The 57,671-nt window shown below is 76.9% G+C and carries 46 protein-coding genes, 1 tRNA gene and 6 pseudogenes (2 of these 53 running past the window's edge); 27 read left to right on the forward strand and 26 right to left on the reverse strand.

What is annotated here, in order from left to right; genetic code table 11:
* Positions 1–516, reverse strand: the 5' portion of a protein-coding gene (gene hrpA, locus F1641_RS14095) for an ATP-dependent RNA helicase HrpA (protein WP_194906596.1). Its footprint begins 3,705 nt before the window's first position; the window shows 516 of its 4,221 coding nt (coding positions 1–516); its start codon is at positions 514–516; its stop codon lies beyond the left edge, outside the window.
* Between the two features lie 40 nt (positions 517–556).
* A complete protein-coding gene (locus F1641_RS23345) occupies positions 557–1,693 on the reverse strand; it encodes a PP2C family protein-serine/threonine phosphatase (protein ID WP_194906597.1) in 1,137 nt (378 codons plus the stop codon).
* 44 nt (positions 1,694–1,737) lie between these two features.
* On the opposite strand from F1641_RS23345, the gene F1641_RS14105 reads away from it, so the two are divergent.
* Complete coding sequence (locus tag F1641_RS14105) at positions 1,738–1,890, forward strand: hypothetical protein (RefSeq protein WP_194906599.1); 153 nt, start codon at positions 1,738–1,740, stop codon at positions 1,888–1,890.
* Between the two features lie 14 nt (positions 1,891–1,904).
* On the opposite strand, the gene F1641_RS14110 is transcribed toward F1641_RS14105, so the two are convergent.
* Both F1641_RS14110 and F1641_RS14115 read right to left on the reverse strand, forming a co-directional pair.
* Entirely contained in the window at positions 1,905–2,387 is a 483-nt protein-coding gene (locus F1641_RS14110) for a VOC family protein (RefSeq protein ID WP_194906601.1), read from the reverse strand.
* Positions 2,388–2,452: 65 nt separating this feature from the next.
* A complete protein-coding gene (locus F1641_RS14115) occupies positions 2,453–4,648 on the reverse strand; it encodes a DUF222 domain-containing protein (protein WP_194906603.1) in 2,196 nt (731 codons plus the stop codon).
* Positions 4,649–4,878: 230 nt separating this feature from the next.
* Here F1641_RS14115 and F1641_RS23915 point away from each other — a divergent pair.
* Positions 4,879–5,556, forward strand: a pseudogene (locus F1641_RS23915) (Sir2 family NAD-dependent protein deacetylase); the annotation flags it as partial.
* A gap of 92 nt (positions 5,557–5,648) precedes the next feature.
* On the opposite strand, the gene F1641_RS14125 reads toward F1641_RS23915, so the two are convergent.
* Complete coding sequence (locus F1641_RS14125; protein WP_206691193.1) at positions 5,649–7,346, reverse strand: acyl-CoA dehydrogenase; 1,698 nt, start codon at positions 7,344–7,346, stop codon at positions 5,649–5,651.
* Positions 7,347–7,739: 393 nt separating this feature from the next.
* Positions 7,740–8,450, reverse strand: coding sequence for a TetR/AcrR family transcriptional regulator (locus F1641_RS14130; RefSeq protein ID WP_194906605.1), 711 nt, complete (start codon positions 8,448–8,450; stop codon positions 7,740–7,742).
* A 79-nt stretch (positions 8,451–8,529) separates the two neighbouring features.
* Here F1641_RS14130 and F1641_RS20445 point away from each other — a divergent pair.
* The 3 genes and pseudogenes from F1641_RS20445 to F1641_RS21735 form a co-directional block, all read left to right on the forward strand.
* Positions 8,530–9,850 (forward strand): annotated as a pseudogene (locus F1641_RS20445) (acetyl-CoA C-acetyltransferase).
* Positions 9,850–11,268 carry a 3-oxoacyl-ACP reductase gene (locus tag F1641_RS14140; protein WP_194906607.1) on the forward strand — a complete coding sequence of 473 codons (1,419 nt, stop codon included), beginning with the start codon at positions 9,850–9,852 and terminating at the stop codon, positions 11,266–11,268. The pseudogene F1641_RS20445 and the gene F1641_RS14140 overlap by 1 nt, the downstream one beginning before the upstream one ends.
* Before the next feature lie 275 nt (positions 11,269–11,543).
* Positions 11,544–12,077 (forward strand): annotated as a pseudogene (locus F1641_RS21735) (MaoC/PaaZ C-terminal domain-containing protein); the annotation flags it as partial.
* 136 nt (positions 12,078–12,213) lie between these two features.
* On the opposite strand, the gene F1641_RS14145 reads toward F1641_RS21735, so the two are convergent.
* A complete protein-coding gene (locus F1641_RS14145) occupies positions 12,214–12,429 on the reverse strand; it encodes a DUF2945 domain-containing protein (RefSeq protein WP_194906609.1) in 216 nt (71 codons plus the stop codon).
* 182 nt (positions 12,430–12,611) lie between these two features.
* On the opposite strand from F1641_RS14145, the pseudogene fdhA reads away from it, so the two are divergent.
* The 5 genes and pseudogenes from fdhA (at position 12,612) to F1641_RS14165 (ending at position 16,678) form a co-directional block, all read left to right on the forward strand.
* A pseudogene (gene fdhA / locus F1641_RS14150) lies at positions 12,612–13,827 on the forward strand (formaldehyde dehydrogenase, glutathione-independent).
* Positions 13,828–14,015: 188 nt separating this feature from the next.
* The gene (locus tag F1641_RS20040) at positions 14,016–14,867 is read left to right on the forward strand and encodes an MFS transporter (RefSeq protein ID WP_206691194.1); all 852 of its coding nucleotides are present in this window, start codon (positions 14,016–14,018) and stop codon (positions 14,865–14,867) included.
* Complete coding sequence (locus F1641_RS20045) at positions 14,828–15,343, forward strand: hypothetical protein (RefSeq protein WP_206691195.1); 516 nt, start codon at positions 14,828–14,830, stop codon at positions 15,341–15,343. The genes F1641_RS20040 and F1641_RS20045 overlap by 40 nt, the downstream gene beginning before the upstream one ends.
* Before the next feature lie 9 nt (positions 15,344–15,352).
* Positions 15,353–16,198, forward strand: coding sequence for a DNA-formamidopyrimidine glycosylase family protein (locus tag F1641_RS14160; protein WP_194906611.1), 846 nt, complete (start codon positions 15,353–15,355; stop codon positions 16,196–16,198).
* A 9-nt stretch (positions 16,199–16,207) separates the two neighbouring features.
* A complete protein-coding gene (locus tag F1641_RS14165) occupies positions 16,208–16,678 on the forward strand; it encodes a phosphoribosyltransferase (protein WP_194906613.1) in 471 nt (156 codons plus the stop codon).
* Here the strand turns inward: F1641_RS14165 and F1641_RS22465 are convergent.
* The 6 genes and pseudogenes from F1641_RS22465 to selA form a co-directional block, all read right to left on the reverse strand.
* Positions 16,662–19,280: a diguanylate cyclase gene (locus F1641_RS22465; RefSeq protein WP_194906616.1), complete on the reverse strand. Its 2,619-nt coding sequence runs from the start codon at positions 19,278–19,280 to the stop codon at positions 16,662–16,664. The genes F1641_RS14165 and F1641_RS22465 overlap by 17 nt on opposite strands.
* 86 nt (positions 19,281–19,366) lie before the next feature.
* Positions 19,367–22,006 carry a diguanylate cyclase gene (locus F1641_RS23350; protein WP_194906618.1) on the reverse strand — a complete coding sequence of 880 codons (2,640 nt, stop codon included), beginning with the start codon at positions 22,004–22,006 and terminating at the stop codon, positions 19,367–19,369.
* Between the two features lie 34 nt (positions 22,007–22,040).
* A complete protein-coding gene (locus F1641_RS23355; RefSeq protein WP_194906620.1) occupies positions 22,041–24,650 on the reverse strand; it encodes a sensor domain-containing diguanylate cyclase in 2,610 nt (869 codons plus the stop codon).
* 25 nt (positions 24,651–24,675) lie between these two features.
* Positions 24,676–25,017, reverse strand: coding sequence for a SelB C-terminal domain-containing protein (locus tag F1641_RS23920; RefSeq protein WP_375541494.1), 342 nt, complete (start codon positions 25,015–25,017; stop codon positions 24,676–24,678).
* A 498-nt stretch (positions 25,018–25,515) separates the two neighbouring features.
* A pseudogene (selB, locus tag F1641_RS23925) lies at positions 25,516–26,553 on the reverse strand (selenocysteine-specific translation elongation factor); the annotation flags it as partial.
* On the reverse strand, positions 26,554–27,957 hold the full coding sequence (gene selA / locus F1641_RS14190) for an L-seryl-tRNA(Sec) selenium transferase (protein WP_194906624.1): 1,404 nt from the start codon (positions 27,955–27,957) through the stop codon (positions 26,554–26,556).
* Between the two features lie 62 nt (positions 27,958–28,019).
* Here selA and F1641_RS14195 point away from each other — a divergent pair, with 62 nt between their 5' ends.
* Positions 28,020–28,670: a TRIC cation channel family protein gene (locus F1641_RS14195; RefSeq protein WP_194906626.1), complete on the forward strand. Its 651-nt coding sequence runs from the start codon at positions 28,020–28,022 to the stop codon at positions 28,668–28,670.
* Positions 28,671–28,674: 4 nt separating this feature from the next.
* Here the strand turns inward: F1641_RS14195 and F1641_RS14200 are convergent, their stop codons facing one another.
* Both F1641_RS14200 and F1641_RS14205 read right to left on the reverse strand, forming a co-directional pair.
* Positions 28,675–29,361, reverse strand: coding sequence for a GPP34 family phosphoprotein (locus F1641_RS14200; protein ID WP_194906628.1), 687 nt, complete (start codon positions 29,359–29,361; stop codon positions 28,675–28,677).
* Positions 29,362–29,385: 24 nt separating this feature from the next.
* A tRNA-Sec gene (locus F1641_RS14205) sits at positions 29,386–29,481 on the reverse strand.
* Between the two features lie 51 nt (positions 29,482–29,532).
* Here F1641_RS14205 and selD point away from each other — a divergent pair.
* A complete protein-coding gene (gene selD / locus F1641_RS14210; protein WP_194906630.1) occupies positions 29,533–30,555 on the forward strand; it encodes a selenide, water dikinase SelD in 1,023 nt (340 codons plus the stop codon).
* Between the two features lie 73 nt (positions 30,556–30,628).
* Here the strand turns inward: selD and F1641_RS14215 are convergent, their stop codons facing one another.
* The 7 genes and pseudogenes from F1641_RS14215 to serA all read right to left on the reverse strand — a co-directional run bounded on the left by F1641_RS14215 (position 30,629) and on the right by serA (position 42,560).
* Complete coding sequence (locus F1641_RS14215; protein ID WP_194906632.1) at positions 30,629–31,174, reverse strand: hypothetical protein; 546 nt, start codon at positions 31,172–31,174, stop codon at positions 30,629–30,631.
* 73 nt (positions 31,175–31,247) lie between these two features.
* The gene (gene nrfD / locus F1641_RS14220; RefSeq protein WP_206691196.1) at positions 31,248–32,372 is read right to left on the reverse strand and encodes an NrfD/PsrC family molybdoenzyme membrane anchor subunit; all 1,125 of its coding nucleotides are present in this window, start codon (positions 32,370–32,372) and stop codon (positions 31,248–31,250) included.
* On the reverse strand, positions 32,369–33,355 hold the full coding sequence (locus F1641_RS23365; protein WP_194906928.1) for a 4Fe-4S dicluster domain-containing protein: 987 nt from the start codon (positions 33,353–33,355) through the stop codon (positions 32,369–32,371). The genes nrfD and F1641_RS23365 overlap by 4 nt, the downstream gene beginning before the upstream one ends.
* A gap of 76 nt (positions 33,356–33,431) precedes the next feature.
* Positions 33,432–36,764, reverse strand: a pseudogene (fdh, locus tag F1641_RS14230) (formate dehydrogenase); the annotation flags it as partial.
* Between the two features lie 339 nt (positions 36,765–37,103).
* Positions 37,104–37,895 carry an ABC transporter permease subunit gene (locus tag F1641_RS14240; RefSeq protein WP_206691197.1) on the reverse strand — a complete coding sequence of 264 codons (792 nt, stop codon included), beginning with the start codon at positions 37,893–37,895 and terminating at the stop codon, positions 37,104–37,106.
* A gap of 77 nt (positions 37,896–37,972) precedes the next feature.
* Positions 37,973–40,804, reverse strand: coding sequence for an alpha/beta fold hydrolase (locus F1641_RS14245; protein ID WP_194906638.1), 2,832 nt, complete (start codon positions 40,802–40,804; stop codon positions 37,973–37,975).
* Between the two features lie 538 nt (positions 40,805–41,342).
* Positions 41,343–42,560 (reverse strand): phosphoglycerate dehydrogenase, encoded by a 1,218-nt coding sequence (gene serA / locus F1641_RS14250; RefSeq protein ID WP_194906641.1) that lies wholly within the window; start codon positions 42,558–42,560, stop codon positions 41,343–41,345.
* 33 nt (positions 42,561–42,593) lie between these two features.
* On the opposite strand from serA, the gene F1641_RS14255 reads away from it, so the two are divergent.
* Genes F1641_RS14255 through F1641_RS14275 form a run of 5 tightly spaced genes read left to right on the forward strand, consistent with a single transcriptional unit; the run spans position 42,594 to position 46,698 of the window.
* On the forward strand, positions 42,594–43,160 hold the full coding sequence (locus F1641_RS14255; protein WP_194906643.1) for a metallophosphoesterase: 567 nt from the start codon (positions 42,594–42,596) through the stop codon (positions 43,158–43,160).
* Positions 43,161–43,169: 9 nt separating this feature from the next.
* On the forward strand, positions 43,170–44,393 hold the full coding sequence (locus tag F1641_RS14260) for a zinc-dependent alcohol dehydrogenase (protein WP_194906646.1): 1,224 nt from the start codon (positions 43,170–43,172) through the stop codon (positions 44,391–44,393).
* A 7-nt stretch (positions 44,394–44,400) separates the two neighbouring features.
* On the forward strand, positions 44,401–44,778 hold the full coding sequence (locus F1641_RS14265) for an HNH endonuclease (RefSeq protein WP_194906648.1): 378 nt from the start codon (positions 44,401–44,403) through the stop codon (positions 44,776–44,778).
* A gap of 35 nt (positions 44,779–44,813) precedes the next feature.
* Positions 44,814–46,067 carry an App1 family protein gene (locus F1641_RS23370; protein ID WP_206691198.1) on the forward strand — a complete coding sequence of 418 codons (1,254 nt, stop codon included), beginning with the start codon at positions 44,814–44,816 and terminating at the stop codon, positions 46,065–46,067.
* A 4-nt stretch (positions 46,068–46,071) separates the two neighbouring features.
* A complete protein-coding gene (locus F1641_RS14275; RefSeq protein WP_309225609.1) occupies positions 46,072–46,698 on the forward strand; it encodes a DUF1684 domain-containing protein in 627 nt (208 codons plus the stop codon).
* Positions 46,699–46,702: 4 nt separating this feature from the next.
* Here F1641_RS14275 and F1641_RS14280 read toward each other — a convergent pair whose 3' ends face one another.
* On the reverse strand, positions 46,703–47,353 hold the full coding sequence (locus F1641_RS14280; RefSeq protein ID WP_194906653.1) for a UdgX family uracil-DNA binding protein: 651 nt from the start codon (positions 47,351–47,353) through the stop codon (positions 46,703–46,705).
* Positions 47,350–48,408, reverse strand: a complete 1,059-nt coding sequence (locus tag F1641_RS14285; RefSeq protein WP_194906655.1) for an NAD-dependent epimerase/dehydratase family protein — start codon at positions 48,406–48,408, stop codon at positions 47,350–47,352. Before F1641_RS14285 ends, F1641_RS14280 begins: the two co-directional genes overlap by 4 nt.
* An 85-nt stretch (positions 48,409–48,493) precedes the next feature.
* On the opposite strand from F1641_RS14285, the gene F1641_RS14290 reads away from it, so the two are divergent.
* Both F1641_RS14290 and F1641_RS20050 read left to right on the forward strand, forming a co-directional pair.
* Positions 48,494–48,751 (forward strand): DUF3072 domain-containing protein, encoded by a 258-nt coding sequence (locus F1641_RS14290; RefSeq protein WP_194906657.1) that lies wholly within the window; start codon positions 48,494–48,496, stop codon positions 48,749–48,751.
* 22 nt (positions 48,752–48,773) lie between these two features.
* Positions 48,774–49,616, forward strand: coding sequence for a hypothetical protein (locus F1641_RS20050; RefSeq protein WP_206691199.1), 843 nt, complete (start codon positions 48,774–48,776; stop codon positions 49,614–49,616).
* Here the strand turns inward: F1641_RS20050 and F1641_RS14300 are convergent.
* Entirely contained in the window at positions 49,613–50,479 is an 867-nt protein-coding gene (locus tag F1641_RS14300) for a spermidine synthase (protein ID WP_194906659.1), read from the reverse strand. The two genes, F1641_RS20050 and F1641_RS14300, sit on opposite strands and share 4 nt — an antisense overlap.
* A 20-nt stretch (positions 50,480–50,499) precedes the next feature.
* On the opposite strand from F1641_RS14300, the gene F1641_RS14305 reads away from it, so the two are divergent.
* Genes F1641_RS14305 through F1641_RS14335 form a run of 7 tightly spaced genes read left to right on the forward strand, consistent with a single transcriptional unit; the run spans position 50,500 to position 56,547 of the window.
* Positions 50,500–51,522: a site-specific tyrosine recombinase XerD gene (locus F1641_RS14305; RefSeq protein ID WP_375541495.1), complete on the forward strand. Its 1,023-nt coding sequence runs from the start codon at positions 50,500–50,502 to the stop codon at positions 51,520–51,522.
* Positions 51,523–51,559: 37 nt separating this feature from the next.
* Positions 51,560–52,447: a ParA family protein gene (locus F1641_RS14310; RefSeq protein WP_194906662.1), complete on the forward strand. Its 888-nt coding sequence runs from the start codon at positions 51,560–51,562 to the stop codon at positions 52,445–52,447.
* On the forward strand, positions 52,434–53,429 hold the full coding sequence (locus F1641_RS14315; protein ID WP_206691200.1) for a ScpA family protein: 996 nt from the start codon (positions 52,434–52,436) through the stop codon (positions 53,427–53,429). The genes F1641_RS14310 and F1641_RS14315 overlap by 14 nt, the downstream gene beginning before the upstream one ends.
* The gene (scpB, locus tag F1641_RS14320; RefSeq protein ID WP_206691201.1) at positions 53,426–54,025 is read left to right on the forward strand and encodes an SMC-Scp complex subunit ScpB; all 600 of its coding nucleotides are present in this window, start codon (positions 53,426–53,428) and stop codon (positions 54,023–54,025) included. Before F1641_RS14315 ends, scpB begins: the two co-directional genes overlap by 4 nt.
* Positions 54,022–55,017, forward strand: a complete 996-nt coding sequence (locus tag F1641_RS14325; RefSeq protein ID WP_194906664.1) for a pseudouridine synthase — start codon at positions 54,022–54,024, stop codon at positions 55,015–55,017. The genes scpB and F1641_RS14325 overlap by 4 nt, the downstream gene beginning before the upstream one ends.
* The gene (gene aroH / locus F1641_RS14330; protein WP_194906666.1) at positions 55,017–55,379 is read left to right on the forward strand and encodes a chorismate mutase; all 363 of its coding nucleotides are present in this window, start codon (positions 55,017–55,019) and stop codon (positions 55,377–55,379) included. The genes F1641_RS14325 and aroH overlap by 1 nt, the downstream gene beginning before the upstream one ends.
* 19 nt (positions 55,380–55,398) lie before the next feature.
* Positions 55,399–56,547, forward strand: coding sequence for a prephenate dehydrogenase (locus F1641_RS14335; RefSeq protein ID WP_194906669.1), 1,149 nt, complete (start codon positions 55,399–55,401; stop codon positions 56,545–56,547).
* Between the two features lie 29 nt (positions 56,548–56,576).
* Here the strand turns inward: F1641_RS14335 and F1641_RS14340 are convergent, their stop codons facing one another.
* Positions 56,577–57,440 (reverse strand): inositol monophosphatase family protein, encoded by an 864-nt coding sequence (locus tag F1641_RS14340; protein WP_194906671.1) that lies wholly within the window; start codon positions 57,438–57,440, stop codon positions 56,577–56,579.
* Positions 57,441–57,479: 39 nt separating this feature from the next.
* Here F1641_RS14340 and cmk point away from each other — a divergent pair, with 39 nt between their 5' ends.
* Positions 57,480–57,671: the 5' end (the start) of a (d)CMP kinase gene (cmk, locus tag F1641_RS14345; protein WP_194906673.1), read on the forward strand. Its footprint extends 576 nt past the window's final position; only the first 192 of its 768 coding nucleotides appear in the window; its start codon is at positions 57,480–57,482; its stop codon lies off the right edge, out of view.

Raw genomic sequence — 57,671 nt, forward strand, 5'->3', positions numbered from 1 at the left:
CTTGACCAGGCTCTCCGGGCCCACCTCGTCGGTGAAGCGCACCGCGTAGCCCACGGTCCCGCCGACCTGCGTGCCCAGCTCCTCGGCGACGCGCTCGGCCACCGCGCGGGCGGCGATGCGGCGGGGCTGGGTGTGCCCGATGAGGCCCCGCACGCCGCGGCCCAGCTCGAGGCAGATCTTCGGCAGCTGCGTCGTCTTGCCCGAGCCGGTCTCGCCCGCCACGACCACCACCTGGTGGTCGCGGATGGCGGCGGCGATGTCGTCGCGGCGGTCGCTGACCGGCAGGTCGGGGTAGCTGATGGGCTGGGTGCTCGCGGCGCCCGCCCGCGCCGCCAGGCGCGCCTGCGCCGCGACGAGCTGCTCGGCCACCTCGGCGAGCTGCGCGGCGCGCCGCGGACCCTTCGCGCGCTCGGCGCCGGCCAGGCGGCGTCGCAGCCGCGCCTCGTCGCGCAGCGTGGTGGCCACCAGACCGCTGCGCAGCACCTCGGGGTCGGGTCCGGCGGTCGTCGTCGTCATCTCGCCGTCCAGAGTAGGCGCTGCGCGACGGGCGGTGACCTCAGCGGCGGGCGCGGGCGGCGAGGACGGCGACGTCGTCGTCGTGCCGGCCCTCCAGCACGGCGGGGATGACGGTGTCGAGCATCTGGTCGAGGCCCTGGTGGGCCTCCCGCTCGATCGCCGCGCAGAGCAGGCGCGTCCCGGTGTCGAGGTCGGTGTCCCGCCGCTCCACCAGTCCGTCGGTGTGCAGGACCAGCGTGGCCCCCAGGGGGAGCTCGGCGGTGTGGTCCGCGCGCGGCACCCCGGGCAGCGCCCCGAGCAGCAGGTCGGCCGGCGCCTCCAGCGGGGTCGCTCTGACACCCGAGCCACCCGAGCCACCCGAGCCACCCGGCAGCAGCAGGACCGGCGGCGGGTGGCCGGCGCTCGACCACGTGATGCACAGCGGGGCGCCGTCGACCTCGGGGCGGGTCACGCGGACGACGACGGCGGTCGCCAGCGCGTCGATGCCGAGGCGCTCCAAGGCGGTCTCGGTGCGGGTCAGCACCTGCGAGGGCTGCTGGCCCCCCTCGACGGCGTAGGCGCGCAGCACCGCGCGGATCTGCCCCATCGCGGCCGCCGCTGCGATGTCGTGGCCGGTGACGTCGCCGATGACGAGCGTGGTGGACCCGTCGCGGTCGACCAGCGCGTCGTACCAGTCGCCCCCCACCTGGTCGCCCTGGCTGGCGGGGACGTACCGGCTGGCGAGCTCCAGCTGCTCGGGGTCGGGCAGGTGGGTGAGCATCGCCGCCTGCAGCGTGCGCGCCGCCTGGCGGCGGTCCTGCAGCTGCGCCAGGTGCGACTGCCGCACCCCGGCGACGGCCGCGGCCACGCTCGTGGCGACCGCCACCACCGAGGCGCTCGCGATGGTGGTGAGCATCGGCGTCCCGTCGACCACGCACATCAGCGCGGCCAGGGCCGCCGCCAGCAGCCCGACCACCACCACGTGCCTGCGGGCCCCGCCGATGGCCGTCAGCGTGGGGGCCAGCGCCAGGGTGCCGGAGATGTTCGCCGCCGCCGGGTCTCCTGACAGGACGGCGAGCACCAGGTCGAGCAGGGCCAGGCCCGCGCTGGCCGCGAGCCCCAGCCACAGCCACCTCTGCGTCGGACGCAGTTGGTGCTCGCCCGCCGGTGGGCGGGGCGGCGACGTGGGGGCGCTCACCCGCCCAGGGTGCCGCACGCAGCTGGTGGGGGTAGGCAGGAGCCATGAGCGAAGAGAGCACCCCCAGCGCGAGCGGCCACGAGCAGGGCGTCGGCAAGACCGGCGGGCTGCCCGGGGCCAACGCCGACCCGCAGGCGTCGCAGACCCCCGAGCGCGAGCTGCAGGAGGTCCAGGCCGGCGAGGTCGCGCCCGAGTAGCCCTCCCGGCCCGCTCAGCCCGCGGCGGCGACGTCGCGCTCCAGCCGGGCGATGTCGATGCGCTGCATCGTCATCATCGACCGCATGGCGGCCCGGGCCCTGACGGGGTCCGGGTCGGCCATGAGCTCGGTCAGCCGCACCGGGACGATCTGCCACGAGAAGCCCCACGGGTCCTTCAGCCAGCTGCAGTCGCTCTCCGTGCCGCCGCCCTCCAGGAGCCCGTACCAGTAGTGGTCGACCTCGGCCTGGTCGGCGCACATGACCTGGATGCTCGTCGCCTCGTTGGGCGTGAACTGCGGGCCGCCGTTCAGGCCCAGGAAGCGCCGGCCGTCGAGGGTGAACTCGACGGTGAGCACCCCGCCCTCCGGGGTGCTGGGGTTGTCGGCCGGCGAGGGCACCACGGCGTCGATGCTGCTGTTCGGGAACAGGGACGTGTAGCGCTGCGCCGCCTCCTCGGCGCGGCCGTCGAACCACAGGCAGGTCACCATCTCGGGCATCGCTGGTCCTCTCCTCAGGTGCGTCCGTCCTCTGGTGGACGGCGCGGCTCCCGGGAACTCATCGGTCAGAAGCAGGGCTCGTCGGGGAAGGCGCTCGGAGCCGGCACCGCGCCGCTCGTCCCCGTGAGCTCGACGAGGCCCACCCCGGGCCCGAGCACCCGCACCGGGGCCTGGAGGCGCGCGAACCGGCCCACCGGCTCGGCAGGACGTCGGGGCCGGACCGCGTGGCGGCGCCCCAGGGGCGTCACCCAGTGCGCCGAGCCCTGGTCGCACCGCCAGTGCTGGAAGCGCCGCTGCCACGGCGCCGGAGCCGCTGCGGTGGCCGAGCGCCACCGCACCCGGTCGGTGCCGTGCTTGAGGCCGTGCCAGCGCCGGCTCTTGGGGTCGAGGTTGCAGGCGCACGTCGGCCCGCCGGCCCCGTGGGCGACGACGTGGTCGAGGTCGGCCCGCGACGCCCGCCGCGTGCTCCCCGGGCCCGTGCACCGGCCCCAGGCGCGGCGCACCAGGCGGGCCAGGGCCGCTGGTGGGTCGTGGGCGCCGCCACCGGCCCGCGTCACGGGGCAGTCGGCGGGGTCGACGGGGGAGCAGTTGCCGTCGGCGCAGGGGTCGTCGCCGTGCGCGAGGGCCTGATCGACGAGCTGCTCGACCTCGGCGTCGGACAGCTCGGGTCCGAGGACGTCGTCGGCGGCGGGAGTCGGTGGCAGCTGCTGCACGGGCAGCCCGCGGAAGCGGCCCCCGGGCGGCGGCCCCGTGCCCGGAGGGGGACCGGGGGCCCCGCCCCCACCGCCGTCGGGGTCGCTGCCTCGCAGCCAGGACGCGGGGTAGGTGTGGCCGTCGACGGTGACGAGGTCGCCCGTGTACGGGTCGGTCAGCACGCGGCGCAGGCGGCAGGAGCCCCAGGCCAGGGCCTGCTCGACGAGCCACCCCGGCACCCAGCCGCAGCCCTCCAGCAGCCCGGGGTCGTCGGTCGCGCCCACGAGTCCGGGCAGCGTGACCAGCAGCTCCAGCGGAGCGACGGGCCGTGCCGCCCCCGGGGCCGCCGGCCGCGCGGTGAGGGCGTGGGAGGTGAGGGCGTCGAAGCGGTGGGCGTCGAGGCCCCGCGCGTCGGTGTCGGGACCGTCCGGGTCGGCCCAGGGGTCCCCGCCGTCGGCGGGGGTGCGTCCCTCCGCGGTGGCGGCGCGGGCCTCGGCGAGGTTCGCGCGGGCGACGGCGTCGAGGTGGGAGTCCACCGCGGCGACCGCGGGGGTGGGCCCGGTGACCTCCAGGCGCGAGAGGCCGTCGCGCAGCACCCGCACCCGCACCCCGCGGGCGGCGACACCCGCCCGCGACCGCTTGCGGACCGCCGCGGCGTCGAGCCGGGCCAGCAGGCGGTCGGCCTCGGTGCGCAGCTCGGCGGTGTTCAGGCCGACGCCCGAGCCGCCCTCGCCGAACAGCTCGACATCGACGCGGAGGGCCACGGCCTCGTCGGCCCAGACCGTGCGCTCGGCGACGACGAGGGCCTTGGACAGGTCGACCTCCCCGGCGTCCAGCCGGGCCATCGTGTGCGGGGCCCACGCCACCAGGCGCCGGGCGTACCGCAGCCGGCGGGTGGCGTTGTGGTCGGTCCAGGCGAGCGCGGGCGCCACCTCGGCCACGAGGGCGTCGAGGTCACCCAGCTCGGGGGCGTCGAGGGACCCCTCGGAGCCCGGGGCGGCCAGTGCCGGTGCGTACAGCGGTGCCAGTGCGCCCAGGGCACGCACCTGGGCGCCTTGAGCCGCACCGATGACGGCCTGGCGGGCGCGCAGCAGCTCGACGTGGGCGTCGGCCTCGCGCTGGGCGGCGAGCTCGGCGCGCGCCTCCTCCACCCGGGCGCGGGTGGCCTCGTCGGCGCCGGCCATCCAGCGCGAGAAGGCGCTCACGGCGTCGGAGCGGCGCTGGCGCTCGCGGCGCTCGGCCTCGGCGGCGGCCTCCTCGGCGCGGGCACGGGCGGCTGCCTCGGTGGTGAGGCGGGCCCAGTGGGCGGAGGCTGCCTCGCGCACGAAGGGGTCGGCCGCGGCGCCGGTGCCTGCGGCGACCTGCTCGGCGCACCAGGCCCACCACGCGGCGTCGCGCTCGGCCGCGTCACCGGGGTCGGGGCGGTCAGGGCGGTCGGGGGCGGGCTCCAGCCACGGCTCGGAGCCGACGGCGTCGAGCCGCCCGTAGGCCAGCTCGAGGTCGGCGCGCGCCCTGCCCGCCGGGCCGGGCAGGGCCGGCGACGCCGGGGCTCCCACCGGTGCGCTCATGCAGTGATCATATCCGACAGGTGTTCGAACAAGCAAGTCGCGTGAGGCCTCTGAGCAGCGGCGATGCGACCCTGGAGGGCGACCCGCCGCCACCCTGCACCACGCCACTGACAGCGCTGCCCGACCGATCGGCCTACCGTTCCCGGGTGCAGCCCCCGGCCGACCTCCTCCGCCTGCTCCGGGAGGCCCGCGAGAGCGGCCGCGGCGTGCTCGCCCTCACCGGCGCCGGGATGTCGACGGCGTCGGGCATCCCCGACTACCGCGGGCCCACCGGCGCGCAGCGCACCAACAAGCCCATGACGTACGGGGAGTTCCTGCACGACCCGGAGGGGCGGCGCCGGTACTGGGCGCGCTCGTACGTCGGGTGGTGGCAGATCGCGACGGCGCAGCCCAACCCCGCGCACACCGCGCTCGCGGCGCTGCAGCAGCTCGGGGCGGTCGGGCCGGTGCTGACCCAGAACGTCGACGGCCTGCACCAGGCGGCCGGCAGCGACCGGGTGCTGGAGCTCCACGGGACGCTGGCGCGCGTCGTCTGCCTCGACTGCGGCTCGGTGCTGCCGCGCACCCAGCTCGACCGGCGCCTGCGGGCGGCCAACCCCGGCTTCGCCGAGCAGTCGCAGGCTCGCGCCGACCAGCTCAGGGTCAACCCCGACGGCGACGTCGACCTGCCGGAGGAGCTGGTCGAGGGCTTCGTCGTCGTCCCCTGCCCGGTCTGCGAGACGGGGGTGCTCAAGCCCGACGTCGTCTACTTCGGCGAGCCGGTGCCCAAGGAGCGCGTCACCCGCGCCTTCGAGCTGCTGGAGGCGGCGCCCGCGCTGGTCGTGCTCGGCAGCTCGCTGACGGTCATGAGCGGGTACCGCTTCGTGCGGGCGGCGGTGCGCGCCGGACAGCCGGTCGCCGTCGTCACCGACGGGGTCACGCGCGCGGACGGGGACGGCGTCCTCAAGGTCGCCGCCCCGTCCAGGAGCTCCTGCCGGAGCTGGTCAGCCAGCTCGCGTGATCAGCGGGCGATGCTGGCCCCGAGCCACCCCTCGGGCAGCGCGAACGCGTCGACGACCCGGCCCGCGTGCGGCCGCAGCTGCGCGCACAGCGCGTTGACCGCCGACGTCAGCTCGCGCGAGCGCGCCGGGGTGATCAGGCCGCGCTCGAGGTACCAGGCTCGGTCGGCCTCCAGCTGCGCGAGCACGTGGAGGTCGAGCACCCGGCCCAGGAGCGCCCGGGCCCTCTCGGAACCCTCGCCGTCGGCCCGCTCGATCGCGGCCGCCGCCGTGGAGGCGACGTGCGCGTCGAGGTGCGCCTTGGCGGCGAGCACGAGGTGGTCCTGCACCTCGTTGACGACCGTGAACGCGTCGGCGCCCGCGGCGGAGCGCTTGCGCATCCGGGCCACCAGCGACTCCAGCACCCGGCGCTCGCGGTGCGCCAGCAGCCGCAGCTGCCAGTCGCGGTCGAGCGGGCCGGCGTCCTCGGTGCGGCGCAGGTCGGCGAGCGTCTCACCGACGAAGCCGGCGAGCGCGCGCGCCGGGGTCCGGCCGGCGTAGGCGTCGACCAGCGACGTCGTGACCGCGCGGGCGGCCCCGAGCTTGCCGGCCTGCTTGAGGGTGTCGCGGTAGGTGGCGAGCAGGTGCTTGCCCAGCAGCTGCGCGAGCACGGTGTTGTCGCCCTCGAAGGTGGTGAAGACGTCGGTGTCGCCCTTGAGCTGGGCGATCCGGTTCTCCGAGAGGAACCCGGCGCCGCCGCAGGCCTCGCGGGCCTCCTGCAGCGCCTCGGTGGCGTGCCAGGTGAGCAGCGCCTTCATCCCGGCGGCCTTGGCCTCGAGCGCCTTCTGCGGGCCGGGGGAGGGGGCGGCGCCCAGCAGCACCGGGTTGGTGACGCGGTGCAGCTCGGCGACCAGCTCGTCCTGCGCCAGCGACAGCACCGCCGAGCGCGCCAGCAGCGGCAGCAGCCGGCGCTGGTGGGTGCGGTAGTCCAGGAGGGTGACCTCCTCGCCGCCCCCGCCCGGCCGCGGGAACTGCCTGCGGCTCTCGGCGTAGCGGACGGCGATGGCCAGGCCCGTCTTCGACGCCGCCAGCGCCGCCCCGCCGATGCACACGCGGCCCTTCACGAGGGCGCCCAGGGTGGTGAAGAAGCGGGCGTTGTCGCTGGCGATGGACGAGCTGTAGGTGCCGTCCTCGGCCACCTGGCCGTACCTGTCGAGCAGGTTCTCACGGGGCACGCGCACCTGGTCGAACACGATCCGGCCGTTGTCGACCCCGTTCAGCCCCATCTTGCGGCCGCAGTCGCTCAGGGTGACGCCGGGCAGGGCGTTCCCCGCCTCGTCGCGGACCGGCACCAGGACGGCGTGGACGCCGTGGCGCTCGCCCTTCGTGATGAGCTGGGCGTACACGACGGCCATCCGCGCGTCCTGCGCGGCGTTGCCGATGTAGTCCTTGCGCGCGTCCGGGCCGGGGGTGTGGACGACGATCTCGCCGGTCGCCTCGTCGTAGGTGGCGGTGGTGGCGAGGTTGGCGACGTCGGAGCCGTGGCCCGTCTCCGTCATCGCGAAGCAGCCGAGCAGGTCGGTCTCGACGGCGTCGCGCAGGTAGCGCTCGTGGTGCTTCGCGGTGCCGAGCGCCTGGATGGAGCCGGCGAACAGGCCCCACTGCACGCCCGCCTTGATGGTGAGCGAGAGGTCGGCGTGGCCGAGCATCTCGAAGTTCACCGTCTGCGCGCCCCACGCTGTCGCCGCCGAGCCCGCTGGTGGCCGACGCCGCGAAGCCGTAGCGGTGCTCGCCGGTCGGCACGACCTCCTTGAGGCGCTCCAGCGTCACCGCGCGGTGCTCCGCGGTCGAGAGGTGGTCGGTGGGCTCGCACCAGGACGCGGGGACGGTGGCGCGGGCGCGCTCGCGGACGTGGGGCCCAGCGGCCGTCGAGCACCCGCTGGACGGCGGCGGGGTCGGCCGCGAGGTCGCTGGCGGAGCGTCCGCCAGGTCCGCCAGGGCGGCCATGGTGTCGGCGTCCTGGTCGAGGCGGCTCGGGGCGGAGCCCCCGGCCTCGGCGACGCCGGCCGCGACCTCGGCGGCCTCGGTGCTGGCGGCCGTGCTGGCGGTGGTGCTCATGGCCTCTCCTCGTGGTCGTGGGACTCGTCGTGGCTCAGTGGTGCTCGTGACAGGCCGCCCCAGGCGAGGGCGGTGAGCTGGGAGGCCAGCTCGTCGGCGGTGGCGCAGCCGGAGGGGTCGGCCGCGCGCTGGCGCATCCAGTGGTCGGTGGCCGCACGGATCATGCCCACCAGCCCGTGCGCCCAGGCGGGGGCCGCCGAGGCGTCGATGCCGGCCGCGGTGAGGCGCCGGGTGATCTCCGCGGCCAGCTCGGCGCTCACGGCGCTGGAGAGCCCGGCCAGGGGGTCGGCGCTGCCCCCCGAGCCGCCCCCCGAGCTGCCAGCGCCGCCCGAGCCGGGGGGCCGGTGGGTGACGAACCAGTAGACGTCCGGGTCGTCGGCGACCAGGCGGAGGTAGGTGGAGACGAGCGCGCGGAGCGCGGCGCGGGGGTGCTCCTGGGCCGCGGCGGCGGTGACGAGGTCGGCCAGGATGCGCCGGCTCACGCGCTCGGCGACGGCGAGGTAGAGCTGCTCCTTGTCGGCGAAGTGCCGGTACAGCGCGGTCTTGCTGGTGCCGGCCTCGGCGGCGATCTCGTCGACGCCGACGCCCGGGCCGTGCCGGGTGATGGCCCGCAGGGCCGCCTGCACCAGCTCCTCGCGGCGGGCGGTGCGGTGCGCCTCCCAGCGGGTGCTGCGCCCGTCGAGGGCGGGCGCTGACGTCATCGGCATCCACCGACAGTAACCCGGCACCCGGGGTACCCGCTACTTCCGGTACCGGAAAGATGCCGTGGCCGGTTAGCCTGGGCCGGTGGCTCCCGCACCCCCCTCGTCAGCCCACCTCCGCAGCGCCGTCGTCGTCGCCGCCGACCGCACCCCGTTCTCCCGCACGGGCCGCGCCTACGCCCGCGCGAGCAGCCAGGACCTGCTGACCGCCGCCCTCGACGGGCTGGCGGCGCGCACGGGGCTCGCGGGCGAGCGGCTCGGCACCGTCGTCGCCGGCGCCGTGCTGCGCCACAGCCGCGACCTCAACCTCACCCGCGAGCCGTGCTCTCCAGCGCCCTCGCCCCCACCACGCCCACCACCGACCTGGCGATGGCGTGCGCCACCGGCCTCGAGGCCGCCGTCATCGTCAGCAACGCCATCCGGGTGGGCCAGGTGGAGGCCGGGATCGCCGGCGGCGCCGACAGCGCCAGCGACGCCCCGCTCGCCGTCGGCGACGACCTGCGCCGCACCGCGCTCGCCGTCCGCGGCGCCCGGTCCGTCCCCGCCCGGGCGAAGGCGCTGGCGCGGCTGCGCCCGAGCGCGCTGCGGGTCGAGGCCCCCCGCAACGCCGAGCCGCGCACCGGCCTGTCGATGGGCGACCACGCCGCCCTGACCGCTGCCGCCTGGGCGTCTCCCGCGAGGCCCAGGACGCGCTCGCCGCGCGCAGCCACCACGCGCTCGCCCGCGCCTGGGACGACGGCTTCTTCGACGACCTCGTCACCAGCTGCCTCGGCCTGCGCCGTGACGACGTGCTCCGCCCGTCCACCTCGGTGGAGGCGCTGGCGGGGCTCGGGCCGGTCTTCGGCGACACCATGACCGCCGGCAACTCCACGCCCCTCACCGACGGCGCCGCCGTGGTGCTGCTCGCCAGCGAGGAGTGGGCCGCCGAGCGCTCGCTGCGGCCGCTGGCGCGGGTGGTCGACGCCGAGTCGGCCGCCGTCGACTTCGTCACCGGCACCGACGGGCTGCTCACCGCCCCCGTCTACGCCATGCCCCGGCTGCTGGACCGGACCGGGTGGACGCTGCAGGACGCCGACGTCCTCGAGGTCCACGAGGCGTTCGCCTCCACCGTGCTGGCCACCCTGGCCGCGTGGGAGTCCGAGGAGTTCTGCCGCGAGCGGCTCGGGCGGCCGGCCCTGGGCGCCGTCGACCGCTCCCGCCTCAACCCGGTGGGCTCCTCCCTGGCCACCGGCCACCCCTTCGCCGCCACGGGCGGCCGGGTGCTCGCCACCGCCGCCAAGCAGCTGCACCTCCTGGCCCAGCAGCGCGAGCAGGAGCACGGACCCGGGGCCCCGAAGCCCCGCGCGCTCCTGTCGGTGTGCGCCGCCGGCGGGCAGGGCGTCGTCATGGCGCTCGAGGCCCTGTGATGACCTCGGCGACGAGCGGGACGCGCGACCTATACGCGGAGGCGGTCCGCACCGGACCGGGAGCCGCGCTGGCGAAGCGGCTCGGGCTGCCGCGACCGGCCGTGCTGCGCCGCCACGCGGACGGCCAGCCGCTGCTCGCCGGCCCCGTCCTGGTGCTCACCACCGGCAGCGAGCCGTCCGTCTTCAGCACCCGCGAGGCCGGGGGCGCGCTCGCGTCCGTGCTGCGAGGCGCCGGTGCGGACACCGCCCCCGTGGACTCCCTCGAGGCCGGCGGGAGGCTGGGCGCCGTCGTCGTCGACGCCACGGGCGCGGCGCGCACCGGCGACCTCGCCGCGCTCGGCCTCGCCCTCGGCCCGGCGGTGCGCCGCCTGGGGCCCAGCGCGCGCGTCGTCGTCGTCGGTCCGGCCCCGGCCGCCGCGGGCGACCCGGAGGCCGCCGCCGTGGCCCAGGGGCTCGAGGGGGTCGTGAGGACCGTCGGCAAGGAGCTGCGCGCCGGGGCCACCGCCAACCTCCTGCGCCTCGCCCCCGGCGCCGGGGCCGCCGAGGTCGCCGGACCCCTGCTCTTCCTCGTCTCGGCGCGCTCGGCGTTCGTCGACGGCCAGGTGGTCGAGGTCGCGGCCGCCGAGGGCCTCTCGGGGGGCGCGACCGCACCGGCGGGCCCGCCCCTGGAGGGAGCCGTCGCCGTCGTCACCGGCGCCGCCCGCGGCATCGGGCGCGCCACCGCGCAGGTGCTCGCCCGCCAGGGGGCGCGGGTGGTCGCCGTCGACGTGCCGGCCGCCAGCGGTGACCTGGCCGCCACCGCCAACGCCGTCCGCGGGCACGCCCTCGCCCTCGACGTCACCGCTCCCGACGCCCCGCGGCGCCTGGTGGAGCACCTGCGCGAGCGCCTGGGCGACCTGCGCGGACCGGGGGACCGGCGGCTCGTCGTCGTCCACAACGCCGGCATCACCCGCGACCGGCTGCTGGTCAACCTCGACGCCGCCCGGTGGGACGCCGTGCTCGGCGTCAACCTCGCGGCGCCGCTGCGGCTGACGGCCGCGCTGCTGGACGCCGGGCTCCTGGGCGAGGGGGCGCGCGTCGTCGGCGTCTCCTCGACGTCCGGCCTCGCCGGCAACCGCGGGCAGGCCAACTACGCCGCGTCCAAGGCCGGGGTCGCCGGCTGGGTGCGCGCCCTCGACCCGCAGCTGGCGGCCGCGGGCGCCACCGCCAACGCCGTCGCGCCGGGGTTCGTCGAGACGGAGATGACGGCGAGGATCCCGCCGCTGCTGCGCCAGCTCGGACGGCGCACCGCGAGCCTGCAGCAGGGCGGCCGGCCGGTCGACGTCGCCGAGACCGTCGCGTGGCTCGCCGAGCCCGCCAGCGCCGGCGTGCGCGGCCAGGTGGTCAGGGTCTGCGGCCAGGCGCTGGTGGGCGCGTGAGCGCGCCGCGACGGTCGACGGGGGGGCCGGCGGGGGGACTGGTCCCGGTCTACGCCCGGGCCGTGCTCTCGGCCCGGCGCAAGGGCGCGGCGCTGCGCGCGGCGGACGGCCGCGGCGAGCCGGTGGTCGTCCCGTCGGAGGCGGTCGTGCTGCCGGGGGTCGCCGTCGACGCCCAGCGCGCCACCGCCCTCGCCCGCGTCACGGGCGTGCCGCTGCGGCCGGTGCTCCCCGCCCTCGGGCCGCACCTGCTGGCGTTCACCGCGCAGCTGCGGCTCATGGGCGCCGACGCCTTCCCGTTCCCGCTGCCGGGGCTCGTGCACGTCACCCAGCACGTCCGCCAGCACCGACCGCTGGGCGTGGGGGAGCGCGCGGAGGTCCGCACCCGCGCCCGGGGCCCGCTGGCGCACGCGAAGGGGACCCTGGTCGAGCTCGTCTCGCAGGTGCTCGTCGGTGACGAGGTCGCGTGGGAGGGGACGAGCGGGTACCTCGCCCGGGGGGTGGGCGGCGCCGCCGGCTCCGGTGCCCCCGACCCGCTGGACCCGCTGGACCTGCCGGAGCCGCCCGGGCGCACCGCCGCGCGGTGGCGCGTGCCCGCGGACGCCGGCCGGGCCTACGCCGCGGTGAGCGGCGACGCCAACCCGATCCACCTGTCGCGGCTCGCCGCACTGGCGCTGGGGTTCCGCGGCGCGATCACCCACGGGATGTGGACGCTGGCCAGGGCGGTGGGCCAGGTGGAGCCGCAGGTCGCCGCTGCCGGCGACGGCGCCGTCGAGGTGCGGGCCCGCTGGGGCTCGCCCCTGCTCCTGGGCTCGCGCGCGGACCTCTGCGTCGAGCCCCTCGCAGCGGGCCCGGGCGCGGGGTGGGCGCTCGCGGTGCGCTCGGGGAGCGGGTCCACCTCACGGCCGCGGTGGCCCCGCTCCCTCGGGCCTGAGGCCCCCGGCCGTCTCAGGCCTCGTCGAGCGACTCCGGCTTGTGGACGGCCTCCTTGCCGGTCTTGTCGCTCTTCACCAGGTACTGCGGGTCGTCGTCGCTGGCGCGCACCTGGCGGCCACCGGCCTTCGTGTCCTCGGTGATCTTCTTCTCGACGGTCCCCTCGACGGTGTTGCCGTGGGAGGACCACTCCACGTCGTCGCCCTTGCGGAAGGTCTGCTCGTCAGCCATGGCGATCACCTGCCCCGTGATCGCCGGTCCACACCCGCACCACCCGGACGGGTGCTGATGTTCTTCTGATGCATCAGTGGCCCCCCGGTGTTGTCGGGCGCCGGGGGAGTGCCTACGGTCGGGGGCACCGGGACACAGGCGTCAGCGGTGACGCGGGTGCCCGGCTCACCTCGGGAGCGTGCATGAGCAGCAACCGCGCAGTGGCCTACAACGGGCACGGGGTCGACGTCATCGACATCGACTACCCCACCTTCGAGCTCAAGGACGGGCCGGGCGTCAAACCCGGACAACGTCGGCCGCCCGGTGCGGCACGGCGTGGTCCTCAAGACCGTCTCGACCAACATCTGCGGCTCCGACCAGCACATGGTCCGCGGCCGGACCACCGCCCCCGAGGGCCTCGTGCTGGGCCACGAGATCACCGGCGAGGTGGTCGAGGTCGGGCCCGACGTCGAGTTCATCAAGGTCGGCGACGTCGTCTCGGTGCCGTTCAACATCGCGTGCGGCCGCTGTCGCAACTGCAAGGAGCGCAAGACCGGCATCTGCCTCAACGTCAACCCCGACCGCCCGGGCTCGGCGTACGGGTACGTCGACATGGGCGGCTGGGTCGGGGGCCAGGCCGAGTACGTGCTCGTGCCCTACGCCGACTGGAACCTGCTGAAGTTCCCGGACCGCGACCAGGCGCTGGAGAAGATCCTCGACCTGACGATGCTGTCCGACATCTTCCCGACCGGCTTCCACGGCTGCGTCACCGCGGGCGTCGGCGTCGGCTCCACCGTCTACATCGCCGGCGCCGGCCCCGTGGGCCTCGCGGCGGCGGCGGGGGCGCAGCTGCTGGGGGCTGCCGTCGTCATCGTCGGCGACCTCAACGAGGAGCGGCTCGCGCAGGCCCGCAGCTTCGGCTGCGAGACCGTCGACGTCTCCAAGGGCGACCCGAAGGACCAGATCGAGCAGATCCTGGGTGTGCCCGAGGTCGACTGCGGCGTCGACGCCGTGGGCTTCGAGGCCCGCGGGCACGGCTCCGGGGCCGGCCAGGAGGCCCCCGCCACGGTCCTGAACTCCCTGATGGAGATCACGACGGCGGGCGGCGCGCTGGGCATCCCCGGCCTCTACGTCACGGGTGACCCGGGCGGTGTCGACGACGCCGCCAAGCGCGGCGCGCTCTCCCTCGACCTCGGCACCGGGTGGGCCAAGTCGCTGTCGTTCACCACCGGCCAGTGCCCGGTGATGAAGTACCACCGCGGCCTGATGCAGGCGATCCTGCACGACCGCGTGCAGATCGCGAAGGCCGTCAACGCCACCCCGATCGGCCTCGACGAGGCCCCGCAGGGCTACGCCGACTTCGACAAGGGCGCCGCCAAGAAGTACGTGCTCGACCCCCACGGCACCATCAAGCGCTGACCCCGCGACCGGCCGTGACGCCGGACGTGCAGGACCCCGCCCCGCGGGGCTGACAGCCCCAGCGGGCGGACCTCTGCACGTCCGGCGCCACGAGCAGCCACGCGCCGGGGCTGCGGCTGGTTGGATGGGGCCGGGCGACGACGAGGACGCCTCCACCACCCGTCCCGCCCGTCCCCGGAAGGCCCGCAGTGCCCACCTCCACCTCCAGCCGGGCCCTGCTCGCGCTCGCCACCGGCGCCTTCGCCATCGGCTCCACCGAGTTCCTCATGATGGGCCTGCTGCCCGAGGTCGCCGGCGACCTGTCCGTCACCGTGCCGGCGGTCGGGTACGCGATCTCCGCGTACGCCCTCGGCGTCGTCGTCGGCGCGCCGACGCTCACGGCCCTGTCCACCCGGTACCCCCACCAGCGGGTGCTCGCCGGGCTGATGGTCCTGTTCGTGCTCGGCCACGTCGCCACGGCCTTCGCCCCCGGCTACCACGAGCTGCTCGCCGCCCGCTTCGCCACCGGGCTCGCGCACGGCTCGTTCTTCGGCGTCGCCGCCGTCGTCGCCCGGTCCCTGGCCGCCCCCGGCAAGGAGGGCAGCGCCATCAGCCGGGTCTTCACCGGCCTCACCGTGGCCCAGCTGCTCGGCGTCCCCGTCGGGACGGCGCTGGGCCAGGTGCTCGGCTGGCGCTGGGCCTTCGGCCTCGTCGGCGTGCTCGGCGTGGTCACGGTCCTCGCCGTGCTGCGCTGGGTGCCGCTGCGCCGGGAGGCGCCGGTGCGCCTGGCCACCGAGCTCACCGGGGTGCTGCGCCCCCAGGTGCTGCTGACGCTGGCCGCCACCGCCGTCGGCACCGGCGGCCTCTTCGCGGTGTACAGCTACGTCGCCCCGATCCTCACCGACCTCGCCGGCTTCCCCGCCGCCGCGGTCGCCTGGTGCTCGTGGCCTACGGCGCCGGCACCGTGGCCGGCACGCTGCTCGGCGGCAGGGGCTCGGACCGCTTCCCCGAGGGCTCCGCCGTGCTGGGCCTGGCGGCCCTCTCACTCGCGTGCCTGGTGATGCTCGGCGCGTCCGGGCACCCCGCCACGGCGCTGGTGGCGCTGGTGCTCTTCGGCGTCGTCGCCTTCTTCGTCGGGCCACCGCTCATCAACCGCGTCATCTCCGTGGCCCCCGGCAGCGGGCTGATGGCCTCGGCCGCCAACCAGGCCGCGTTCAACGCCGCCAACGCCCTGGGCGCCGCCGCCGGCGCCCAGGTGCTCGCCGCCGGGTACGGGCTGCGCGCCACGATGGTCGTCGGCGCGGTGCTGGCCGCCGCCGGCGCCCTCATCGCCCTGGTGGCGGTGCTGCTGCAGCGCCGGGCCCCCAGCGGCACCGGCGCCCTGCCGCTGGTGCGCCGCCGCGCCGTCGTCGAGCACGAACCCTCCCTCGTGCTGGAGGCCCTGCGCCTGGCCGGCATCGCCGGGGCCACCAGCTGCGTGGCGGCCGTCCGGCTGGACGCCGACACCCGAGAGGCGCAGACCCCCGCCGCGCGGTGAGATCGAGCGGTGCCCGAGGGAGACACCGTCGCGCGGCTGGCCCGCCGCATGGACGCCGTGCTGGCGGGCCGGCGCCTGCTGGCCGGGCGGCTCATGGTCCCCGCCCACGCCGGGGCCGACCTCGCCGGCGCCCTCGTGCTCGGCACCGCCACCCACGGCAAGCACCTCCTGACCCGCCTGGACCACGACGGCGAGGCGCTCACCCTCCACACCCACCTGCGCATGGACGGCGAGTGGGCGCTCCTCGGCCCCGGCAAGCGCCTGCCCGCCGCCCGCCACCCCGACGTCCGCGCCCTGCTCGTCACCAGCGAGCAGCGCAGCGCCGCCGGCCTGCGCCTGCCCGTGGTCGAGCTGCTCCGCACCTCCCGCGAGGCCGACGCCGTCGGCCACCTCGGTCCCGACCTCCTGCACGACGGCTTCGACGCCGCGCTCGCGGCCCGCAACCTCCTCGCCGACCCCGCGCGCCCCCTCGCCGGGGCCCTGCTCGACCAGCGCAACCTCGCGGGCCTGGGCAACCTGTGGGCCAACGAGCTGTGCTTCCTGCTGGGCCGCAGCCCCTGGACGCCGGTCGGCGACCTGGGGGAGGACGGCGTGGCGCGCGCCGTCGCGCTCGCCGAGAAGGCCCTGCGGGCCTCGGCCGCCGGGACCACCGGCTACCAGGTCACCACCGGCGACACCCGCCCCGGCCAGGAGCACTGGGTGGCGGGGAACGCCGGGAAGCCCTGCCGGCGGTGCGGCACCACCGTGCGGGTGGTCGACGGCGCGGCGGGCGCGTCCTCCGGGGCCGACCAGCGGTACGGGGTCCACCGGCGGACCTGGTGGTGCCCGCGGTGCCAGCCCGGTCCCCAGCCCTAGGGTGCGGGGATGCGAGAGGTCCTGACGTGGGAGCTGTTCGGGACGGCGGTGCGCGACCTCGCGCAGCAGGTCGCCGACGACGGGTTCGAGCCCGAGGTGGTGCTCGCCATCGCCCGCGGCGGGCTCGTGCCCGGCGGGGCGCTCGCCTACGCGCTCGGCACCAAGAACACCGCGGTGATGAACGTCGAGTTCTACACCGGCGTCGACCAGCGCCTGCCCGTGCCGGTGGTGCTGCCGCCGGTGCTGCAGGCCGTCGACATCGCCGGGGCGCGGGTGCTGGTGGTCGACGACGTCGCCGACACCGGCCGGACCCTGGAGACGGTCCTCGACTTCTGCGCCGGGCACGTCGCCGACGTGCGCTCGGCGGTGGTCTACGAGAAGCCCACCTCGGTGGTGCGCTGCGAGTACGTCTGGCGCCGCACCGACCGCTGGATCGACTTCTGCTGGTCGACCCCGGGACCGGTCACGTCCTCGCGCTGACCGCCTCGACGAGGTCCGCCCGCCAGCACCGGGCCTCGTCGGCGGTCATGGGTGCGGCGACGAGCGGCCCGCGCACGGCGGTCGCACCGGCGGCGACGGCGCGCTCGAGCTGGTCGTCGGTGGTGACCCCGGTGGCCGCCACCAGCAGGCCCAGCCGCTGGGCCGCCGCCGCGACCAGGTCGAGCACGAGGCGCTGCGCCGGGTCGTCGGAGCTGACCAGGTCCGCCGCCAGGGCGAGGGCGCGCACCGGCAGGGCGGGGAGCTCCCTGAGGGGCGTCGACCCGCTGGCCTCCAGGCCCGCCAAGACGCCGACCGCCTGGAGGGTGCGCAGGTTCCAGACCACGGACGGGTCGGTGCCGCAGGCCTCGCCCACGGACAGGGCCAGCGCCCGGCCGGGCAGCTCGGCGGTGACGAGCGCGTCGGAGACGTCGTCGAGCAGGCGCCCGTCGGCGGCGTGCGCGGGCGAGAGCCTGACCGTGAGCGGGACGTCGTCAGGAGCGCCGTCCCGCCCGCGCCACTGCGACGTCTGCACCGCCGCGGCGTGCAGCAGCCACCGGCCGAGGTCGCGTCCGAGCCCGGCGGCCTCGGCGGCGCCGACGACCTCGCTCCCCGAGAGCGCGGTCCCGGCGCGGTCCCAGTGCGGGACGGCGTGCCACGCGAGCAGCGCCCCGCTCGTCGCGTGGACCACGGGCTCGTAGCGGACCTCCAGCGCCCCCGCGGCCAGCGCGGCACGCAGGTCGTGGGCGACGGCGTCGCGCTCGGCCTCCTCGCGCAGGAGGTCGGCGTCGTGGACGACCACGCACCCCCGCCCCCGGGCCTTGGCGCGGTAGACGGCGGTGTCGGCCTTGCGCAGGAGCCGCGCCGGGGTCGCGCCGCCGCCGGAGGAGACCACGAGGCCGACGCTGGCGCCGACCGACGGCGTCCGCAGCGTCCCGTCGACGGTCAGCTCCAGCGGCTCGGACACCGCCGCGACCAGGCGCTCGCCGAGCGCGCGCGCCCCGTCGGCGTCGAGGTCGCGGGCGACGACGACGAACTCGTCACCGCCCAGGCGGGCCACCACGTCGTCGCCGCGCAGCTGGGCGCGGAGCCGGGCGGCGGTGGTGCGCAGCACCTCGTCGCCCGCCGCGTGACCGCACCTGTCGTTGACCTGCTTGAAGCCGTCGAGGTCGACGAAGAGGACCGACGTGGTGCCCCCGTCGGCGGCGACGCGCGCCACGGCGTCGTCGAGCGCGGACAGGACCGCAGCGCGGTTGGGCAGGCCGGTCAGCGGGTCGTGGGTGGCGCGGTGCACGAGCTCGGCGCGCAGGGCGTCGCGGGCCGCGACGGCGTGCACCACCGCCTCCAGGGAGTCCTGCACCGCCTCGGCCAGCCGGCCGGGCACCGGGGTCCGGTCGAGGGCGGGGCCCAGGTCACCGCGAGCGACGGCCTCGGCCTGCACCCGCACCCGGTGCAGGCCCTCGGCGGTGCTGCGCAGGGCGTCACCGACGTCGCGGACCTCCCGCGGGCCGCGCAGGGGCAGGTCCAGCGGCTCCCCGTCGAGGGCCCGCCGGGCCGCCTCGCTCAGGCGGCGCAGGGGGCGGGCCGTGCGACGCGCCACGACCAGGGTGCTCGCCACCGCCAGCACCAGGGCCAGCACGCACAGCAGGACCGCTCGGGCGAGGGCGCGCTCGGAGGTGCCGCGGTCGGCGTCCGAGGCCGCCAGGGCGTCGTCCACGGCGCTGCGCAGCAGGCGGGTGAGCACCGCGTCGCGCAGGCTGCTGGCGGCGCGCAGCGACACCGCCGCCGGGGCGTCCAGGTGCTGGACCGCGGTGGCGTCGATGCTCTCGGCGACGGACGAGCCCATGGCCTGCGCCCACGCGTTGCGCAGCACGGAGGTCGACAGGGCGTCCCCCTGGTGGACCAGGTGCTCGTAGCTGCCGGTGGCCTCCTCGAGCGCCCGCGCGGCCAGCACGCGGTCCTGTCCCGTCAGCACGGCCGCCGCGAAGGCCAGGGGCAGCTGGCGGCTGGCGTGACCGGTGAGCTCGGCGACCAGCCCGACGTCGTGGACGCGCGGTGCGCTCTGCTCGGACAGACCGGCCGAGGCGGCCCGCACGGACGCGCGGGTCTCGGCCAGGCGCACGGCGTCGGAGGCGCTGAGGTAGGCGTTCAGCTGGTCCGGCAGCGCCGAGAGGCCCGCGTCGGCGGCCACCCGCACGGCGCGCAGCTGCTCCGCGACGGCGGGGGCGACCGCCGTCGCGCGCCCGGGGGTCACCGCCGCGACCGCCCGGTCCGTCAGCGTGCGCGCCTGCGCCAGCGACTCGGGGGCGTCCTGGCGCAGGCGCGCGCGCTCCAGCGGGCTGAAGCCGGCGCGGGCGGTCGCGGCGTCGTCGCGGATGACGGTGACGACGAGCGTCGGGAGCAGCTCCTGGTCCACGGCTCGGCGCACGGCGTCCAGCTCCAGGCTGGCGGTGAGCAGCTCGTGGGCGGCGACCGCCCGGTCGACCTGGCCGAGGTGGGACTGCACGACGCCGGCGCTGAGCGCAGCGGTGGCGAGCACGGGCACGGCGACGAGCGCCGCGAGGTGCTGCCAGACGCTGCGTCCTCGACGCCTCTCCCGGGTCACCTCCAGTGCATCGGTGCCTCAGGCGCCCGGGTGAGCCCGGGAGGGGCTCGAGGCGCTCGTGCCGTCCAGGTGCACCCGTGCGGACGTCACCCCGCGGCGTAGGCCGCGTCGTCAGCGGACGAGCACCGGGCTGCGGCCTCGTCGGTGGTCATCGGGGCACCGGTCAGGGGACCGCGCACGACGTCGGCCCCGGCCGCGACGGCCCGCCGCAGGTGCTCCTCGGTCTCGACGCCGGTGGCCACGACCCACAGGCCCAGCTGGCGGGCGACGCCGGCGAACAGGGCCAGGAGCTGCTGGCGCGCCGGGTCGTCGGCGGCGACGAGGTCGGCCGACAGGACCACGCCCCGCACGGGCAGCCCGGGCAGGTCCTGCAGCGGGGTCGCCCCGGAGCCGGCGACCGCCGTGTGGACGCCGAGGACCCCCAGCGACCGCAGGTGCCAGGCGGCGCCGGGGTCGGCGGCCGCGGTCTCGGGCACCACGACCGCCAGCGCGCCGGCGGGCAGCGCCGCGGCGACCAGGGCGTCGGCGACGTCGTCGAGGAGCCGCTCGTCGGCGGCGTGGCGCGCGGTGACGCGCACCGACGCGGGCGTGCGGCCTCCCCACGCGGCCACCTGCGCGGTCGCGGCCAGCAGCTGCCAGCGCCCCAGCTCGCGGCCCAGGCCCGCGGCCTCCGCCGCCTCGACGAGCGCCTCGCCGCACACCTGCGCCCCCGCGCGCGTCCAGTGCGGGACCACGACCCACGAGAGCAGGTCCGAGGTGCCGGGGCGCACGGCGGGCTCCCACCGTAGCTCGAGGCGGCTGCGCGCGGGGTCGTCCAGGGCGGCGCGCAGGTCGTGGGCGACGGCGTCGCGCTCGGCCTCCTCGCGCAGCAGGGCGGCGTCGTGCAGCACGACCCGGCCCCGGCCCAGCGCCTTGGCGCGGTAGACCGCGACGTCGGCCTCGCGCAGCAGGCGCTCTGCGCCGACGCGCCCGCCCGGTGAGAGGGCCACGCCCACGCTGGCGCCCACCCGCGGGGTGCTCAACCCGCCGTCCACCACCAGCTCCACCGGCGCGGAGACCGCCACCACCAGGCGCTCGCCGAGGGCGAGGGCCTCGGCGGTGCCCAGGCCCTGGGCGACCACCACGAACTCGTCACCCCCGAGGCGGGCGACGACGTCGCCGCCGCGCAGCAGCTCGCGCAGCCGCGCCGCCACCGCGCAGAGCACCGCGTCACCGGTGGCGTGCCCGCAGCGGTCGTTGACCAGCTTGAAGCCGTCCAGGTCGACGAAGAGCACCGCGACCGACCCCTCGGCACCGGTGGTGCGCGCCAGGGCGGCGTGCAGCGCCGCCAGCGCGGCCGCCCGGTTCGGCAGACCGGTGAGGGGGTCGTGCGCGGCGCGGTGCGACAGCTCGGCGCGCAGCGCGTCGCGGGCCTCCACCGCGCGCACCATGGCCTCGACGGAGCCCTGCACCACCTCGCCCAGGCGCCCGGGCACGGCGGGCTGGGCGAGCGCGGCGTCGAGGTCGCCGCGCGCGACGGCCTCGGCCTGCTGCCGCACCCGGTGCAGGCCCTCTGCGGTGCGGCTGAGCGCGTCACCGACCTCGCGCACCTCGCGCGGCCCGCGCCGCAGCGGTGCGAGCGGCTCGCCCTCCAGGGCGCGCCGCGCCGCCTGGCTGAGGCGGCGCAGCGGCCGCGACGTCAGACGCGCGACGACGACGGTGCTCACCACCGACAGCACGAGCACCACCACGCACAGCCACACCGCCCCCTCCAGGGCGCGCTCGGACTCGGCGCGGTCCGCGGCGGTGACGCCCAGCGCCCGCTGCACCTGGGTGCGCAGCAGCCCGGTGAGCACGGCGTCGCGGATGCCGCTCGCCTCGCGCATCCCCAGCAGCTGGGGCCCGCTCAGGCGGTCGGGGGAGTCGACCGGGAGGGCCGCGAAGGCCGCCAGGGCGGCGCTGGTCCGCACCGGCAGGGGCGCGCCGACGGCTGCCGTCCAGGCGGCGCGCGCCGCGGACCCGGACAGCGCGGCCGGCTGACCGGCCAGCTCGGTGTAGCTGCCGGTGGTGGCCCGCAGGGCGTCGGTGGCCCGGTCGCGCTCCTCGCCGGTCAGCACCGCCGCGGCGAAGGCGAGGGGCAGCTCGCGGCTGGCGTGGCCGGTGAGGGCCACCACGAGGCTGACGTCGTTCACGGCCGGGGCGCTGGCGGCCGTCAGGCCCGTCGCGGTCGCGGCCACGGCGGCGTCGCGCTGGGCCAGGCGCAGGACGTCGGAGACCTGCAGGTAGAGGGTCAGCAGGGTGGTCACCGTGTTGGACCCCTGGTCCGCGGCGGCCCGCACCGCCCGCAGCCGGCTCGAGACCGACCCGGTGACGCTGGTGGCGGGCAGGGGCGCCACCGCGGCCAGGGCGCCGTCCGTGGCGGTGCGCGCCACGTCCAGGGAGGCGGGCACGTCGCGCAGCAGCTGCACGCGCACCGCCGGGGTGAAGCCCGCGGCGCCGGCCACCTCGTCGTCGCCGGCCACGGCCAGGACCAGGGTGGGCAGCACCTCCTGGTCCACGGCGCGGCGCAGCGCGTCGAGCTGCAGGCTGGCGGCGAGGAGCTGCTGCGCGGCGGCGGCCCGCTCCACCTCGTCGTGGCGGGTGCGCACGACGACGGCGCTCAGGGCCGCGGCGGCGAGCAGCGGGACGACGACGAGCGCGGTGAGGTGCTGCCACACCGCGCGTCCCCGGGAGGGTCTGGTCGCCACGCCGCTGCATCGGCAGGGCGGAAGATCAAGTGCCTCAGGAAAGCAGCAGTGCACCCGGACGGGTCAGCGCGACCAGCGGGCCGGACAGGCAGAGGGTCCCCAGGCCCACCAGGCGCGCGGCCTGCTCCTCGGTCACCACGCCCTCGGCGGACACCAGGACGCCCGCCGCCGCCGACGCCCCGGCCACCAGCCGGGCGACCCGCTGCTGGCGCGGGTCGTCGCGCACGAGGTCCTGGGAGAGCACCACGACGTCGACGGGGGCGCCCGGCAGGTCGCGCAGCGGGGTCAGCCCGTCGACGACGACGCCGACGGGCACCCCGAGGGCCCGCAGCACGTGCAGGTGCGCCACGACGTCGGGGTCGGCGAGGGCGCGCTCGCCGACCTCCACGTACAGGTCCCGCGCCGCGCCGGGGCGTCCGGTGGCCTCCAGGACCTCGGTGACGTCGTCCAGCACGGCCGGGTCGGCTGCGTGGCGGTCGGTGAGCGCGACGACGACGCACGCACCACCGCGCGGCGCCTCGCGCAGCACCTCCGCGGCCTGCGCCAGCAGGGCCCGCCCGACGGCGCGGCCCAGGCCGGTGGCCTCCGCGCAGCGCACCAGCTCGGCCGTCCCCACCGCGCCGCCGCGCTCGGCGGGCCGGTGCCAGACGGGCCGCGCGCGGTGCCCGGTCACGACCCGGCCCTGCGCCAGCACCTGCGGCTCCCACTCCGCGAGGACCTCCCCGGCGGCCAGCGCGCGAGGCAGGTCCCGGGCCCGCTCCTCCTCGCGGGCCACCTCGGCCCGCAGCGCCTCGTCGAAGAGCACCACCCGGCCCCGGCCGGCGGCCTTCGCCCGGTAGGCGGCGGTGTCGGCGCGGGTGAGCAGCGCGGGGGCGGCGACCGACCCGGCCCGCTGGAGGGCCACCCCGATGCTGGCCCCGACGGTGCGCTCGCGCTCGTCGCCGCCGACCGGGACCCGCACCGGCCGCGCGACCAGCTCCACGAGCCGCTCGGCGACGGCGAGGGCGTCCTCGACGCTGATGTCGGCCATGACGACGACGAACTCGTCGCCGCCGAGGCGGCCCACGAGGTCCTCCTCGCGCACCCCGTCGCGCAGGCGCCCGGCCACCGCCCGCAGCAGCACGTCACCGGCGGCGTGGCCGCAGCCGTCGTTGACGGCCTTGAAGCCGTCCAGGTCCACGAAGAAGACCGCGACCTGCTCTCCGGTCCGGCGCGAGCGCTCCACCTGCGCCTCCAGCGCCGCCTCGGCGGCGGCGCGGTCGCGCAGGCCCGTCAGCGGGTCGTGGTCGGCGCGGTGCGCGAGCTCGGCGCGGAGCGCGTCGCGGGCGCGCACGGCCGCCACCAGCGAGGTGACCGAGGCGTGCACCGCCCCGCCCAGCGGGCCCGGCACGGCCGGGAGCTCGACCGCCCGGCCCAGGTCGCCGCGGGCGACGGCCTCCACCTGCTCGCGCACGCGGTGCAGGCCGCGGGAGGCGGTGCGCAGGGCGCGGGCGACGTCCCGCAGCTCGCGGGGGCCGGAGGCCGGCCGGTCCAGCAGCGCGCCCTCCTGCAGCTCGCGGGCGTCCCGGCCGAGGCGGCGCAGCGCGGCGGCCAGGGAGCGGGCCGCGGCCACCGTCGCCCACGTCCCGCCCAGCAGGGCCAGCAGGCACAGGACCCCCGTGAGGCGCAGCGACGACGCCGCGGCCTCCGCGTCCGCGGCGGTGGCGGCCTCCGCCAGGCCGTGGGCCCGGCCCACGAGGACGGCGAGGTCGGCGTCGCGGTCGGCGCTCAGCGGGCGCAGGGCGAGCAGCTCGACGCCGCCCAGGTGGCCCGGCGAGGTCGGGTCCAGGGCCCAGCCGCTGCTCAGGCCGCCCGCCAGGGCCTGCGCGGCGGGCGAGTGCAGCGCGTCGTGGGTGCCGGTGGCGAGCGCCGCCACCAGCGGCTCCTGCTCGGGGTCGTCGAGGTGCTCCAGGTCTCCCGAGGCCGCGCGCCACCGGCGCAGGGCGGCGTCGCGGTCCTCGCCGGTGAGCACGGTGGCCACCAGCGCCGCGGGGAGCTGGCGGGTCGCGCTCGTGGACAGGCCCACCAGGCGCTCGACGTCGGCCACGGCAGGAGCGCTCCGGCGGCTCAGACCCGTCGCGGCGGCCTCCACGGACGCCTCCCGCTCGGCCACCACGAGCACGTCGGAGACGTACCGGAAGTCGTCGGCGAGGGCGCCGAGGCCGTGCAGGCCGCGGTCGGTGTCCGCCCGCAGGGCGAAGAGCTGGTCGGCGGCGACGCCGACCGCCACCGCGGCCTCCTGCTGGCCGACGCCGGCGATCGCCCGGTCGGTGGCAGCCCGGGCCCGCTCGAGGTCGCTCGGGGCCCGGGACAGCAGGGTCGCGCGACCGGTGTCGCGGCCGTCGGGCTGCTCGAGGCCCGCGCGCCGGGCGAGCACCCGGTCCTGGGCGATGCGCAGCACGAGGGTCGGCAGCAGCTCGGCGTCGACGGCCCGGCGCACGGCGTCGACCTGCTCGCTCGTGCGCAGCTGCTCCTGGGCGCTCCGCGCGTCCTGGAGGTCCCCGACCCCGCGGCCGGTCAGCGAGCCCGCCAGCACCGTCGCGGCGAGCAGGGGGATGCCGACGAGCGCCGTCAGGTGCTGCCACACGGCGCGTCCGCGTCCCACGCCCTCCCATCGGCACCCGGGGTGCTCACCCTGCAGCGGCACCACCTGGCCGGCCCAGCGTCCGGGTCCCGTCGGGAGAGCGCAGGGTGTCGCCGCGGCGGTCGAGGAGCTCCAGCAGCGGCACCGCCACGCGCCGCGTCGTGCCCCAGGCGCGGCGCGCCTCGCTCAGCGGGAACGGCTGCGGCAGGCCGGCGAGGGCCGCCGCCGCACCGTCCAGGGCCTGCGGGGCGAGGTAGATCCCGTCGGCCACCCGGGCCAGCGCACCCGCGCGCACCGCGGCCGCCAGCTCGCGCGGTCCCAGGCCGAGGTCGCGCAGGCGGTGGGCCTCCGGGGCGGAGTACGGCGCCGCGCGCAGGTCGGCGAGCACCGCGTCGACGGCCTCGGCCACGCGGGGCGGGAGCGCCGGGCCCGTGGCGGCGCCGGCGGGCACCACGCGACCGTCGCGCACCGCGAGGTCACCGCCCACGAGGTCACCGCCCACGAGGTCACCGCCCACGAGGCGGGCCACGAGCCCCGTCGTCGGCAGGTCGAGCCGCCTGCGCAGCGCCTCGAGGGTCGGACCCGGCTCCAGGGGGTGCTCGCGCTGGTGGGCGGCCACCTCACCGGCCACGCACCCCCGCAGGCCGGCCGCCGCGCCGGGGGAGAGCAGGTGGTCGCCGTCGGACAGCACCACCGGCGAGGCGGCCAGCGCCTCCACGTCCCCGGCGCGCAGCCCCAGCGCCCGCAGCGCGGTCCGCGTGGTGCTCCCGCGCCGGGCCAGCTCGGCGGCGGCGCCCCCCGGACCGGGCACCGGCACCAGCGGCACCCCCGCCAGCACCTCCGCGCGCTCCCGGGCGGCACCGCGCCGGCGCAGCGGCGGGGGAGCGGGGTCGAGGACGGCGACGCCCGCCAGCACCCGGTGGCCGCCCGGGTCGCGCAGCAGCGCGCGGTCACCGGTGCGCAGCGGCAGCGGCTCCGCCAGCGACAGCCGCGCGTGCTGGCCGTCGAGGGGGCGCACCCTCACGGGCGCGGCGGCCGTGCCGAGGTGGAGCACCAGGTGCTCGGGCCACCTCCCGCCGTCGCGGTCGCCCTGGTCGACGGGGTCGACGGGGAGCAGCCGGACGTCGACGGCGTCCGTCGTCGTCACCGTCCCGGGGGTGCTCAGCGCCGTGCCGCGGCGCACGGCGGCGGCGGGCACGCCCCGCAGGTTCAGCGCCACGCGCGCGGGCCCGGAGGCCGAGGGGACCGGGGCGTCGAGGGACTGCAGGCCGCGCACGCCGACGCGGGTGCCGTCGGGCAGGGCCAGCTCGTCGCCGCTGGTGACGGTGCCGGCGGCGAGGGTGCCGGTGACCACGGTGCCCGCGCCGCGCACGGTGAAGCTGCGGTCGACCCACAGCCGCACCGGGGCCGCCGGGTCGGGCCGGGGCGCCGCGGCGAGCACCCCGCCGAGGGCCGTGCGCAGCGCGTCCAGGCCGGCGCCGGTGGCGGCGCTGACCTCCACCGCCGGCAGGCCGCGCAGGGGGGTGCCCGCCAGGTGGGCGCGCGCCTGCTCCACCACGGCGGCGCGGCGCTCGGGGCCGCCGAGGTCGCAGCGGGTCAGCACCAGCAGCCCCCGCTCGACCCCGAGGGCCGCCAGGGCGTCGAGGTGCTCGGACGACTGCGGCATCCACCCGCCGTCGGCGGCCACCACGAGGAGCACCGCCGTGACCTGGCCGACGCCCGCCAGCATCGTCGGCACGAAGCGCTCGTGGCCCGGCACGTCGACGAAGGCGACGTCGCGCTGGGGAGTCCATACGAAGCCCAGGTCGGTGGTCAGGCCCCGGCGCTGCTCCTCGGGGAGCCGGTCGGGGTCGGTGCCGGTGAGGGCGCGCAGCAGGGTCGACTTGCCGTGGTCGACGTGCCCGGCGGTCGCGACGACGTGCACTCAGCGCCTCGCAGCGAGCAGGGCGCCGGTGAGGGCGCCGATGAGGGCGCCGATGAGGGCGTCGTCGTGGGGGAGGACCGCGCGCAGGTCGACCAGGCAGCGGCCGCCCTCGACGCGGGTGAGCACGGGGACGGCCTCGGGCTGCCCGGTGCGGCGCAGGGGCTCGGCGAAGGCCTCCGGCAGGGACAGGGCCACCGAGGGCAGGACGACGCCGGGGGCCCCGCCGCCACCGACCACGGCCTCGCTGTCGACCACGGCCACGTCGAGGTCGGGGTCGGCCGTCCGCAGGGCGGCCGCGCAGCGCTGGGCGCGCTCGCGCAGGTGGCCCAGGTCGGCCTCCAGCGCCGCGACGACCGGGGGAGGTGGACCGGTGAGGGTGGCCTCCAGGGCCGCGAGGGTCAGCTTGTCGACGCGCAGGGCCCGCGCCAGCGGGTGGCGCCGCAGCTGCTCGACGAGGTCGGCGCGGCCCAGCAGCAGCCCGGCCTGCGGGCCGCCGAGCAGCTTGTCGCCGCTGGCCGTCACGAGGTCGGCACCCGCCCGCAGCGCGGACGCGGCGTCGGGCTCGTCGGGCAGGTCGCGGCGCGGGGCGAGCAGCCCGGAGCCGGTGTCGACCAGCAGCGGGACGCGGCCACCCGGAGCCGACCTGCACACCCGCGCGAGGTCGGCCGTGCCGGGGGCGGCGGTGAACCCCTCCACGCGGAAGTTCGACGGGTGCACCTTGAGCACGAGCCCCACCCGGCGGCCCTCGCGCTCGGCGGCCTCGAAGGCCGCGGCGACGTCGGCGGCGGTGGTGCGGTTGGTGGTGCCCACCTCCCGCAGCCGCGCCCCGGTGGAGGCCACCAGCTCGTGCAGGCGGAACCCGTCGCCGACCTCGACCATCTCTCCGCGGCTCATGACGACGTCGCGGTCGAGCCCGCCCCCGGCCAGCGCCGTGCACGCCAGCACCAGCGCCGCGGCACCGTTGTTGACGACGTGCACGGCCCCGGCGTCGGGGACCGCCGCGGCCAGCGCCGCCGTCGCCCCGCGGCCCCGGCGCGCACGACGGCCGGTGGCGAGGTCGAGCTCGACGTCGGTGGTTCCCGCGGCGTCGGCCACGGCCCGCACCGCGGCCGCCGACAGGGGCGCCCTGCCGAGGTTGGTGTGCAGCAGCACCCCCGTCGCGTTCACCACGGGGCGCAGCGAGGAGGCGGTGGGCGGCAGGTCGGCGAGGACGGCGGCGACCACGGCGTCGAGGTCAGGGGCCAGGGCCCCCTCCCGGACGCGCTGCTGCGCCCTGCCGACGGCGTCCCGCACCAGCCGGCGGCCCAGGCGCTCGCGCGCGCCGGCCAGGTCGGGGGAGTCGAGCACGGCGTCGGTGCGGGGCACGGCCCTCCTCGCGTCCGCGGGGGTACCGGTGCCTGTCACCCGTCCAGCGTAGGAACGCGTGTGCGATCACGCCCGCCCTGCCGCATGGACGACCATGGGGCGTGCCCGGCTCCACGCTCCTGCTCGTGCTCGACCTCGTCGGCGTGCTCGCCTTCGCCGTCGACGGCGCCCTCACCGCCTCGCGCACCGCGCGCCTGGACGTGGTCGGCGTCATCACCCTCGGCGTCATCACCGCCCTGGGCGGCGGCATCATGCGCGACCTGCTCATCGGCAGGGTCCCCCCGGCCACCTTCTCCGACTGGCGCTACCTCGCCGTCGCCGCCACCGGCGGGGTGCTCGTGTGCCTGTTCGGCCACCGCATGGGACGCCGCCGCGTGGCCCGCTCCCTCACCGTGCTCGACGCCGCCGGCCTGTCCCTGTTCGCCGTGACCGGAGCCGGCACCGCGCTCGCGGCCGGCCTGGGCCCGGTGCAGGCGATCCTGCTGGGGGGTCTGACGGCCATCGGCGGCGGCACGCTGCGCGACGTGCTGACCGGCCGCACGCCGCAGGTGCTGAGCTCGGGCCTGTACGCGGTGCCCGCGCTGCTGGGGGCGGCCGTCGTCGTCCTGAGCGCCCAGGTCACGCACACCGACGTGGTGGGCATCGGGTCGGTGTGGGCCGTGGTCGCGGCCGGGCTGTGCTTCGCGCTGCGCATGGTGGGCGTGGTCCGCAGGATCGACCTCCCGGGGCCGCGGCAGCCCCCCGTGGCCTGACCCGTCAGGTCGAGGTGGCGGCGGTCATGGCCGGCACCATCACGGCGACCATCACCGCCGTGTCCACGGCCTCCAGGGCGCGCTTCACGCTCCCGGCGATCCGGTCGTCGGCCGCGACGGCCCTGCCGGCGTCCTGCAGCTGCCGCCGGTCCAGGCCGACCTGGGCGGGGTCGACCACCTTCGGCAGCACCCCGCTCACGCTGAGCAGCGCCACGAGGGCGGCGGTGCGCTCGTCGTCGGCGCGGCCGCCGCGCAGGGCCGAGTGCACGCGGTCGCGCACGGAGCGTTCGGCGCTCGGGTCGGCCGCGGGGTGGGTGGTCCTGTCGAAGATCCGCCACACCTTCTCCTCCCGGCGCTCCAGCGCGCCGGCGGCCACGAGCCGGGAGACGAGCTCGTCCTCCAGGCCCTTGGCCAGGTGGGGGAGGAGGGCGTCAGCCCGCGAGGGCTTGCGGTCACCGGCGCGGCGCAGGGCCTCGTCGAGCACGGGGTCACCGGTGGGCGAGGAGTCGACGACGACGAGCTTCGCCTTCTTCGGGTCGGCGTCGGCGCTCTCGGGGGCGACGCGCCCGAGCAGCACCAGCTCGGTGAGCACCGCACCGGCGAGCGCGGGGCCGCGGTGGCTGCCGTCGAGCAGCCAGGTCCCCCTCGCGTCGTCGAGCAGCAGCAGTGCGAGGTCCTCGGCGATGAGCACCTGGGGAAACTACCGTCTGGCAGCTGGCGGAGGTGGACGGGAATCGAACCCGCCAAGCCGAGGTGCTCGGCTTCGTCGGCTTTGAAGGCCGCGGGGACCACCAGGAGCCCTGACACCTCCCCGTCGCTGCCCCACCAGGCTAGGTGCCCCGAGCACACCTAGCCTGCCGGGATGAGCACCACCCCCCTGTCCACGCGCCGGCTGACCAGCTACGCCCACGGCGGGGGGTGCGCCTGCAAGATCCCGCCGGGCGAGCTCGAGGCGGTGGTGGCGGGCCTGGCCGGCGGGCAGCCGACCGCCCCCGCGGTCGACGGCGCGTCGCTGCTGGTGGGCCTGGACGACGGCGACGACGCCGCCGTCGTCGTCCTGCCCGACGGCAGTGCCGTCGTGTCGACGACGGACTTCTTCACGCCGGTCGTCGACGACGCCTACGACTGGGGGCGCATCGCCGCCACCAACGCGCTCTCCGACGTGTACGCGATGGGCGGGGAGCCGCTGGTGGCGCTCAACCTCCTGTGCTGGCCGCGCGACCAGCTGCCGGCCGAGCTCGCGGCCGAGGTGCTGCGCGGCGGGCTCGACGCCGCCCGCGGCGCCGGGTGCTTCGTGGCCGGGGGCCACTCCGTGGACGACCCGGAGCCCAAGTACGGCATGGCCGTGACCGGTCGGGTCGACCCGGCGCGCCTCCTGCGCAACGACTCGGGGGAGGCGGGCCGCCCGCTCACCCTCACCAAGCCCCTCGGGCTGGGGGTCCTCAACAACCGGCACAAGGCGACGGGTGAGGTGTTCGAGGAGGCGGTCGCGGTGATGACGCGGCTCAACCGCGACGCCTCCCGCGCCGCGCTGGCCGGCGGGGCGCGGTGCGCCACCGACGTCACCGGCTTCGGGCTGCTCGGCCACCTCTACAAGCTGGCGCGCGCCTCGGGCGTGACGGCCGTCGTGGACGCCGCCGCGGTGCCGTACCTCGCGGGGACCCGTGAGTCGCTGGCGGACGGGTTCCTGCCCGGCGGCTCGCGGCGCAACCTCGACTGGGTCGCGCCGCACCTGTCCGCCGGCCCGGGGGTGGACGACGACGAGCTGCTGCTGCTCGCCGACGCGCAGACCTCCGGTGGGCTGCTCGTGGCCGGCGAGGTGCCGGGCTCACCCGTCGTCGGGGAGCTCGTGCCGCGCGGGGAGCACGTGGTCGTCATCAGGTAGCCCCCGACCGTGATCATGGGCGTCCGCCACCTGCCGGGGGTGGCGGACGCCCATGATCACGGACGGGACGAGGTCAGGGGCGACGGGCGCCCGTCACCCCGGGCAGCACCTCGGAGGCGCGCTGCTGCTCACCGGCGAAGGAGCTGATGACCACGAGCGTGCCCGTGAGGGCCGGGATGACCCACTGCATGAGGTCGAGCTTGCCCTGCGCGGCGGTGACCTCTGCGGGGGTGTTCTTCGACGACTTGGTGCCGCCCTTGACGCGCGGGTCACCGGCGTCGTCGATCACCTTGCCCAGCGCCCGCGAGTACGCGGTGGCGCCCAGCGCGGCGATGGTGACGACCGTCTTGACGCTCGACATGGTCTTCACGCCGGGCTGCGCGGCCACGCGGCCGGCGTTGCCGGCGAGCTGGCCGACCGAGCCGACGAGGTGCGCGCCGATGGCGACGGCGTTCACCGGCGTCCACCGGTTCCAGCCGGCGTTGGTGACGCGGCCGGCGTCCTTCTCGTCGGCCTCGCCGGCCGCGGCGTTCAGGGCCACGGCGTTGGCCAGGGTGCCGCCGAACCAGGCGGCCAGGCCGACGTCGTGCAGGGAGCGGGAGAACGTGTTGCGAGCCACAGGAGACCTCCGTGGTGAGAACCGGTCAGGTGTTCTCCGGCTCCGTACCCCGGGTTTCCATGACCACTACTCGCTAGGGCGCCGTCTTCGGGGCGAGGTGCGGGTCGGCCTCGCGGCCCTCGCGGCGGGCGTCCAGGCGCTCGCGCTGGGGCACCACCGTGTACTTCGGGTCGCGGGCGGAGATCATCCCCGCCTCGTAGACGCCGAACCTCGTCAGCGCGGCACCGGCGTTGAGCAGCGCCCCGCCGACCACCGACACGACCTTGCGCGCCCGCTGCGCCTTCGCCGTCCTCGGCCACACCGGCAGGTCGCTCGCCAGCGCTCCGGCGGCCCCGCCGGCCATCGCGACGCGGCTCAGCCGCAGCAGCACCCCGGCGCGACCGGTGCGGTACGCCTCCCCGATCATCCCGATCCGGTGCTCCATGCGGTGGCTCAGCACCAGCTCCGCCACCGCACCCAGCGCCCCCATGCGCCGCGCGGGACCGGCCTCGGCCAGCGGCGCGGCCACCATCCCGATCCCCCCGGCGCTCGCGGCGCCGGAGGCGGCGAAGACGAAGGGGAGCTCCGGGTACACCGAGTGCCACGCGGGCACGGCGGTGTCGGCGATGAGGACGGCGGTGTACGTGGCCAGCGGCGGCCCGAAGACCGCCGAGCCGACGCCGCCGACGCGCCCGGCCACCGGCAGCACCACCTCGGCGAGGTGCCCGATCCTCGCCCCGGCGACCTTCCGCACGAGCGGCAGCACGACGCCGGACAGCTCGTGCACCGCCGCGAGCCCCGCCCCGGTGGAGAAGGGCATGAGGATCCACGAGCCCACGCTCAGCGGCGAGGTCCACTTCACGACGCGCAGCATGTTGAGGAAGCGCGTGGGCACGCCCAGGTCGTCGATGAGCAGGACGACGGAGACGATCGAGCCGCCCGACGCGGCCAGCCGCCCGACCTTGGCCAGCGCCGGCCGCCCGGTCGCGTCGGCCAGCGCGCCCATCACGGACGCGGCGCCGCTCATGCCGCCGAGGTACAGGTAGCCCGGCACCTGGGGCACCTCCCACACCGGGGTGTGGATGACCTGGCGCCCGTAGTACGACTGGAACTCCGCGTCGGGGACGACGACGGACTCGGCGCCCCGGCGGCGACGGCGTCCGGGGGCGCCCTGCTCGCTGGGCCGCTCGGCCCCCTGGCCGCCGTCGGCGACGCTCACGGCCGGCGTCCGAGGAAGGCCGTCCCGACGACGGCGAACAGCGCGCCCGCCGCCACCGCCGCGTGGCGCCACATCGAGGGGAGCGCCTTCGTCGTCACCACCGGGTCCGGCGGGAGGCCGTAGACCTCGGGGTCGTCGAGGAGCAGGAAGAACGCCCCGTCGCCGCCCACGCCGTCGTCGGGGTCCCGGCCGTACAGCTGCGCCTTCGGCTCGCCCTTCGCCTGCAGCTCCGCCAGGCGCGCATCGGCGCGCTCGCGCAGCTCGTCGAGGGGGCCGTACTGGATCGACTCGGTGGGGCAGGCCGTCGCGCAGGCAGGCTGCTTGTCAGCGCCGATCCGGTCGTAGCAGAGCGTGCACTTGTGGGCCTTGCCCGTCGACTCGCGCTTGCCGATGACGCCGTAGGGGCACGCCGAGACGCAGTAGCCGCAGCCGTTGCAGACGTCGTCCTGGACGACGACGGTGCCGAACTCCGTGCGGAACAGCGCCCCCGTCGGGCAGACGTCGAGGCAGGCGGCGTGCGTGCAGTGCTTGCAGACGTCGGAGCTCATGAGCCACCGGACGCCCTCGATGGACCCCGACGGACCCTGCTCCCCAGCGCTCTCGTGCGGGGGGCGCGTGACCTCGGGCTCGAGGAAGCCCTCGGGGCGGATGCTGGGCATGCCGAGGGACACGGTGGGCCGCTCGGGGTCCGGAGCGTTCTGGGGCTCGCTCGCCGCGGGCGCGGCCTGCTCGATGAACGCGACGTGCCGCCAGGTGCTCGCCCCGAGCATCGAGGAGTTGTCGTACGACCACCCCGTGAGGTCCATCTCGCCGGTGGCGGGGACCTCGTTCCACTCCTTGCAGGCGACCTCGCAGGCCTTGCAGCCGATGCACACCGAGGTGTCGGTGAAGAACCCCATGCGGGGCGGGTGGTCCTCGCCGTAGCCGGAGTGCGACGCCGGGTCGTACGCCGGCCCCGTCGAGCGGGGGGTGGTGCTGGTCATGGGGTGTTCCGCCCGTCGGTCGGCTCGGACTCCAGGTCGGCGCCGCCCCGGGGGACGGCACGTCGTCGTCGGTGGGCAGCCCCGCCGCGGCGCGGCGCGCCGCGACGTACTCGACCAGCGCCGGGCCGCGCGGACGCCGCCCCGGCACGACGTCGCAGGCGCCGACCTTGTCCTGGATGTGCGTGTTGGGGTCGAGCAGGATCTCCACCAGCTCGTTCGCCGCGTCGCCGCGGCTGATGCCGTTCGGGCCCCAGTGCCAGGGGATGCCCACCTGGTGCACGACCTGCACCTGGCCGCCGTCGTCGCCCGCGCCGGGAAGCCGCAGCGGCCTGATGCGCGGCGTCACCATCACGCGCGCCTCGATGGCGCTGCGCGGCGTGACGACCGTCGCCCAGCCCTGGTGCTCCAGGCCGCGCTCGCGCGCCAGCTCGGCGGAGACCTCGATGAACATCTCCGGCTGCAGCTCCGACAGGTACGGCAGCGTGCGGCTCATGCCGCCCGCCGTGTGGTGCTCGGTGAGCCGGTAGGTGGTGAACACGAAGGGGTAGACGTCCGAGCGCGTCGGCACCCCGCGGTTGCCGGGCCGGGGGAAGGCCCGGCGCGCCGGGTTGTAGACCCGGTTCGGGTGGAGCGGGTTGCCCACGGGCGACTCCGCGCCCTCGTAGTGCGTGGGCAGCGGCCCGTCGACCACGCCGGACGGCGCGAACAGCCACGCCTTGCCGTCGGCCTGCATGATGAACGGGTCGCGGCCGGCGATGGCCGCCGGGCCCTTCGAGCCCGCGGGCGGCACGTACGACGGCGGCTTGGTGGCCTCGAAGTCGGGCACGTCGTGTCCGACCCAGCGCCCTGCACCGCCGTCAGCCTCGGCGTCCCACCAGATGAGCGCTTTGCGCTCGCTCCACGGCTTGCCGTCCGGGTCCGCCGAGGCGCGGTTGTACAGCTGTCGGCGGTTCATCGGCCACGCCCAGCCCCACTCGGCGGCGGTCCAGTCCTGCTCGGACCCGGGCCTGCGGCGCGCGGTCTGGTTGACCTCGTCGGCGTACGCGCCGCAGTAGATCCAGCAGCCCGAGCGCGTGGTGCCGTCGGACTTGAGCTCCGTGTAGGACGACAGCGCCCGGTCGACGAGGTTCCCGTCGTCGTCGAGGTGGGTCTCGGTGCCGCTGATCTCGCGCAGCACGGCCTCGCCGTCCGGCTCCCAGCTCAGCGGGTCCGAGGCGGGGCCGAACTCGTCCTCGTGCACCGGGTAGTCCCAGGTGAGGTCGAGCAGCGGCCGGTCGCGCGGGTCGGTCGACGCCGCGAGCTTCTCCCGCAGGATCCGCCCCAGCTGCCAGTAGAACCACAGCTCGCTGCGCGACTCGCCCGGCGGCGACACCGCCTGGTGGCGCCACTGCAGCAGCCGCTGGGTCTGCGTGAACGTGCCGGCCTTCTCCACGTGGCTCGCCGCGGGGAGGAAGAACACCTCGGTGTCGATGTCCTCCGTGCGCAGCTCGCCGGTCTCGATCTCCGGCCCGTCCTTCCAGAACGTGGCCGACTCGATCATCTGCAGGTCGCGGACCACCAGCCACTTCAGGTTGGCCATGCCCAGGCGCTGCAGGCGGGCGTTCGCGGAGCCCACCGCCGGGTTCTGCCCCAGCAGGAAGTACCCGTCGACCTTCCCGTCGACCATGTCCATCACGGTGCGGTACGTGCCGTGGTCGCCGGAGATCTTGGGCAGGTAGCTGAACGCGAAGTCGTTCTCGGGCTGCGCCGCGTCGCCCCACCACGACTTCAGCAGGCTCACCGAGTAGTCGCGCATGTTGCCCCAGAACCCGGCGAGGTCCTCGGAGGAGCCGACGTAGGAGTCGACGTCGTCCTGCCCGACCTTCGGCATCGGCAGGTAGCCCGACCACAGGTTGAACAGCGTCGGGATGTCGGTGGAGCCCTGGATGCTCGCGTGCCCGCGCAGCGCCAGGATCCCGCCGCCCGGGCGCCCGATGTTGCCCAGCAGCGTCTGCAGGATCGCCGACGTGCGGATGTACTGCGCGCCCTGGGAGTGGTGCGTCCAGCCCACCGCGTACGCCAGCGCCGTCGTGCGCTCGCGGCCGGAGTTCTCCACCAGCGCCTGCGCCACCTGCAGGAAGGCGTCCTGCGGGGTGCCGCAGATCCGCTCGACCATCTCGGGGGTGTAGCGGGCGAAGTGCCGCTTGAGGATCTGGAACACCGTGCGCGGGTGCTGCAGCGTCTCGTCGCGGTCGGGCTTGGAGCCGATGGTCGCGCCGCCGCTGCCGTAGGCGTCACCGCCGGCGGTGGCCTTGTGGGTCTCGCCGCCCTGCGTGCCGCCGCTCGTCCGACCGCTGGGGCTGCGGTCGCCGGCGGCCGCGACGTCCTCCGCGTCCTGGTAGGCCCAGGTGGAGGGGTCGTAGCTGCGGGAGTCCTCGTCCCAGCCGGAGAACAGGCCGGTGGGGTCGAGGCTGTCGCCGTCCTCTGCGGGGTCCTCGGTGTCGCGGTACTCCTCACCCACGATCGCCGCGGCGTTCGTGTACGCCACGACGTAGTCGTGGAAGTACGCGTCGTTCTGCAGCACGTGGTTGACGAGGCCGCCGAGGAAGGCGATGTCGGTGCCCGCGCGCAGGGGCACGTGCAGGTCGGCGACGGCCGAGGTCCGGGTGAACCGCGGGTCGACGTGGATGACCTTCGCACCGCGGCGCTTGGCCTCCATCACCCACTGGAAGCCCACCGGGTGCGCCTCGGCCATGTTGCTGCCCTGGATCAGGATGCAGTCAGCGTTGACGAGGTCCTGGAGGAAGGTGGTGGCCCCTCCGCGGCCGAACGAGGTCCCCAGACCGGGGACGGTGGAGCTGTGTCATATGCGGGCCTGGTTCTCGATCTGCACAGCGCCCAGGGCGGTGTACAGCTTCTTCATCAGGTAGTTCTCTTCGTTGTCGAGCGTCGCGCCGCCGAGGCTGGCGAAGCCCAGCGTCCGGTTGAGCTTCCGGCCGCGGTCGTCGACGTCCTGCCAGCCGTCGCGGCGGGCCTTGAGCACGCGGTCGGCGATCATGTCCATCGCCGTCGGCAGCGGGAGGTCCTCCCACTCGGTGCCGCCCGGGCGCCGGTAGCGCACCGTGGTGACGCGGGTGGGGGAGGTGACCAGGCTCTTGCTGGCGCTGCCCTTGGGGCACAGGCGCCCGCGGCTGATGGGGGAGTCGGGGTCGCCCTCGATCTGGACGATCTTCTCGTCCTTGACGTAGACGTCCTGCCCGCAGCCCACCGCGCAGAACGGGCAGACGCTCTTGACCACGCGGTCGGCGGTCTCGGTGCGGGCGGTGATCGCGTCGGTGTGCCTGGTGCGGACCGCAGCGCCGTGCGCCGTCCGGTCCGCACCGGTCACCTGGCGCAGGACGGGCCAGAGGCCGGTCACGCGCTCACCCAGCGAGCGCGTCCTCGCGCTCGACCGGCGTCCCTCGTCGATGGCCACGGGCCCAGCAGAACACGACACCGTGCCCCGGGCAACGGCGGGTGGCCGGGAACCGCAGCCGAGCGCTCGGCTGCGGTTCGGGGGGGCCCTGGAACCGCAAGCAGGCGCTCGGCTGCGGTTCTGGGGGGCCTCGGAACCGCAAGCAGGCGCTCGGCTGCGCTTCTGAGGGGCCTCGGAACCGCAAGCAGGCGCTCGGCTGCGCTTCTGAGGGGCCTCGGAACCGCAAGCAGGCGCTCGGCTGCGGTTCTGGGGGGCCTCGAAACCGCGAGCAGGCGCTCGGCTGCGGTTCCGGGGTCAGCTGGTGACGTCCTTGCGCTCGAAGCCCCGCACGGCCAGCACCGCGAACACCACGGCCAGGGCCAGTGCCGTGCACAGGCCGCGCACCGGGGCCTCCCACGCGATGGTCGGCTGCAGGAAGGCCGTCCACGCCCCGGCGTCGTCGGTGGGCAGCCACTCGCGCAGGTCACCCAGCGCGGTGATCTGCCCGAGGATCGCCGAGAGGATGTTCACCAGCACCGCCCCGCCCACGGCCCCCAGCGGGGCGTCGGTGCGGGTGCCCAGCCAGAACGCCATCGCCCCGACCCAGGTCAGCTGGACGACGACGTACGCGGTCGCCATCGCCAGCCTCCCCAGCGCGGGCCAGGCGCCCAGCGCGTCGCCCAGGGGGCTGGTCAGCGGGCCCCACCCGTAGGCGACGGTGCCGACCAGCAGGCAGACCGCGATGAACGCCGCGATCGCGGCCGTCGACGACGCGCCCGCCACCAGGGCCTTCACCGCCAGCAGCCGCCGGCGCCCCACCGGGGCCGCCAGCAGGTAGCGCAGCGACGACCAGCTCGCCTCCGCGGCGACCGTGTCACCCGCGAACAGCGCCACCAGCACCACGAAGAGGAACCCGCTGCTCACGAGCAGCGCGAACACCCCGAAGTTGACGGCGCTGCTCGTGGCGAGGTCGGCGAAGTTCGTGCCGCCGTCCGCACCGCCGTCGTCGTCGCCGCCGAGGGCGAACGCCGCCCACAGCAGCAGCGGCAGCGCCACCACGAGCACGCCCACCCACCGGGTGCGCACCCGGGACAGCTGACGGGCCACCTCGACCCTGACCGGCAGCGCGGACCCCCGCGCACCTGCCTGCGTGCCTGCCTGCGTGCCTGCCTGCGTGCTCGTGCTCATGCTCGTGCGGCCCCTTCCACCAGCTCCAGGAAGACCTCCTCCAGGTGGCGCTGCGGCACCACCGAGGTGACCTCGACGCCCGCGGCCACCAGCGCCCCCACCAGCGGGCCCGTGCCGCTGCGGCCCGGTGACACCAGCGCGCCGCCGTCGCGCTCGCCGAGCGCCCGGCCCCCGTCGCGCTCCAGCAGCGGGACCAGCACCTCCAGGGCGCGCTGCGCCTGGCCGTCACCGACGGAGACGAGCACCTCACCGGACCCGGCGACCAGCTCGGCGACCGACCCGGTCGCCAGCACCCGGCCGCGGGCCATCACCACGGCGTGGCTGCACGTGGCCTCCACCTCCGAGAGCAGGTGGCTGGAGACCAGCACCGTGCGGCCGGTGGCGGCGTAGTCGCGCAGCACGGTGCGCATGGCGTTGATCTGCGGCGGGTCGAGGCCGTTGGTGGGCTCGTCGAGCACCAGCAGGTCGGGCATGCCGAGCATGGCCTGGGCGATGCCCAGGCGCTGGCGCATGCCCTGGCTGTAGCCGCGGACCCTGCGGTGCACCGCGTCGCCCAGGCCCGCGACCTCGAGGGCCTCGTCCATGCGCGCGTCGGCGAGGGGACGGCCCGTCGAGGCCCAGTACAGGCGCAGGTTGGCCAGGCCCGAGAGGTGGGGCAGGAAGCCCGGCCCCTCCACCAGCGCACCGACCCGCATGAGCACGGGCGAGCCGGGCCTGACGGGCTGCCCGAGCACCTCCAGCGAGCCGGCGCTCGGGCGCAGCAGGCCCATGAGCATCCGCAGGGTGGTCGTCTTGCCCGCGCCGTTGGGGCCGAGCAGCCCGACCACCTGCCCGCGGCGCACCTCGAACGAGACGCCGTCGACGGCGCGGAACCCGTCGCCGTAGACCTTCTCCAGCGAGTGCACCGCCATCACGACGTCGCCCGGGGCCGCTGCGGGCAGCTGGTCGGCCGCGGCGCCTGCGAGCTCGGGAGAGCGACGACGGCGCAGGCCGCTGACCAGCGCCAGCAGCAGGGCCGCCAGCACCACGGCGCCCAGGACGGCGACGTGGGCCCACGGCACCTCGAAGGACCTGCCCGCGGTCTCCTCGATGGCCGCCGGGCCCGCGGCGAGGGCGAGCGAGCCGTCGGCGAGCGCCACGGAGTACACGCGCGGGTCGGTGGGGACGGCGTAGGCGGAGTCGGTGGTGGCGACCACGAGGCGCAGCCGGTGCCCGGCCGCCACGTCGCGCACCACGGCGGGCAGCGCGACGTCGACCTGGGTGGGCCGCCCCGGCACCGTGCTCACGCGCACCGGGGAGACCAGCCCGCCCGGCAGCGCCGAGGAGCCGTCGGGGCTGACGTCGGCCAGCGACGCGAAGAGCACCGCGTCGTCGGTGGACGAGGTCACGCTCAGCCGCACCGTCGACGTCCCGAGCAGGGTCGTGTCCTGCTCCAGCGGCGCGCTCTCGAACACCGCGGCCTGCCCGGGCAGCACCGCGGTGCTGAACCCGCTCCCACCCGCAGCGCCGGCCGCACCCGCCAGACCGGCCAGCGAGGCGACGTCGCCCACACCGGGCAGGGCCGTCAGCGCCGCCGGGCGCCCGCCGGCGGGGGAGAGCACCACGCCCGGGCCCGTCGGCTCCAGGGCGACCTGCTGGCCCGTCCCCGTCAGCGGGGGCAGCTCGTCGAGCGTGCGGGTCTGCTGCGAGGAGCCGCTGCTGCCGCGGTCGCCGCCGAAGAGCTCCTGGCGGGGCACCACCGCGGAGAAGGGCGCCGGGGCGCCGCCCTCGGGCTGCGCGCCCCGGAGGTGCTCGTCGAACCACGCGGCGGACCTGTCGTCGAAGCCCGCGGAGTCGAAGCCGCCGTCGTGCCCGCCGGCCACCCAGGCCAGGGACACGGGCACCCCCGCCCGCTGGGCGGCCTCGGCGTTGGCGACCGAGTCGCCCAGCCCGAACAGGGAGTCGCCCTCGCCCTGCACGAGCAGCACCGCCGCGCGCGTCGAGGGCAGCACCGCGGCGGGGGCGGAGCGCTGCAGCTGCTCCGTCAGCGCCTGCGGCACCACACCGGTCTGCGCCGCCTGCACGTAGCCGGCGCACAGGTCGGGGTCGAGGCGGCCGCAGGCGATGGTCTGCGGGTCGGTCAGGGCGTCGGTGCTGCTGCCCGAGGCGAGCGCCGACCCGGTGAGGCTGCTCAGCAGCTGCGAGGCCCACCCGGCCTTGAAGACGCCGCCCGGGTCGAGCGCGGTGGACAGGTCCGACCACGTGATCGCCGAGGCGACGGCGTCGACGCGGGGGTCGGTGCCCGCCAGGAGCAGGCCCACGGCCCCGCCGTAGGACGCGCCGGCCACGCCGACCCGCGGGTCGCCGGGGGCGTCCTGGGCCACCTCGGGGCGCTGCGAGAGCAGGTCGACCAGCGCGGCCGCGTCGGCCACCTCGTAGTCGGGGTCGTCCAGGTGCACGGCGCCCCCGGAGGCGCCGAAGCCGCGGGCCGTCCACGCCAGCACCACGTACCCGTCGGCGGCGAGCGACCGGGCCTGGCCGGCGAGGTCGTCCTTCGACCCGCCGAAGCCGTGGGCCAGCAGGACGGCGGGGGCCGGGTCCTGCGCGCCGGCGCCCGCGGGGAGGTACAGCTCCGCGTCGAGGGAGACGGCGGTGCCGCCGGGCTCGGCGCCGACGGGCACCGACAGGGCCTGCCCGCTGACCGAGCTGCTGGAGCTGCTGGAGCTGCTGGAGCTGCTGGAGCTGCTGGAGCTGCTGGCGCCGGCGGGGGCGGCGAACGAGACCAGGGCGACCAGGGCGCTGGCGGCGGTGGCGGACAGGGCGGCGAGCGGGCGCCGCCCCCGCCTCACCGGCTCCTCGCGGTCTTGGCGGTCTTCGCGGTCTTCACGCGGCGAGCATGCCCTGCCGCCCTGACAGCGGCGCTCCCAGGCTCCCGAGAGGAGCACTCTGCGGTGCCTGTCGGTGACGCAGGGTGTCGATCAGTGGTGCGGACGGGCCTGCGACGCGCCCGGGCTGGCCCTCGTCCGTGCCTGTGGTCACCATGGGTCACGCACGGGGGAACAACGGGAACGCTCCAGCCGTTGTCCAGCCAGCACGAGCAGGCTGGTGCAACGTCCTGGCAACACGTCGTGACGCAACAGCCACACAGCCCGTGCACGATCGCCGTGACCGGTCACGCACCACCCCCGCGACGACCCGGCACCACCCGCACCCCCGGAGGCAGCCATGGCACCGAGCACCGCCAGCACCCAGCCCGTCGACGACGCCCACCAGGTCGACGGCGCCCCCTCCGAGCAGCGCCCCGACGCGGCGCCGCTGGCCAACCCCCGGCGCGTCCGGATCTGACCCCGGGCCGGAGGCCGCCGGGGGCGGCGCGTACAGCGCTGGTCAGCGCAGGACGCGCACCCTGACGGTCTCCGGCATCGCGCGGAGCTCCTCGACGGCGGCGTCGTCGACGGGGCCGGGCACGTCGGTGACGACGTAGCCCATCTGCCCGCGCGTGGTCAGCGACTGGCCCACGACGTTGACGCCGTGGCGCGCCAGGATCGAGTTCACCGACGCCAGCACCCCCGGCACGTTCTGGTGCAGGTGCCCCAGCCGCGTCGCGTGCCCGCCGTCGGTGATGACCTGCGGCATGTTCACCGACAGCGACGTGCTGCCGTGCGCGGCGAAGTCGCGCAGCTTGCCGGCCACGAACCGGCCGATGTCCTCCTGCGCCTCCTCGGTGGACCCGCCGACGTGCGGGGTGAGGATGACGTTGGGCAGGCCGCGCAGCCGCGAGTCGAACGGGTCGCCGTTGCGGCGGGGCTCGTCGAGGAAGACGTCGACGGCCGCACCCGACAGGTGCCCGGAGACCAGGTGGTCGCGCAGCGCCCCGTGGTCGACCACGAAGCCGCGCGAGAGGTTCAGGAAGATCGCCCCCGGCTTCATCGCCGCGAACTGCTCGGCGCCGAACAGGCCGCCGTTGCCCGCCCGCCCGTCGACGTGGAGGGTGACGACGTCGGCGAGGGCCAGCACCTCCTCCAGGCTCGACAGGCGCACCGCGTTGCCCATCGCCAGCTTCTCGGCGGTGTCGTAGAAGACGACCCGCATGCCGAGGGCCTCGGCGACCACCGACAGCTGGCTGCCGATGTTGCCGTACCCGACGATGCCCAGCGTGCGCCCGCGCACCTCGTGGGAGCCGGCGGCCGACTTCTGCCAGACGCCCGCGTGCAGCGCGTCGTCGAAGACCGTCAGCTGGCGGGTCAGGGCGATGACCTCGGCGAGCACCAGCTCGACCACGCTGCGGGTGTTGGAGAACGGGGCGTTGAACACCGCGACGCCGCGGGCGGCGGCGGCCTCGAGGTCGATCTGGTTGGTGCCGATGCAGAACGCGCCGATGGCCACCAGGTCGGGGGCGGCGTCGAGCACGGCCTCGGTGACGTGCGTGGTCGACCGGATGCCCAGCAGCTGCACCCCGGGGAGCGCCTCGACCAGCTCGGCCTCGGTGAGCGCGCCCATCCGGCGCTCCACGGCGGTGCCGGAGGCCTCGAGGACCTCCACGGCGAGCGGGTGGATGTTCTCCAGCAGCAGGGCGGTGCGGGTGGGCCCCTGGCGATCGGTCACAGGTGACCATCCTGCCGGACGCAGGATGGGGGCGTGGCCACCCGTCTGCTGCTCCTCGCCGACACCCACGTCCCGGTGCGGGCCCGCGCGCTGCCGGCGCAGGTGCTCGACGCCGTCGCGGCGCTCGGACCGGGCGACCTGCTCGTCCACGCCGGCGACTGGGTGCACGAGGACCTGCTCGACGACCTCCTCGCGCGCTGCGCCACCACCGGCGCCCGCCTGCTCGGGGTCGCCGGCAACAACGACGGGCCGGAGCTGCACTCCCGGCTGCCCGAGGTCGCCCGCGCCGACGTCGGGGGGCTGCGCCTCGCCGTCGTCCACGAGACCGGGGCGGCGGCGGGGCGCGAGCGCCGCTGCGCCGAGCGCTTCGGCAGCGGTGACCAGCCCGCCGACGTGCTGGTCTTCGGGCACAGCCACATCCCCTGGGACACCACCGCCGTCCGGCCCGGCGGGGGCGCGCTGCGGCTGCTGAACCCCGGCTCGCCCACCGACCGGCGGCGCCAGCCCGCCTGCACGCTCATGACCGCGGTGGTCGACGGCGGCGCCCTGCACGACGTCGTGCTGCGTGAGGTCGTGCGTGAGGTCGTCGGTCGCGGGTAGGGGCTGCGCATGCGAGCACTCACCTGGCAGGGCAGGCGGAAGGTCTCCGTGGAGACCGTGCCCGACCCCGCCGTCCAGGAGCCGACCGACGCCGTCGTCAGGATCACGTCGACGGCGCTGTGCGGCTCCGACCTCCACCTGTACGAGGTGATGGGGCCCTTCCTCGACCCGGGTGACGTGCTCGGCCACGAGCCGATGGGGATCGTCGAGGAGGTCGGTCCGGAGGTCACGCACATCAGGCCCGGTGACCGCGTCGTCGTCCCCTTCAACATCTCCTGCGGCTCCTGCGCCACCTGCTCCACGGGGCTGCAGAGCCAGTGCGAGACCACCCAGAACCGCGAGACCCCGATCGGCGGGTTCGGCGCCTCGCTGTTCGGCTACACCAAGCTCTACGGGCAGGTCCCGGGCGGCCAGGCCGAGTACCTGCGGGTGCCGCAGGCGCACTACGGGCCGATCAAGGTCCCCGAGGGCGTCCCGGACGACAGGTACCTCTACCTCTCCGACGTGCTGCCGACCGCCTGGCAGGCCGTGGCCTACGCCGGTGTCGGCGAGGGCCCCACCACGGCCGGGTCGCGGGTCGGGTCGCTCGTCGTCCTCGGGCTGGGGCCCATCGGCGACATGTGCGCCCGGATCGCCGCGCACCTGGGCGTCGAGAAGGTCATCGGCATCGACCCGGTGGCCGAGCGCCGCGCCCGCGTCGAGGCCCACCTCGGCGGCGCCGTCCGCACCATCGACCCCACCACCACCGACGACCTCGTCGGCGCCGTCCGCGACCTCACCGGCGGCCGCGGGGCCGACGCCGTCATCGACGCCGTCGGCATGGAGGCCCACGGCTCGCCCGTCGCGAAGGCCGCCCACACCGCGCTGGGGTTCGTGCCCGACGCCGTCGCCCAGAAGATGATGCAGACGATGGGCGTCGACAGGCTCACCGCGCTGCACACCGCCGTCGACCTCGTGCGCCGCGGCGGCACGGTCTCGCTGTCCGGCGTGTACGGCGGTGCTGCCGACCCCGTGCCGATGCTCTACATGTTCGACCGCCAGATCCAGCTGCGGATGGGCCAGGCCAACGTGCACCGGTGGGTGCCCGACATCCTCCCGCTGCTCACCGACGACGACCCCCTCGGCGTCGACACCTTCGCCACCCACCGCGTGCCGCTCGAGCAGGCGCCGCAGGCCTACGAGCAGTTCCAGGAGAAGAGGGACGGCACGGTCAAGGTCGTCTTCACCCCGTGAGCCGTCCGTGAACGGGAGGTCGCGCCGGCTCGACGAGGCGGTGACCCGTCAGGGCGGGCGCTGCCTGTGGTGCGGCCGCGCCTTCGGCCCCCTCGTGCCGCCCACCACCGACCACCTCGTGCCCCGCGTCAAGGGCGGGCCCAGCTGGGCGGAGAACGAGGTGGCCGCGTGCCGCCGCTGCAACGGCCAGCGCGGCCACACCACCCCCGTCGACTGGCTGCTCGAGTGCTCCGGGCGCGGCTGGCAGCCCGACGCCGCCGCGCTCGCGGCGGCCCTCGCCTCCCTCGAGGCCGCGATCGCCGTCCGCGGCGGCCAGCGGCGCGCCAGGCCCTACCTCGCCGGGCAGCTGCGCCGGCTCGCCCGGGCGCACCCGGCTGCCTCCTGATGCGCGAGCGCCGCCACCTGGCAGACTCGCCGCCCGTGAGCCGGGCACGCGCGAAGGACCCGCGGGAGCGCCACGCGGCGGCCCGCGCCGAGGACCGGCTGAACCGGATCCTGGCCACCGCGCTGCGGCGCCGGGGCTGGACGCCGCGGGTCCTCGGCTACGCCGGCTACGGCGGCGAGGGGTGGGTGCGCGTCCTCGGGCGGGTGCTCGCCACGCGTCCGCCCGACGACGACGGGCGCAGCGGCTCGGCTGGCGACGACGAGGACCGCGACGGCTCGGAGACCCCGGCGGCGGCGGCGCTGCGCGACTGGACGGGGCCGCTGGACCGCGACCAGCTGCGCGAGCGCGCCCTGACGGCCCTGCGCGGCTGGCGGGCCTTCATCAGCGCCCCCGTCACCGGCGTCACCGTGTGGGTGACCGTCGGCGACCAGGTGCACGAGCTGGTCAGCGAGCGGGGCGGGTACATCGACGCCCGCCTCCCGTCGGACCTGCCCGAGGGCGTGCACCACGTGCACTTCTCCACCGAGCCGCCCGGCCGCGCCGACCCCGACGAGCGGGTGGGCCACGCGGTGCGGGCTCCGGTGACGGTCATCGGCGCCGACCAGCGCGACGGGGTCGTCTCGGACATCGACGACACCGTCATGGTGACCTCCCTGCCCCGCCCGCTCATCGCGGCGTGGAACACCTTCGTGCTCCACGAGCAGGCCCGCAGCCCCGTGCCGGGCATGGCCGAGCTCCTCAACGCCGTCCAGAAGGCGCACGAGGGCGCGCCGGTGCTGTACCTGTCCACCGGCGCCTGGAACGCCGCCCCCACGCTGACGCGGTTCATGGTCCGCCACGGCTACCCCGCCGGGCCGCTGCTGCTCACCGACTGGGGCCCCACCAACACAGGCTGGTTCCGCAGCGGGCAGGAGCACAAGCGCGCGCAGCTGCGCCGCCTCGCCGAGGAGCTGCCGCAGGTGCGCTGGCTGCTGGTCGGCGACGACGGCCAGCACGACCCGGAGATCTACGGCGAGTTCGCCCGCGAGCACCCGGAGAACGTCCGCGCGATCGCCATCCGCCAGCTCACCGCCGCCGAGCAGGTGCTCTCCCACGTGCTGCCGGTGCCGGTGTCGGCCTCGGCCCGCGCCGAGGGCATCGACGAGCTGCGCGAGGTCCGCGCGCCCGACGGCGAGGGCCTGGCCCACCAGCTGCGGCAGGCCGGGGTGCCGCTGGCGCGCCGGGTGTGGGTGAGCCCCGACGAGCACGTCGTCGACGGCGCCGAGGACACCGCCGAGGGTGAGGGCTGAGCGCGTGGGCACCGGATCGCTGACCCTGCTCGACTACCGCCGCCGCGTCGCCGAGCTGTACGCCGACGTGCGCCGCGCCGCCGCGGAGCGCGGTCCGGCCCGCGCCCACGAGCTGTGGCGCACCGCCCGCGACGAGCTGTACGCCACCCACCCCGACAGCCCGCTCGCCGCTGACGACGCCCGCCGCCGCACCGGGCTGCCCGTCGCGCCGTACGACCCCGACCTGCGCTGGGAGCTGCCCGTCGAGGCCGCCGACACCAGCCGGCCCGACCACGAGCTGCGGGTCACCACGGGCACCGACGGCGAGGTCGTGTTCCACCGCCTCGGCCGAGCGACGACGCCGCTCGGGAGCCTCGACCTGTGGTGGCTCTCCGGCTACGGCGGCGGCGTGTGGCTGCCCGTCCGCGACGCCTCCTCCGGCACCAGCACCTACGGCGGCGGGCGCTACCTCCTCGACACCGTCAAGGGCGCCGACCTCGGGGGAGACCCGCACGGCGGCGACAGGCACGTCGTCGTCGACCTGAACTTCCTCTACAACCCCTCGTGCGCCTACGACCCGGCCTGGGCGTGCCCGCTGGCCCCTCCCGGCAACCGCCTCGAGGCCCCCGTGGAGGCCGGCGAGCTCAGCTGACCCCTCAGCTCAGCAGCCCCGCCACGGTGCGCAGGTCGTCGACGAGGGCCGCGTAGGCGGCGTCGCGGGCGTCCTCGGGGGTGCGCAGCACCGCTGACGGGTGGGTGGTCACGAAGAACGTCTTCGTCCCCTGGGTGGTCTCGCGCTCGATCGGGTGGCCGCGGTCCTTGCCGACCCGCACCGAGGGGCCGAGCAGCGCCTTCGCCGCCGTCGCCCCCAGGAGCACCACCACCTGCGGGTCGACCAGGCGCAGCTCCTCGGCCAGCCACGGCTTGCAGGCGCTCACGTGGCTGGTCTCGGGGGTGGCGTGGATGCGGCGGTTGCCGCGGGGCGTGAACCTAAAGTGCTTCACGGCGTTGGTCACGTACACGCGGTCGCGGGCGAGACCGGCCTCTTCGAGGGCCCGCTGGAGCAGCTGGCCGGCGGGGCCGACGAAGGGGATGCCGCGGGTGTCCTCGGCGTCGCCGGGCTGCTCGCCGACCAGCGCGACGGCCGCGTGGGAGTTGCCCGCGGAGAAGACGACCTGGGTCGCGGGCTCCCACAGCTCGCAGCCGCGGCAGGCGGGGGCGGCGGCGCGCAGCGCGTCGATGCTGTCGGGGTGCTCGGGCACCCACTCCTGGGCGCCGGGGCGCTCCACCTGCTCCTGGGTGCTCATGCGGCCCTCCGCCCGTGCAGGAGGCCCCGGCCGGCCAGCGCGGGGGTGCCGCCCCCGGCGCCGGAGCGCATCCCCGAGACGAGGTCGGCGAGGGCGGCGGTCGCGGAGACCCGCGGCTCCCAGCCCAGGGCGCGCAGGCGCGAGCAGTCCATGAGGGGGGCGCCGGCGCCCAGGTCGACCCAGCCCGGGTCGGTGGGCTGCAGACGGGCGTGCCAGCTGACCTCCGCCGCGCGGCGCAGCAGCGACACCGGGGCCTTCACCCGCCGGCCCCCGCCCAGGCCGGCGGCGATCTCGTCGGGGCCGAGCCCGTCGGTCGCCGCGGCGTTGAACGCCCCCGTGCCGCCCTCGGCCAGGACCCGCCAGATACCGTCGGCGAGGTCGTCGGCGTGGACGACGGGAGCCACGAACGCGTCCGGCAGGGGGAGCAGCGGCAGCCTGCCCAGGAGGCTCACCGGCAGCAGCGGCCCCCCGAAGTACCGGGCGATCTCGCTGCCGGCCTCGCGCTGCAGCACCAGGCCCGGGCGCACGCGGGCGATGCCCGGCCCGCGGTCCGAGGCCTCCACCTCGTCGAGCAGGTCCTCCGCGGCGACCTTGTCGCGGCTGTACGGGGAGGACTCCACACCGGTGCGGGGCCACGACTCGTCGACCGACGGCTTGCGGCCGGTGCGCTGCGCCTCCTGCGGCACGGGCGCGTAGACGCCCACCGACGACGCGTGCACCAGGTGCGGCACCCCCGCCTCGGAGGCCGCGGTCACCACGGCGCGGGTGCCCTCGACGTTGGTGGTGCGCATCACCGCGCGGGCGGCGGGGGTGCGGCTCGGCTGGATGCGCCAGGCCAGGTGGACGACGGCGTCGACGTCCTCCATCGCCTCGCGCAGCGCGCCGGTGGCCCACCGGGCGGTCAGGTCGACGCCGTGCCAGCGCACGGGTCCTGACGAGGGGACGCGACGGGCGACGCCGCTCACCGCGACGCCCTCGCGGGCCAGGCGGCGCAGCAGCGCGGTGCCGACGTTGCCGGTGGCGCCCGTCACCAGGACGCGGCGGGGAGGAGCCATGGGACGAGCCGACCACGGGCGCGGGGTGTTGGCGAGCGGAGTTCTGGGCGAGCGGAACCGCGGGGGCCGACCTAGGTTCGGACACATGACCGAGCAGACCAGCCGCAGCGACGAGACCAACCCCGAGCACGCGGGCACCGGCGCGCAGGACGACCCCACCGCCGTCAAGGACCCCGAGACCTGGGTGACCGGGGGCGAGCCCGCCACCGGTGCGCAGGTCAGCTACCTGACCACCCTGGCCCACGAGGCCGGTGAGGAGGTCCCCGCCGACATCACCAAGGCGCACGCCTCGGAGATGATCGACGAGCTGAAGGGCCGCAGCGCCCGCGTCTCCGACAGCTGAGCCGCTGGGGCAGGCTGGGCCGGTGACCTCCCTCACGAGCGCACGTGCCCTGAAGGACGCCGGCCTGGTCTGGCTGCCCGCGAAGGGCGACAGGTTCGTCATCCCCGACCGCGAGATGGACGGCGACGTCTTCGTGGTCTCGGACATGACCATCGAGGCCCAGGACCTCGCCTCCGGGCAGGTCCTGGGCTTCAACGGCACCACCGAGTGGGCCCTCGACAGCGTCGAGGCCGCCGACGTGCTGTGGCTGCCCCGCGAGGGCCAGCTGCGCGCCGAGCTCGGCCCGGCCTTCGACGGCCTGCACCTCGAGGGCGGTGCCTGGGAGGTGGCGACGTCGCTGCCCGACGGCGGGTGGGCCCTGACCCGCGCCGCCGACGCCGAGGAGGCGTACGCGCTCGCGCTGCTGGGCCTGCGCGCCACCTCCGCCGCCCAGCTGCTGCCGGTGGCCGGCGGAGACCTGGCCGCGCTGCTCACCGACCTCGACGCCCCCGCCTGGCAGCGCACGGCCCCCGACGGCGTGCGGACCGTCGCCGACGTCGTGTCCGGAGCCCTCGGCGGCACCGGCGCCGACCCGGCGGCGGCGTGGCCCGCGGCGCTGGAGTCCCTCCTCGCCACGTGGGTGGCCCCGCCCGAGGGCGAGCAGGCCGCGGAGGTGCTCGAGGCCGGCGCGCAGGGCGTGCTGGTCGACCTTGTCGTGGCCACCTGGGACGTCGGCACCGCCACCGGCCGCGAGCCGGCGCTGCACCCCCTGACCGTCCGCCGCGCCCTGGAGCACGTGCGCACCTGGCCCACCTCGGGCGCGGCCGACGACGCCGCCGCCGTGACCTCCGAGCTCGACGCGCTGCTGAGGCTGACCGGCCGCTAGACCGGGTCGTGCACGACGGCGGCGCCCGCCACCAGCGCGGTGAGGGCGTCGCCGTGGAGCACCCGAGCGACCGCGGCCCCGGCCCCCAGGGCGCGGGTCAGCTCCGCCAGCGGCAGCGGCGCGTGGCTGGCGAGCAGCACCGCGTTGCCGTGGCGGCGCCCCCGCAGCACCCCGGGCTCCAGCGCCGCCGCCACGTGCGGGAACACCGCCAGCAGCGTCGCCACCTCCGCCTTCAGGCCCACCGGCGACGTCCTGTCGACGGCGTTCGCCAGGTAGAGGCCCCCGCCCCGCGAGGGGTCCAGCACGCGGGCCACCTCGGCGGTGAACTCCGCGGTCACCACGTGGCGGGGCGTGGAGTCGCCCGCGAACACGTCGCGCACCACCAGGTCGGCGGAGGCGTCGCGGCGGGCGGCCAGCCCCGCGCGCGCGTCACCGGCCTGGATCCGCAGCTCGGGGGAGCGCGGCAGGTCCACCCACTCCCGCACCCGCGCCACCAGCTCGGCGTCCAGCTCGACCACCACCTGCCGGGTGCCCCCCGCCCCCGCGCGCACCGCCGCCAGGTGGCGCGGCAGGGCGCACGCCCCACCACCCAGGTGCACGGCCCGCAGGGGCGCCCCGCCCTCGGCGGGCAGGGCGAGCCGCACGCAGTCGGCCATCCACTGCAGGTACTCGAAGTCGAGCACCTCCGGGGCACCCGCCCGCAGCGGCGAGCTGGGCACCCCGTTCACGTACAGCGTCCACGCGCCGTCGTCGCGCTCGCGGACCCACTCCACCTGCCCGGTGGTGGTCGCGAAGCGCCCCTCGGGCGGGGGCGGGCCGGCGGTGGGTCTGCTGTTCCGGCGCTGGCCGCGGGAGGGGGGCACGGTCACAGCCTGCCCCTAGGCTGGGAGGCGTGGGGGTGGAGGTGCTCGCGGCCAGCGACGCCCTGAGCCGGGCGCTGGGGCAGTACCTGGCGCACCTGCGGGTCGAGCGGGGCCTCGCCGAGAACACCCTGGCCGCCTACCGGCGAGACCTCGAGCGCTACACCGCCTGGCTGCGCGCCCAGGGCCGCACCGAGCTGGCCGCCGTCGGCGAGGCCGACGTCAGCGCCCACCTCCAGGCCCTGCGCACCGGCGAGCACGGGCCCACCCCCGGCCCCGGAGCCGCGCTGTCCGCCGCCTCGGCGGCCCGCGCCGTCGTCGCCGTCCGCGGCTGGCACCGCTTCAGCGCCCTCGAGGGCGCCACCACCGCCGACCCGGCCGCCGCGGTGCGCCCGCCGCCCACCCCCCGCCGCCTGCCCAAGGCCGTCCCCGTCGCCGACGTCCTCGCCCTCCTGGAGGCCGCCGGCGCCGGCGAGGGCCCCCAGCCGCTGCGCGACCGCGCCCTGCTCGAGGTGCTCTACGGCACCGGGGCCCGCATCAGCGAGGCCGTCGGCCTCGACGTCGACGACCTGCCCGCCCAGGCGCTGGGCCGGGAGAGCACCGAGGGCGCCCTGCTGCGCCTGCGCGGCAAGGGCGGCAAGGAGCGCGTGGTGCCCCTGGGCTCCTACGCCGTCGCCGCGCTGGAGGCGTACCTGGTGCGCGCGCGGCCCGCGCTGCTCGCGGGAGCGGCGGGGAGCGCCACGGGCACGGGCACCAGCGCGCTGTTCCTCAACACCCGCGGCGACCGGCTCTCCCGCCAGAGCGCCTGGGCCGTGCTGCGCGCGGCGGCCGAGCGCGCCGGCGTCGGCAGCCCCGAGCACCCCGTCAGCCCGCACACCCTGCGCCACTCCTTCGCCACCCACCTGCTGGAGGGCGGCGCCGACGTCCGCGTCGTCCAGGAGCTGCTCGGCCACGCCAGCGTCACGACCACGCAGATCTACACGATGGTCACCGCCGAGGCCCTGCGCGAGGTGTACGCCGCGGCCCACCCGAGGGCCCTCGGCTGACGCCCCCAGCCGGTCACCCGGGGTAGCCTTACTCCCCATGACCAGCGACCTCCAGGCCCGCGGCGCGCAGCCTCCTGCGCAGGGCCTGCTCGGTCCCACCGGTCGCCCCCTCGTCGACTTCCCGGTCCCTCCGGCGCTGTCCGGCCACGGCCCCGCACGCATCATCGCGATGTGCAACCAGAAGGGCGGCGTCGGCAAGACGACGTCCACCATCAACCTCGGCGCGGCGCTCGCGGAGTACGGGCGCAAGGTCCTCCTGGTCGACTTCGACCCCCAGGGCGCGCTGTCGGTCGGCCTGGGCGTGAACCCCCACGAGCTGCAGCACAGCGTCTACACGCTGCTGATGGACCGCCGCGCCTCCGTGGCCGACGTCGTCGTCCCCACCCGGCTGCCCGGCGTCGACATCCTGCCCGCCAACATCGACCTGTCCGCCGCCGAGGTGCAGCTGGTGGGCGAGGTCGCCCGCGAGCAGGCGCTCGCGCGGGCGCTGCGCACCGGCACCGACGACTACGACGTCGTCCTGGTCGACTGCCAGCCGTCGCTGGGCCTGCTGACGGTCAACGCCCTGACCGCCGCGCACGGCGTGCTCATCCCGCTGGAGTGCGAGTTCTTCGCGCTGCGCGGGGTCGCGCTGCTGGTGGAGACCATCGAGAAGGTGCAGGACCGGCTGAACCCGGCCCTCGCCATCGACGGCATCCTCGCGACGATGTACGACGCGCGGACCCTGCACTCCCGCGAGGTCATCGCCCGCGTCGTGGAGGCCTTCGGCGACACCCTGTTCGACACCGTGATCGGCCGCACCGTGAAGTTCCCCGACGCCTCCGTCGCCGGCGAGCCGATCACCACCTACGCCCCCGAGCACTCCGGGGCCGAGTCCTACCGCCGCCTCGCGCGCGAGCTCGTCGCCCGCGGTGCCTCCGCCTGAGCCCGGGCTGGTCGACGGGGTGGACGCCGGTGCGCTCCCGGCGCCGCGCGCCAGCAGCGAGCAGACCCCCAGGAGCACGCCGGGCGGCGTCCTCACCGACCGCGACGCCCCCGCCTTCGACGTCCACCTCGAGAACTTCTCCGGGCCCTTCGACCTGCTGCTCGGCCTGATCTCCCGCCGGCGCCTGGAGATCACCGAGGTCGCGCTCGCCGCCGTCACCGACGAGTTCATCGCCCACCTGCGCAGGATGCTGGCCGCCGCTGACGACGGGGCCGACTCCTCCGCGGCGGCGCTCGGTCAGGCCAGCGGCTTCCTCGTGGTCGCCGCCACCCTGCTCGACCTCAAGGCGGCCCGGCTGCTGCCCGCCGAGGAGGGCGCCGAGCCCGACGCCGACGACCTCGCCCTGGTCGAGGCCCGTGACCTGCTCTTCGCCCGCCTGCTGCAGCACCGCGCGTACGCCCAGGTGGGCGGGGTGCTGGCCGACCGGCTCGCGGAGGGGGCGCTGTCCAGCCCCCGCCCCGGCGGCACCGGCGCCGCCGACGACGACGTGCGCCGCGCCCTGCCCGAGCTGGTGCTGCCCACCACCCCCGAGCAGCTGGCCGTCCTGGCCGCCGGGGCCCTGGCCGCGGCCGGGCGCCCGCCCGAGGCCGTCGCCGTCGAGCACCTCCACGCGCCGGTGGTCAGCGTCCCCGAGCAGGTGGCGGCGCTGCGCGAGCGGCTGCGGGAGCGCCACGCCGGCGCGCCGGGGACGCCCGTGGCGTTCGCCGACCTCCTGGCCGACCTCGTGCGCGCCACCGGCGAGCGGCCCGGCGCCGTGTGGGTGGTCGGCAGGTTCCTCGCGGTGCTCGAGCTGTACCGCCGCGGGGAGGTCGACCTGGAGCAGGCCCGCCCCGACCAGGCCCTGCTCGTCACCTGGCGCGAGCCCGCTGACCCCGTCGTCGACCTGCGCGAGCCCGTCGACCTGCGCGAGCGCGTCTCGTGAGCGAGGACGTCGCCGAGCTGCCGGACGAGCTCCCCGGGGGCCTGCGCGCCGCGCTGGAGGCCGTCCTCATGGTCGTGGAGGCCCCGGTGTCCGCCGACGACCTCGCTGAGGGCCTCGGCGTCCCCGAGCCCGAGGTGGCCGCCGCTCTGGAGGCGCTGGCCGCCGCCTACCGCGCCGAGCAGCGCGGCTTCGAGCTGCGCGCCGCGGCCGGCGGGTGGCGGATCTGGAGCCGGCCCGAGGCCGCGGCCCTGGTCGCGAGGTTCACCGGGGAGGCGGCGTCGGCGCGCCTGTCGCGGGCGGCGCTGGAGACCCTCGCCGTCGTCGCCTACACCCAGCCGGTGACCCGCGCGCGGGTCGCGGCGGTCCGCGGCGTCGACGTCGACTCGGTCGTGCGGACCCTCCTCACCCGCGGCCTGGTGGCCGAGGCGGGGCGCGAGGAGGGCTCAGGGGCCACCCTGTATCGCACGACCACCTCGTTCTTGGAGAAGATCGGGGTCGACACCCTCGAGGACCTCCCTCCGCTGGCGCCGCACCTCCCGGCCGACACGGAGGTCGACGACCTCCTCGAGGCCCTCGACGACAGGAGCCCCGCATGAGCACCACCGGCCACCACGACGACAGCCACGACCCGCACGACCCGGACGGCGTCCGCCTGCAGAAGGTGCTCGCCGGCGCCGGGCTCGGCTCGCGCCGGGCGTGCGAGCAGATGATCGCCCAGGGCCGCGTCCGCGTCGACGGCGAGCTGGTCCGCGACCAGGGCGTCCGCGTCGACCCCGCCACCGCCCAGGTCGAGGTCGACGGGATGCTGCTGCAGCTCGACACCTCGAAGGTCTACCTGGCGATGAACAAGCCCCGCGGGTACCTCTCGGCGATGTCCGACGCCGAGGGCCGGCTCACCCTCGCCGACATCCTCGACGACCGCACCGAGCAGGGCGTGCGCCTCTTCCACGTCGGCCGCCTCGACGTCGACACCGAGGGGCTGATCCTCCTCACCAACGACGGCGACCTCGCCCACCGGCTGCAGCACCCCTCCTTCGAGGTGCCCCGCACGTACGTCGCGGAGGTCAACGGGCCGGTCGAGAAGGGCATCGGCAAGCAGCTGCGCGACGGCGTCGAGCTGGAGGACGGCATCGCCCGCGCCGACTCCTTCCGCCTGGTCGACTCCGTGCCGGGCAAGGCGTTCGTCGAGATCGTCCTGCACGAGGGCCGCAAGCACGTGGTGCGCCGCATGCTGGAGGAGGTCGGCTACCCCGTCATCCGCCTGGCCCGCACCGCCATCGGCCCGATCCAGCTCGGCGACCTGCGCCCCGGCGTGACCCGCTCGCTGACCCGCGAGGAGGTCTCCCAGCTGCGCAGCGCCGGCCCGGGCAGCCAGCCCGGCCAGCGCGTGCGGCGCCCCAAGGGCAGCCGCCCGGTGGCCAAGGCGCCCGACCGCCGCGGCATCGAGGTCGTCACCGCCGACAAGCGCCGCAGCACCGGTGCATCCAAGGCCGCCCGCGCCGCGAAGGCCGCCCAGGCCGCGCGGTCCGGGCGCACCGCCGGGCGCGTGGCCGGGGCCAAGCAGCGCCGCGGCCAGGGCGGCCGCTGATGGCGCTCCGGGCCGTCCGGGGGGCGGTGCAGCTCGACGTCGACGAGCGCGAGCACCTGCTCGCCGCGACGCGCGAGCTGGTGACCGCCGTGCTGGAGGCCAACCGGCTCTCCACCGACGACCTCGTCAACATGGTCTTCACCTGCACCCCCGACCTGACCTCGGAGTTCCCCGCGGTCGCCGCGCGCGAGCTGGGCCTGGGAGACGTGCCCCTCATGTGCGCGGTGGAGGTCGACGTCGCCGGCGCCATGCCCCGCGTGGTGCGCCTCATGGCGCTCGCCCAGACCCCGCTGGAGCGCGGCGAGGTCCAGCACGTGTACCTGCGCGGTGCCGTGGCGCTGCGCCGCGACATCGCCCAGTGACCCCCCCGATGACCCCCCGATGAGCCGCCTGGAGGCTCGCACCGCCGGACCGGTGCACGTCGTCGGCACCGGGCTGCTCGGCGCCAGCGCCGCCCTGGCGCTGCGCGCCCGCGGCGTCGACGTGACCCTCGCCGACCCCTCGCCCACCGCCGCGGCGCTCGCCCGCGACCTGGGCGCCGGCCGCCTGCGGACCGCCGAGGAGCCGCCGCCCGCGCTCGTGGTCGTCGCCGCGCCGCCCGACGTGACGGCCACCGTCGTCGCCGAGCAGCTCGGCGCCTGGCCGCAGGCCGTCGTCACCGACGTCGCCAGCGTGAAGCTGACCGTGCTGGTCGAGCTTCGCCGGGTGCTGGCGGCCCGGGGCGCGGGCGAGGACGCGCTGGCGCGGTACGTGGGCAGCCACCCGATGGCGGGGCGCGAGCGCTCCGGGGCCGTCGCCGCGCGCGGCACGCTCTTCGCCGGACGGCCCTGGGTGCTCTGCCCCACGGCGGCGTCGTCGCCCCGGGCCCTCGCCGCCGTCCGGGCCCTCGCCGACGACCTGGGCGCCGCCCCGGTGGTCATGGAGGCCGGCGCGCACGACGAGGCCGTCGCGCTGGTGTCCCACGTGCCGCAGGTGGCGGCCTCGCTGGTGGCCGCGCGGCTGCGCGAGGCGCCCGAGCCCGCCGTCGACCTCGCCGGCCAGGGCCTGCGGGACGTCACCCGCATCGCCGAGTCCGACCCCGCGCTGTGGGTGCAGATCCTCGGCGCCAACGCCGGACCGGTGGCCGCTGTGCTGCGCGACCTGCGCGACGACCTCGACGGCGTCCTCGCCGCCCTGGAGCAGCTCGACCGCGTCGAGGACGCGCACGACGCCGCGGCGAAGTCGCCCGGGGCGCTGGCCGCCGTGGCCCAGCTGATCGCCGACGGCGGCGCGGGCCGCGCCCGGGTGCCCGGCAAGCACGGCAGCGCACCCACCTCCTACGCGGTGGTCACCGTGCTGGTGCCCGACGCCCCCGGTGAGCTCGCGCGGCTCCTGCACGACGTCGGCGCCGCCGGCGTCAACCTGGAGGACCTGCGCCTGGAGCACTCCCCGGAGCAGCCCGTCGGCCTCGCCGAGGTGTCGGTGCTGCCGGCCGCGCGGACGCCGCTGGAGGCGGCGCTGCGCGACCTCGGGTGGGCCCTGGTCGACTAGCCCCTCGGCCGGTCGGCCGGAAGCCCGGACTAGTCGGCCGGGCCCGCCGTCGGGAGGTGCTCGGTGGCGAGGGCGACCAGCGCGTCGACGGCGCCGGGGTGGGCCACCACCATCCGGCGGGTGGTCCCCGAGAGGGGCTCGCCGTCGAGGGGCACGACGGCGCCGCCCGCCTCGGCCACGAGCAGCGCCGGGCCGTGCAGGTCGCGGCGGTCACCGCCCAGGCGCAGGGTGCCCATGACGCGGCCGTCGGCCACGGAGGCGATCTCCGAGGCCGAGCTCTCGGTCACCTTCGGCAGCCACCCCGCGCGGCCGACCGCGCCGAGCAGCGCGGCGCCCGCCCGGACGACGCCGCCGGTCTCGGCCTCGCCGGACAGCTGCAGCCTGCGGGCGGGGCCGGGGGTGCCGTCCTCGCCGTCGACGCGCACGAAGGCGCCGCGGCCGGCGGCTGCGGTGTAGAGGTGGCCGCCGGTCCAGACGGCCACGGACTCGACCCGGGGGCGTTCGCGCGGCCCGCGCCACGCGGAGACGACCACCGACCACGGGCCGAGGCGGCGGGCGAAGTTCAGGGTGCCGTCGACCGGGTCGACCACCCAGGTGCGCCCGGTGGCGGGGTCGGCCGGGGGCCGGTCGGCGCCCTCCTCGCCGATGAGGCCGTCGCGCGGGAAGCGCTCGCGCAGCGCGTCGTCGACGGCGCGCTCGAGGTCGAGGTCGACGTCGGTGACCACCGAGCCGGTGAGGGCGGCGGCGGGCTTGCGCTGCTCGACGGCGCTGGCCTGGCGCCGGGCGGCGACGCGCCCCAGGCGGCTCACGAGCTCGCCGACGAAGGCGAGGGCCTCCTCGACGTCGTCGGAGGAGTCGGCCTGACCTGCTGCGGGGGGCACCGGGATCACCACGGTCCCAGGCTAGGTGCTGGGTCCGACTACCCTTCTGCGGTGCCCTCCCCGCTCTCCGACGACAGCCCGGTCGACGTCCAGGCCGCGCCCGCCAGGGGGCTCGTGGTCGTCGTCGACGGTCCCTCCGGCTCGGGCAAGTCCACGCTGTGCCGCCGCGCCGCCGCCGCGCTCGGCGCCGGCTACCTCGACACCGGCGCCTTCTACCGCGCCGTGACGTGGGCGGCGCTGGCC

Origin of the sequence: Quadrisphaera sp. INWT6, from assembly GCF_015390235.1 — a bacterium.
In the GTDB taxonomy this organism is placed as follows: Bacteria; Actinomycetota; Actinomycetes; order Actinomycetales; family Quadrisphaeraceae; genus Quadrisphaera.

Bases quoted from the DNA above. Each gene is read 5' to 3' on its own strand.
- F1641_RS14105 (WP_194906599.1), top strand. From the start codon at position 1,738: ATGAGCGAAGAGAGCACCCCCAGCGCGAGCGGCCACGAGCAGGGCGTC.
- F1641_RS14110 (WP_194906601.1), bottom strand. From the start codon at position 2,387: ATGCCCGAGATGGTGACCTGCCTGTGGTTCGACGGCCGCGCCGAGGAG.
- F1641_RS14115 (WP_194906603.1), bottom strand. From the start codon at position 4,648: ATGAGCGCACCGGTGGGAGCCCCGGCGTCGCCGGCCCTGCCCGGCCCG.
- F1641_RS14130 (WP_194906605.1), bottom strand. From the start codon at position 8,450: ATGCCGATGACGTCAGCGCCCGCCCTCGACGGGCGCAGCACCCGCTGG.
- F1641_RS14140 (WP_194906607.1), top strand. From the start codon at position 9,850: ATGACCTCGGCGACGAGCGGGACGCGCGACCTATACGCGGAGGCGGTC.
- F1641_RS14145 (WP_194906609.1), bottom strand. From the start codon at position 12,429: ATGGCTGACGAGCAGACCTTCCGCAAGGGCGACGACGTGGAGTGGTCC.
- F1641_RS14165 (WP_194906613.1), top strand. From the start codon at position 16,208: ATGCGAGAGGTCCTGACGTGGGAGCTGTTCGGGACGGCGGTGCGCGAC.
- selD (WP_194906630.1), top strand. From the start codon at position 29,533: ATGAGCACCACCCCCCTGTCCACGCGCCGGCTGACCAGCTACGCCCAC.
- F1641_RS23365 (WP_194906928.1), bottom strand. From the start codon at position 33,355: ATGACCAGCACCACCCCCCGCTCGACGGGGCCGGCGTACGACCCGGCG.
- F1641_RS14260 (WP_194906646.1), top strand. From the start codon at position 43,170: ATGCGAGCACTCACCTGGCAGGGCAGGCGGAAGGTCTCCGTGGAGACC.
- F1641_RS14280 (WP_194906653.1), bottom strand. From the start codon at position 47,353: ATGAGCACCCAGGAGCAGGTGGAGCGCCCCGGCGCCCAGGAGTGGGTG.
- F1641_RS14285 (WP_194906655.1), bottom strand. From the start codon at position 48,408: ATGGCTCCTCCCCGCCGCGTCCTGGTGACGGGCGCCACCGGCAACGTC.
- F1641_RS14290 (WP_194906657.1), top strand. From the start codon at position 48,494: ATGACCGAGCAGACCAGCCGCAGCGACGAGACCAACCCCGAGCACGCG.
- F1641_RS14310 (WP_194906662.1), top strand. From the start codon at position 51,560: ATGACCAGCGACCTCCAGGCCCGCGGCGCGCAGCCTCCTGCGCAGGGC.
- F1641_RS14325 (WP_194906664.1), top strand. From the start codon at position 54,022: ATGAGCACCACCGGCCACCACGACGACAGCCACGACCCGCACGACCCG.
- aroH (WP_194906666.1), top strand. From the start codon at position 55,017: ATGGCGCTCCGGGCCGTCCGGGGGGCGGTGCAGCTCGACGTCGACGAG.
- F1641_RS14335 (WP_194906669.1), top strand. From the start codon at position 55,399: ATGAGCCGCCTGGAGGCTCGCACCGCCGGACCGGTGCACGTCGTCGGC.